The sequence below is a fragment of the Streptomyces sp. NPDC048257 genome (assembly GCF_043201855.1).
In the GTDB taxonomy this organism is placed as follows: Bacteria; Actinomycetota; Actinomycetes; order Streptomycetales; family Streptomycetaceae; genus Streptomyces.
Genome location: NZ_JBICZI010000003.1, coordinates 331,829 through 387,849, shown reverse-complemented (window position 1 = coordinate 387,849; position 56,021 = coordinate 331,829). Strand labels below are relative to the sequence as shown.

General features: G+C 71.6%; 54 protein-coding genes and 3 pseudogenes (2 of these 57 running past the window's edge). 25 read left to right on the top strand and 32 right to left on the bottom strand.

Features of this window, described 5'->3' with window-relative positions; translation table 11 throughout:
* A protein-coding gene (locus ACGFZK_RS09405; RefSeq protein WP_393848250.1) for a flavodoxin family protein crosses the window boundary here: on the bottom strand, positions 1–650 show its 5' portion. Its footprint begins 85 nt before the window's first position; 650 of the gene's 735 nt are visible here — the first part of the coding sequence; the start codon lies at positions 648–650; the stop codon falls past the left edge of the window.
* 142 nt (positions 651–792) lie between these two features.
* Between ACGFZK_RS09405 and ACGFZK_RS09400 the strand changes: the two genes are divergently transcribed.
* From ACGFZK_RS09400 to ACGFZK_RS09380, 5 genes are all read left to right on the top strand, one after another.
* Positions 793–1,674, top strand: a complete 882-nt coding sequence (locus tag ACGFZK_RS09400) for a LysR family transcriptional regulator (protein ID WP_393848249.1) — start codon at positions 793–795, stop codon at positions 1,672–1,674.
* Positions 1,675–2,263: 589 nt separating this feature from the next.
* Positions 2,264–3,145: a CPBP family intramembrane glutamic endopeptidase gene (locus tag ACGFZK_RS09395; protein WP_393848248.1), complete on the top strand. Its 882-nt coding sequence runs from the start codon at positions 2,264–2,266 to the stop codon at positions 3,143–3,145.
* A gap of 1 nt (position 3,146) precedes the next feature.
* Positions 3,147–4,475, top strand: a complete 1,329-nt coding sequence (locus ACGFZK_RS09390) for a histidine kinase (RefSeq protein WP_393848247.1) — start codon at positions 3,147–3,149, stop codon at positions 4,473–4,475.
* On the top strand, positions 4,427–5,071 hold the full coding sequence (locus ACGFZK_RS09385) for a response regulator (protein ID WP_393848246.1): 645 nt from the start codon (positions 4,427–4,429) through the stop codon (positions 5,069–5,071). The genes ACGFZK_RS09390 and ACGFZK_RS09385 overlap by 49 nt, the downstream gene beginning before the upstream one ends.
* Before the next feature lie 398 nt (positions 5,072–5,469).
* Entirely contained in the window at positions 5,470–5,676 is a 207-nt protein-coding gene (locus ACGFZK_RS09380) for a DUF6011 domain-containing protein (protein ID WP_393848245.1), read from the top strand.
* A 302-nt stretch (positions 5,677–5,978) separates the two neighbouring features.
* Here ACGFZK_RS09380 and ACGFZK_RS09375 read toward each other — a convergent pair whose 3' ends face one another.
* Positions 5,979–7,760, bottom strand: a complete 1,782-nt coding sequence (locus tag ACGFZK_RS09375) for a galactose oxidase early set domain-containing protein (RefSeq protein WP_393848244.1) — start codon at positions 7,758–7,760, stop codon at positions 5,979–5,981.
* 681 nt (positions 7,761–8,441) lie between these two features.
* Between ACGFZK_RS09375 and ACGFZK_RS09370 the strand changes: the two genes are divergently transcribed.
* The 3 genes from ACGFZK_RS09370 (at position 8,442) to ACGFZK_RS09360 (ending at position 11,061) form a co-directional block, all read left to right on the top strand.
* Complete coding sequence (locus ACGFZK_RS09370; protein WP_393848243.1) at positions 8,442–8,879, top strand: NfeD family protein; 438 nt, start codon at positions 8,442–8,444, stop codon at positions 8,877–8,879.
* A gap of 3 nt (positions 8,880–8,882) precedes the next feature.
* Positions 8,883–9,947 (top strand): SPFH domain-containing protein, encoded by a 1,065-nt coding sequence (locus tag ACGFZK_RS09365; protein ID WP_393848242.1) that lies wholly within the window; start codon positions 8,883–8,885, stop codon positions 9,945–9,947.
* A 673-nt stretch (positions 9,948–10,620) separates the two neighbouring features.
* A complete protein-coding gene (locus tag ACGFZK_RS09360; protein ID WP_393848241.1) occupies positions 10,621–11,061 on the top strand; it encodes a hypothetical protein in 441 nt (146 codons plus the stop codon).
* 380 nt (positions 11,062–11,441) lie between these two features.
* Here the strand turns inward: ACGFZK_RS09360 and ACGFZK_RS09355 are convergent.
* A pseudogene (locus tag ACGFZK_RS09355) lies at positions 11,442–11,789 on the bottom strand (FAD-dependent monooxygenase); the annotation flags it as partial.
* On the opposite strand from ACGFZK_RS09355, the pseudogene ACGFZK_RS09350 reads away from it, so the two are divergent.
* Positions 11,768–12,325, top strand: a pseudogene (locus ACGFZK_RS09350) (SDR family NAD(P)-dependent oxidoreductase); the annotation flags it as partial. The pseudogenes ACGFZK_RS09355 and ACGFZK_RS09350 sit on opposite strands and share 22 nt — an antisense overlap.
* Before the next feature lie 73 nt (positions 12,326–12,398).
* Complete coding sequence (locus ACGFZK_RS09345) at positions 12,399–13,088, top strand: aspartate/glutamate racemase family protein (RefSeq protein WP_393848240.1); 690 nt, start codon at positions 12,399–12,401, stop codon at positions 13,086–13,088.
* An 801-nt stretch (positions 13,089–13,889) separates the two neighbouring features.
* Here ACGFZK_RS09345 and ACGFZK_RS09340 read toward each other — a convergent pair.
* The 3 genes from ACGFZK_RS09340 to ACGFZK_RS09330 form a co-directional block, all read right to left on the bottom strand.
* Positions 13,890–14,588: a hypothetical protein gene (locus ACGFZK_RS09340; protein ID WP_393848239.1), complete on the bottom strand. Its 699-nt coding sequence runs from the start codon at positions 14,586–14,588 to the stop codon at positions 13,890–13,892.
* 354 nt (positions 14,589–14,942) lie between these two features.
* Positions 14,943–15,911, bottom strand: coding sequence for a hypothetical protein (locus ACGFZK_RS09335; RefSeq protein ID WP_393848238.1), 969 nt, complete (start codon positions 15,909–15,911; stop codon positions 14,943–14,945).
* A 722-nt stretch (positions 15,912–16,633) separates the two neighbouring features.
* Complete coding sequence (locus tag ACGFZK_RS09330) at positions 16,634–17,212, bottom strand: TetR/AcrR family transcriptional regulator (RefSeq protein WP_393848237.1); 579 nt, start codon at positions 17,210–17,212, stop codon at positions 16,634–16,636.
* Between the two features lie 90 nt (positions 17,213–17,302).
* On the opposite strand from ACGFZK_RS09330, the gene ACGFZK_RS09325 reads away from it, so the two are divergent.
* From ACGFZK_RS09325 to ACGFZK_RS09295, 7 genes are all read left to right on the top strand, one after another.
* Positions 17,303–17,749: an anthrone oxygenase family protein gene (locus ACGFZK_RS09325; protein ID WP_393848236.1), complete on the top strand. Its 447-nt coding sequence runs from the start codon at positions 17,303–17,305 to the stop codon at positions 17,747–17,749.
* A gap of 751 nt (positions 17,750–18,500) precedes the next feature.
* Complete coding sequence (locus ACGFZK_RS09320) at positions 18,501–19,007, top strand: DinB family protein (protein ID WP_393848235.1); 507 nt, start codon at positions 18,501–18,503, stop codon at positions 19,005–19,007.
* A 1,168-nt stretch (positions 19,008–20,175) separates the two neighbouring features.
* Positions 20,176–21,444 (top strand): phenylacetate--CoA ligase family protein, encoded by a 1,269-nt coding sequence (locus ACGFZK_RS09315; protein WP_393848234.1) that lies wholly within the window; start codon positions 20,176–20,178, stop codon positions 21,442–21,444.
* Positions 21,441–22,841, top strand: coding sequence for an MFS transporter (locus tag ACGFZK_RS09310; protein ID WP_393848233.1), 1,401 nt, complete (start codon positions 21,441–21,443; stop codon positions 22,839–22,841). The genes ACGFZK_RS09315 and ACGFZK_RS09310 overlap by 4 nt, the downstream gene beginning before the upstream one ends.
* The gene (locus ACGFZK_RS09305) at positions 22,838–23,974 is read left to right on the top strand and encodes a GNAT family N-acetyltransferase (protein ID WP_393848232.1); all 1,137 of its coding nucleotides are present in this window, start codon (positions 22,838–22,840) and stop codon (positions 23,972–23,974) included. Before ACGFZK_RS09310 ends, ACGFZK_RS09305 begins: the two co-directional genes overlap by 4 nt.
* Positions 23,971–25,164: an acyl-protein synthase gene (locus ACGFZK_RS09300; RefSeq protein WP_393848231.1), complete on the top strand. Its 1,194-nt coding sequence runs from the start codon at positions 23,971–23,973 to the stop codon at positions 25,162–25,164. The genes ACGFZK_RS09305 and ACGFZK_RS09300 overlap by 4 nt, the downstream gene beginning before the upstream one ends.
* Positions 25,161–27,698, top strand: coding sequence for an acyl-CoA reductase (locus ACGFZK_RS09295; RefSeq protein ID WP_393848230.1), 2,538 nt, complete (start codon positions 25,161–25,163; stop codon positions 27,696–27,698). Before ACGFZK_RS09300 ends, ACGFZK_RS09295 begins: the two co-directional genes overlap by 4 nt.
* Positions 27,699–27,832: 134 nt before the next feature.
* On the opposite strand, the gene ACGFZK_RS09290 is transcribed toward ACGFZK_RS09295, so the two are convergent.
* The 4 genes from ACGFZK_RS09290 to ACGFZK_RS09275 all read right to left on the bottom strand — a co-directional run bounded on the left by ACGFZK_RS09290 (position 27,833) and on the right by ACGFZK_RS09275 (position 29,445).
* On the bottom strand, positions 27,833–28,039 hold the full coding sequence (locus ACGFZK_RS09290) for a hypothetical protein (protein WP_393848229.1): 207 nt from the start codon (positions 28,037–28,039) through the stop codon (positions 27,833–27,835).
* An 84-nt stretch (positions 28,040–28,123) separates the two neighbouring features.
* The gene (locus ACGFZK_RS09285; RefSeq protein WP_393848228.1) at positions 28,124–28,507 is read right to left on the bottom strand and encodes a hypothetical protein; all 384 of its coding nucleotides are present in this window, start codon (positions 28,505–28,507) and stop codon (positions 28,124–28,126) included.
* Positions 28,485–28,784: a hypothetical protein gene (locus tag ACGFZK_RS09280; protein WP_393848227.1), complete on the bottom strand. Its 300-nt coding sequence runs from the start codon at positions 28,782–28,784 to the stop codon at positions 28,485–28,487. The genes ACGFZK_RS09285 and ACGFZK_RS09280 overlap by 23 nt, the downstream gene beginning before the upstream one ends.
* A 175-nt stretch (positions 28,785–28,959) precedes the next feature.
* Entirely contained in the window at positions 28,960–29,445 is a 486-nt protein-coding gene (locus ACGFZK_RS09275; RefSeq protein WP_393848226.1) for a VOC family protein, read from the bottom strand.
* Positions 29,446–29,774: 329 nt separating this feature from the next.
* On the opposite strand from ACGFZK_RS09275, the gene puuE reads away from it, so the two are divergent.
* On the top strand, positions 29,775–30,680 hold the full coding sequence (puuE, locus tag ACGFZK_RS09270) for an allantoinase PuuE (protein ID WP_393848225.1): 906 nt from the start codon (positions 29,775–29,777) through the stop codon (positions 30,678–30,680).
* Here puuE and ACGFZK_RS09265 read toward each other — a convergent pair.
* The 11 genes from ACGFZK_RS09265 to ACGFZK_RS09215 form a co-directional block, all read right to left on the bottom strand.
* Complete coding sequence (locus ACGFZK_RS09265; protein ID WP_393848224.1) at positions 30,658–30,906, bottom strand: hypothetical protein; 249 nt, start codon at positions 30,904–30,906, stop codon at positions 30,658–30,660. The genes puuE and ACGFZK_RS09265 overlap by 23 nt on opposite strands.
* Positions 30,907–30,931: 25 nt before the next feature.
* Complete coding sequence (locus ACGFZK_RS09260) at positions 30,932–31,852, bottom strand: cobalamin-binding protein (protein WP_393848223.1); 921 nt, start codon at positions 31,850–31,852, stop codon at positions 30,932–30,934.
* 41 nt (positions 31,853–31,893) lie between these two features.
* Positions 31,894–32,502 (bottom strand): SMI1/KNR4 family protein, encoded by a 609-nt coding sequence (locus ACGFZK_RS09255; protein WP_393848222.1) that lies wholly within the window; start codon positions 32,500–32,502, stop codon positions 31,894–31,896.
* A gap of 88 nt (positions 32,503–32,590) precedes the next feature.
* Positions 32,591–32,947: an STAS domain-containing protein gene (locus tag ACGFZK_RS09250; protein ID WP_393848221.1), complete on the bottom strand. Its 357-nt coding sequence runs from the start codon at positions 32,945–32,947 to the stop codon at positions 32,591–32,593.
* A 97-nt stretch (positions 32,948–33,044) separates the two neighbouring features.
* A complete protein-coding gene (locus tag ACGFZK_RS09245; RefSeq protein ID WP_393848220.1) occupies positions 33,045–34,253 on the bottom strand; it encodes a PP2C family protein-serine/threonine phosphatase in 1,209 nt (402 codons plus the stop codon).
* A gap of 130 nt (positions 34,254–34,383) precedes the next feature.
* A complete protein-coding gene (locus ACGFZK_RS09240; RefSeq protein WP_393848219.1) occupies positions 34,384–35,007 on the bottom strand; it encodes a hypothetical protein in 624 nt (207 codons plus the stop codon).
* A gap of 52 nt (positions 35,008–35,059) precedes the next feature.
* Complete coding sequence (locus tag ACGFZK_RS09235) at positions 35,060–35,539, bottom strand: DUF5709 domain-containing protein (protein ID WP_393848218.1); 480 nt, start codon at positions 35,537–35,539, stop codon at positions 35,060–35,062.
* A gap of 71 nt (positions 35,540–35,610) precedes the next feature.
* Positions 35,611–38,256 carry an amino acid permease gene (locus tag ACGFZK_RS09230; protein WP_393848217.1) on the bottom strand — a complete coding sequence of 882 codons (2,646 nt, stop codon included), beginning with the start codon at positions 38,254–38,256 and terminating at the stop codon, positions 35,611–35,613.
* Positions 38,257–38,456: 200 nt separating this feature from the next.
* Complete coding sequence (locus tag ACGFZK_RS09225; protein ID WP_393848216.1) at positions 38,457–38,936, bottom strand: MSMEG_6728 family protein; 480 nt, start codon at positions 38,934–38,936, stop codon at positions 38,457–38,459.
* Between the two features lie 9 nt (positions 38,937–38,945).
* Positions 38,946–39,959 (bottom strand): polyphosphate kinase 2, encoded by a 1,014-nt coding sequence (gene ppk2, locus ACGFZK_RS09220; protein ID WP_393848215.1) that lies wholly within the window; start codon positions 39,957–39,959, stop codon positions 38,946–38,948.
* Between the two features lie 44 nt (positions 39,960–40,003).
* Positions 40,004–40,249: a hypothetical protein gene (locus ACGFZK_RS09215; RefSeq protein WP_393848214.1), complete on the bottom strand. Its 246-nt coding sequence runs from the start codon at positions 40,247–40,249 to the stop codon at positions 40,004–40,006.
* Positions 40,250–40,371: 122 nt separating this feature from the next.
* On the opposite strand from ACGFZK_RS09215, the gene ACGFZK_RS09210 reads away from it, so the two are divergent.
* Entirely contained in the window at positions 40,372–40,686 is a 315-nt protein-coding gene (locus ACGFZK_RS09210) for a hypothetical protein (protein ID WP_393848213.1), read from the top strand.
* 315 nt (positions 40,687–41,001) lie between these two features.
* On the opposite strand, the gene ACGFZK_RS09205 is transcribed toward ACGFZK_RS09210, so the two are convergent.
* On the bottom strand, positions 41,002–42,222 hold the full coding sequence (locus tag ACGFZK_RS09205) for an MFS transporter (protein ID WP_393848212.1): 1,221 nt from the start codon (positions 42,220–42,222) through the stop codon (positions 41,002–41,004).
* Positions 42,223–42,348: 126 nt separating this feature from the next.
* Between ACGFZK_RS09205 and ACGFZK_RS09200 the strand changes: the two genes are divergently transcribed.
* On the top strand, positions 42,349–43,272 hold the full coding sequence (locus ACGFZK_RS09200; RefSeq protein ID WP_393848211.1) for a LysR family transcriptional regulator: 924 nt from the start codon (positions 42,349–42,351) through the stop codon (positions 43,270–43,272).
* A 33-nt stretch (positions 43,273–43,305) separates the two neighbouring features.
* Here the strand turns inward: ACGFZK_RS09200 and ACGFZK_RS09195 are convergent, their stop codons facing one another.
* Positions 43,306–45,786 carry a SpoIIE family protein phosphatase gene (locus tag ACGFZK_RS09195; protein WP_393848210.1) on the bottom strand — a complete coding sequence of 827 codons (2,481 nt, stop codon included), beginning with the start codon at positions 45,784–45,786 and terminating at the stop codon, positions 43,306–43,308.
* Positions 45,787–45,866: 80 nt separating this feature from the next.
* Positions 45,867–47,027 (bottom strand): PP2C family protein-serine/threonine phosphatase, encoded by a 1,161-nt coding sequence (locus tag ACGFZK_RS09190; RefSeq protein ID WP_393848209.1) that lies wholly within the window; start codon positions 47,025–47,027, stop codon positions 45,867–45,869.
* 181 nt (positions 47,028–47,208) lie between these two features.
* Between ACGFZK_RS09190 and ACGFZK_RS09185 the strand changes: the two genes are divergently transcribed.
* Entirely contained in the window at positions 47,209–47,397 is a 189-nt protein-coding gene (locus ACGFZK_RS09185; RefSeq protein ID WP_393848208.1) for a DUF6381 family protein, read from the top strand.
* A gap of 155 nt (positions 47,398–47,552) precedes the next feature.
* On the opposite strand, the gene ACGFZK_RS09180 is transcribed toward ACGFZK_RS09185, so the two are convergent.
* Together ACGFZK_RS09180 and ACGFZK_RS09175 are read right to left on the bottom strand one after the other, a co-directional pair.
* On the bottom strand, positions 47,553–48,008 hold the full coding sequence (locus ACGFZK_RS09180; protein ID WP_393848207.1) for a hypothetical protein: 456 nt from the start codon (positions 48,006–48,008) through the stop codon (positions 47,553–47,555).
* 18 nt (positions 48,009–48,026) lie between these two features.
* Positions 48,027–48,368, bottom strand: coding sequence for a hypothetical protein (locus ACGFZK_RS09175; protein ID WP_393848206.1), 342 nt, complete (start codon positions 48,366–48,368; stop codon positions 48,027–48,029).
* A gap of 9 nt (positions 48,369–48,377) precedes the next feature.
* On the opposite strand from ACGFZK_RS09175, the gene ACGFZK_RS09170 reads away from it, so the two are divergent.
* Both ACGFZK_RS09170 and ACGFZK_RS09165 read left to right on the top strand, forming a co-directional pair.
* On the top strand, positions 48,378–48,638 hold the full coding sequence (locus ACGFZK_RS09170) for a helix-turn-helix transcriptional regulator (protein WP_393848205.1): 261 nt from the start codon (positions 48,378–48,380) through the stop codon (positions 48,636–48,638).
* Between the two features lie 298 nt (positions 48,639–48,936).
* A complete protein-coding gene (locus ACGFZK_RS09165; RefSeq protein WP_393848204.1) occupies positions 48,937–50,709 on the top strand; it encodes a Stealth CR1 domain-containing protein in 1,773 nt (590 codons plus the stop codon).
* A gap of 37 nt (positions 50,710–50,746) precedes the next feature.
* Here the strand turns inward: ACGFZK_RS09165 and ACGFZK_RS09160 are convergent, their stop codons facing one another.
* The gene (locus tag ACGFZK_RS09160) at positions 50,747–51,544 is read right to left on the bottom strand and encodes an MBL fold metallo-hydrolase (protein WP_393848203.1); all 798 of its coding nucleotides are present in this window, start codon (positions 51,542–51,544) and stop codon (positions 50,747–50,749) included.
* Positions 51,545–51,623: 79 nt separating this feature from the next.
* On the opposite strand from ACGFZK_RS09160, the gene ACGFZK_RS09155 reads away from it, so the two are divergent.
* Positions 51,624–52,232, top strand: a complete 609-nt coding sequence (locus ACGFZK_RS09155; RefSeq protein WP_393848202.1) for an ABATE domain-containing protein — start codon at positions 51,624–51,626, stop codon at positions 52,230–52,232.
* Between the two features lie 170 nt (positions 52,233–52,402).
* On the opposite strand, the gene ACGFZK_RS09150 is transcribed toward ACGFZK_RS09155, so the two are convergent.
* The 3 genes from ACGFZK_RS09150 to ACGFZK_RS09140 form a co-directional block, all read right to left on the bottom strand.
* On the bottom strand, positions 52,403–52,624 hold the full coding sequence (locus ACGFZK_RS09150; protein WP_393848201.1) for a helix-turn-helix domain-containing protein: 222 nt from the start codon (positions 52,622–52,624) through the stop codon (positions 52,403–52,405).
* Positions 52,624–53,109: a DUF2975 domain-containing protein gene (locus ACGFZK_RS09145; RefSeq protein WP_393848200.1), complete on the bottom strand. Its 486-nt coding sequence runs from the start codon at positions 53,107–53,109 to the stop codon at positions 52,624–52,626. The genes ACGFZK_RS09150 and ACGFZK_RS09145 overlap by 1 nt, the downstream gene beginning before the upstream one ends.
* 88 nt (positions 53,110–53,197) lie before the next feature.
* Positions 53,198–53,800 (bottom strand): flavodoxin family protein, encoded by a 603-nt coding sequence (locus ACGFZK_RS09140; RefSeq protein WP_393848199.1) that lies wholly within the window; start codon positions 53,798–53,800, stop codon positions 53,198–53,200.
* 115 nt (positions 53,801–53,915) lie between these two features.
* Between ACGFZK_RS09140 and ACGFZK_RS09135 the strand changes: the two genes are divergently transcribed.
* A complete protein-coding gene (locus tag ACGFZK_RS09135; protein ID WP_393848198.1) occupies positions 53,916–54,272 on the top strand; it encodes a MerR family transcriptional regulator in 357 nt (118 codons plus the stop codon).
* 54 nt (positions 54,273–54,326) lie between these two features.
* Here the strand turns inward: ACGFZK_RS09135 and ACGFZK_RS09130 are convergent.
* Positions 54,327–54,675 (bottom strand): annotated as a pseudogene (locus ACGFZK_RS09130) (DoxX family protein); the annotation flags it as partial.
* 134 nt (positions 54,676–54,809) lie between these two features.
* Positions 54,810–56,021: the 3' portion of an MbtH family NRPS accessory protein gene (locus tag ACGFZK_RS09125; RefSeq protein WP_393848197.1), read on the bottom strand. The gene runs 192 nt beyond the window's last position; the window shows 1,212 of its 1,404 coding nt (coding positions 193–1,404); its start codon lies beyond the right edge, outside the window; its stop codon occupies positions 54,810–54,812.

Sequence of the window (56,021 nt, the reverse complement as noted above, 5' to 3'; positions counted from 1 at the left end):
GGGGTGTCGTACGGCACGGCGTTGACCCAACGCTGAGTCAGCCGGGCGATCCGCTCGCCGTACCGCTCCGCGGTGATCCGGTCGCCGCGCGATCCGGCGCGCTCCGGTCCGTGGTCGGCATGGCTCTGGCTCATCAGACCCAGCCACGAGCCCAGCCGGTTCACATCGTCGCGGGAGCCACCGCTCCAGTTGTTGCCCGGCATGTCGCCCACGCCGACCCACTGCATGCCCATCTGCGCACCGAATACCGCCAGTTGCTCCAGGACCGCCAGCTTGTCGCCGCTCTGTGAGGCGGACATCGTGAACCCTCCGGCCAGCTTGTCCTTCCACGCCTGCGTCGTGAACGGCGTGAACGCCGCCTCCATGAAGGCCTTGAACACCGCCGACACACTGCCCATCAGCGTCGGGCAGCCGAGGACGATCGCATCGGAGCGTTCGAGCAGAGCCAGCACCTCCGCATCGTGCCAACGGCCCGCGTTGACGTCCTCGGGGCGGATCTCGACGAGGTGCACCCGGGTGCCCGGCACCAGCCGCGCCCCGTCGGCGAGGTGCTCGGCCAGGACCCGGGTGTGTCCGTGCACCGAGTGGTAGACCACCGTCACCGTGGCCGGCGGGGCGGCGTGCTCACGGTCAACGTCATTGACTGGCATGTGCGCTTCACTACTTCCGATCGAGGGGAACCCTGCTTGCCCACCCATCACACCTCGCGTACGGCACGGCATCAACGCCGAACTCCGGTAGGCAGCGATCGGTCACACCGATCGATCGAGCTAGTGTGGTCCCGTGGACAGAATGGAACTTGAAGCATTCGTCGCGGTCGCGGAAGAACTCCACTTCGGCCGCGCCGCCGCGCGCCTGCACCGTGGGCAGCCCACCGTCAGCGACGCCGTCAGGCGGCTGGAGAACACCCTGGGCGGGCGGCTGTTCCACCGCACCAGCCGTCGGGTGTCACTGACCGACCTGGGCGAGGCGCTGCTGCCCGACGCCCACGCCACCCTGGCCCAGCTCCGCCGCTTCCAGCAGCGCGGACGCTCCCTGGCCGCCGGCGACCGGACCGGCACCACCCTCGTCGTCGGCCACGCCGAATACACCGGCCACCAGCTGCTGTTGCGCTGCCTGCCGCAGCTGCGCGACCGCTTCCCCGATACGACGATCGTGCCGGAGACCATGCCGACCACAGCCCAGCTCACCGCCTTGCGGGCGGAGACGATCGGGCTGGGCATCGGCTGGGCGACCGGCGACGTCACCGGCGTACGCACGAGGGTGCTGTCCACCGAGAGGTTCATGGCGCTCGTACCGGCGGCCCACCCCCTTGCCGGGCACGCCGAGCTGAGCGCGTCCGAACTGTCCACCACCGCCCTGTTGACCTGGCCCCATCAGATCAACAGCGGCCTCTGCGACCGCCTCCTGTCCGCCTTCCAGATCGGCGGAGCCGACCTGCGCATCATCAGAACCGCCGACGGCGTGGACGCCATCGCCGCTCATGTCGCGGCGGGAACGGGCATCGGCATCACTGTCGAATCGGCACTCGACCACCAGCCACCCGGCCTGCGCATGATCCCCCTCACCGGCCCGTCGACCACCGTCGACCAGGTCGTCCTCACCCCCACCGAGCCGTCGGACACCGCCACGGCTCTACGCGACCTGCTGCTGCAGGCCTCGGAAGTGGCCTGAGGGCATGCCGTCGTCCCGTACGAACTCAGCTAGTCCCGGCCGCCGTTGGCGCCGTCCAGGGCCGTGATGACGGCTCCGCTGTGACGCCGCGCCGTCAGGGTGGCAGGGGTCGCCGGGGCGGGAGCGGTCAGGGCGCGGCCGGCGGCTCGGGTGCCGACGGGCCCGGCGGAGCGGTGATCTCGGCGACCTCACGGCTTCCCGCCGCGAGCAGGTAGGACCGCCCGGAACCCTCAGCGAGAGGTACGCAGGAACCCCCCACCGCGATTTCTCGGCGTCCCCATCCAAGGTCGCCGTTCGATGAAGAAGGCATCCGCCGTGGACTGGGCCACCTACACCGCCGACGTCAGCCGGCGCGGCACACCGTGAACCGGATTGACCTGCCGAACGGGGACGGTTTGACGGCCGCTCGCGTGTTCAACCAGGCAATCAAGAAGCACTCCACCACAACCTGACCCGCCCTCGGGGGGGGTGTACGTGGATACACCCCCTCCGGTACCCACGTGCAAGGACGGCCCCCGACCCCAACCGGCAGAGTCGAACGCGGGGCGTGACAGCCGCGCCCCGTCGATTCACGGGGAGGCCGGGCACCATGCCGGACCACAAGCAGGGCCACAAGCAGGACCAGAACCAGGACCAGGGGCGGCGGCGAACACCGCGCAGCGGATGGGCGGCGCAGACAGCGGTGTTCCTCGCCGTCGCCGTCCTGGCGGCGGGACTGTGCGGAGCCCTCCAGCCGGCGACCGGCATACCACCCGAGGTGCTGCAACTGACCCAGTTCGGCCCCGCCCTCGCCGTCGCGGCCGTGGCACTGCTGTGGCCCGGCCGGATCAGGGATCGGCTCACGGGAACCCTGCCCGCCCGCAGCAAGGGAGCGGCAGACCACGAGGCCCGGCCGCCGTCCGGCAACCGGGCCGCCTTCCTCCTCACCCCCGCCCTGATCGCCGCACTGTCGGCCGGCGGCGCCCTGCTCGCCTCCGGCTCCCTCCCCGTCACCAGCCCCCCAGCCTTCGCACACCCCCTCGCTCTGCTCGTGACGGCCCAACTCATCGGTGCCTGCGCCGAGGAGATCGGATGGCGCTGCTACCTCCAGCCACTGCTGCGCACCCGCTTCGGCCCGGTCACCGCCTCCGTCCTGGTCGGGACGGCCTGGGGCCTGTGGCACGTACCGCCCCTCACCCAGGAGCCGGCCTTCGCGGCCGGATTCCTGACAGCCACCATCGCGATGTCCGTGATCCTCGGCCTGGCCCTGGAACGCGTACGGAGCAACCGGCTCCTCCTCGCGGGCGGCTTCCACACCCTGATCAACCTCGGCATGCTGTTCGTGACGGACGAGGCGTCCCCGGCAACAGGGCCGATGGTGGTCTTCGGTGCCGCCTGCCTCGCCGCAGCCCTTCCGTGGATCGGCTCCGCCCGCCGGCCGGCGACCACGCCGGATAGGATCACCGCCGCAACGGCGAACGAACAGCGCTGACATGACGGAACCACAGGTGGACATGGCACAGGCAGACAGACGTCCCGGCATCAGCCTCAGGGGCGCGCTCGCCGACATCGGCCGCTGCCAGCTGCTCTCGCTCGCCGCGCTCGCCGTCTCCGGGGCCGGCGCCCTCGTGGTCGGGGCGCTGCTCCTCGTGCCCATCGGCATCGGCTTCCGCCTGCTCCCGCCCGCCGCAGCGGCCCTGCGCCGCACCTCCGACCTCTACCGCGACTGGGCCGCCCGCTGGACGGGGACCGCGATCAGCCCACCGCAGCCGCTTCCGTCACGCTCGACCCCACCCGAGGCCGCCACCGGCCGCGACCGACAGGCCCACGCCCTCCTCGGCGACAACGGGTTCTGGCGCGACCTGCGCTGGGCCTGGGCAGAGCCGTGGACAGGCGCACTGCTCGCCGCCATGCCCCTGGCCCTCCTCGAGTACGGCCTCTTCGGCGCGGCCGTACAGCCCTTCGTCTGGCGGCTCCTGGGCGACGGCAACTGGTACGCCTTCATCCTCGTCGACTCCACCCCGACGATGCTCGCCGCGCTCCTGCTCGGCCTCGGATTCATCGCCGCGGGACTCAAGCTGGCCCCCGCCACCCTGCGGCTCCACGCACGCTGGAGCAGACGCCTGCTCGCCGCCCCGCACACCACCGAACTCGTCCGCCGCATCGAACACCTCGCAGGATCCCGCGCCGACATGCTCGACGTCCAGGCCGCCGAACTGCGCCGCATCGAGCGGGACCTGCACGACGGCGCGCAGGCCCGCCTCGTCGCCCTGGGCATGACCCTCGACACGGCCACCCGGCTCCTCGACCGCGACCCCGCGGTCGCCCGCGCCCTCCTGGACGAGGTACGCGCCACCTCCCAAAGGGCTCTCCAGGACCTCCGCGAACTCGTCCACGGCGTCCTACCCCCGATACTCGCCGACCGCGGGCTCGGCGACGCGGTCCGCTCACTGGCCCTCGACAGCCACCTCGACGTGCGCATCGAGACAGCCCTGCCCGGCCGGCTCCCGGCCCCGGTGGAATCCGCCGGCTACTTCGCCGTCGCGGAACTCCTCGCCAACGCCGCCAAACACTCCGGCGCCCCCGAGGTCCACATCCGCCTCAGCCACACCGACGGAGCCCTGCGCGCCACGGTCACCGACGAAGGCCGCGGCGGCGCCGACCCCGACGGAAGCGGACTGCAAGGCGTACGCCGCCGCCTGGACCCCTTCGACGGAACCCTCGTCCTGCACAGCCCGCCGGGCGGCCCGACCACCGCGACCTTGGAGATACCGTGCGCGTCGTCCTCGCCGAAGACCTCTTCCTCCTCCGGGACGGACTGACCCGCACCCTCCAGGAGCACGGATTCGAGGTGATCGCCGCAGTCGACAACGGCCCCGCCCTGCTCAAAACACTCCTCGAAGAACAACCGGACGTCGCCGTCGTCGACATCCGCCTGCCCCCCACCTTCACCGACGAGGGCCTCCAAGCCGCCCTGGAAGCGCGCCGAACCCGGCCGGCGCTCCCGGTCCTCGTACTCTCCCAGTACGTCGACCAGCTCTACGCCCACGAACTCCTCGCCGGAGGCCAAGGCGCCATCGGCTACCTTCTCAAGGACCGGATCACGCACACCACCCAGTTCATCGACGCGGTACGCACCGTCGCCGCGGGCGGTACGGTCATGGACCCGCAGGTCATCGCACGGCTATTGGCCCGCAGCGACGCCCGGGGCACCACCGCCCAGCTGACACCGCGCGAACTGGACGTACTGGCACTGATGGCCGAGGGCCGCTCCAACGCGGCCGTGGCGCAAACCCTGTTCATCAGCGAAAGCGCCGTCGCCAAACACACCGCCGCCATCTTCACCAAACTCCGGATCGAACCGTCCGCAGACGACAACCGCCGGGTACTGGCCGTCCTCGCCTACCTCAAACGGTAGCCCCCGAATCGCTGCGGTTCCTCCCGCAAGGCCGTCATCCGCCCCGCCGAGACCCAAAGGGCGAGCGGGAGCGGACGTCTCCCGAACCGCACGGTGTCGAACGGGCCGCCAGAGGCCGCCGCCCGATGGCGTTCCGTCGTGCGGGCCACCACGGTTTCCGTGCCGCGCCGGCGAGCTTGCTGCCGGTCGGCGCCGCAGCTCACACGAGCTGGGCTAGCCCGGCCCGGATTTCGGGCGCCCCGCACATCCCGTGCGGGGCGCCCGCACAATGTGTTTGACCAGCCCTCAGGTGGGCGCCCCGCAGCACCCCCGCCCTCGCCCCCGCCGACGCGGCCGACGGCGAACAGGGCCGCGCAACGCGGTTCCGGGCCACCGCCGTCCGGGCCCGCGAGCAGGCCGTGAAAGCGGCCGCGATCAGCAACCTGGTTTCCTCCGCCTTCGACGGCGGCCGGTCGACCAGCCGGGCCCTGCCGCCGTCCCCATCGTGTCGGCCGACCAGCGCGGGCCCGTCCTCAACGTGCCGTGAGTGCGGGCGCCCCCTTACCGACGAGCTGTCCCGGCAGGCCGGGTACGGGCCGACCTGCGCCCGCTACGTGCTCATCTGACCCCGGTACGAGGACGGTCCCCGCACACGCTCGTGTGCGGGGACCATCCTGTTCCCGCGTGCCGGCCTGATCGGCAAGACACCTCCTGGCGGCGGCGCCTGCACGTCATCCGGCCGACCAGCTCGTCTCGTGCCGCCCGTGTCGGTCCCGTGGTGGTCCAGTAGCGGACCTTCGGGGACGGGCGGCAAAGGACGGCCTCTCGCGACCATCCCCCTTGCGACGGCCTGGCCGGCGCTGTCGCAAGCTCCGAGCGGGCCGTGCACGGCTGCGTCCGCACGTTGGCGGCCGGTGGAGCATCCCGGTCATCTTTCGCGCGGCGGGACCACCACGATGTTCGTGCCGTACGACGGCAGCCCGAGCGGGTTGCTCCAGCTCCGGAGTGTGAAGAGCAGATAGGGACCTGGGGGCATCACATTGTTGTTCGGCGGCACGGTGATCCGGAGTACGTCGCCGCCCGTGTGCGTGAAGGCCAGCTCGATCAGCCGCTGGCCCGAGTCGAATGCATGGGTGCAGGAACCGCAGCCGACCATGACCACGCGGTCGATCTCGTCCGCGTACGTACTCTCGATGGGCACTGTGGTCCCCGGATACAGCAGGCTGGGCGCCTTGGTGATGTAGGGACGCTCCACCTCAGGCACGGCGTGGTACCACGGCTCGAAAATCTCGATGTCGAGGTTGCGGTAGTCGTCCGCGGGAGGCACCGCATTGACGACTGACTGGGCGGCGTCCTTGTTGGAGCCGGCGGTCCACACGCCGCCGTCCGGCATCAGCAAGGCCACCGAGTGGTAGTTCCGCTCCGTGGCAGCTTCCTCGCCCGGGCCGTCCAGGACGGACCAGGTGTCGGTGTAGGGGTTGTAGACCTCGGGCTTGTGCACGGCCGCGTTGTCCAGCGGAGGCGGTGCGTTGGGGATGTTGAGAGGCTTGTAGTCGATGCCGCCGGTCATCACGATCTCCCCCGTGGGGAGGATCGTGGCGTTCGCGTGGAAGCGGCGCTCGTTCGTGGCGCGCTGTCCTGTCGGACGCCATTGCCAGTTGCCGGGGGCGGCTGTGGGCTTCCACCCGTTGAGGGTGAGACGGTAGGGCGTCCTGTTGGCCCCTCCGCAGATCATCACTTCGGCGGTGTAGGTCTTGGGCTTGTTCCGGCTCGCCTCGTTCGCGGGTTTCTCCCCCAGGGGAAGCAGCACGGAGGTGGAACTGTAGCCGCCGTAGTCCACCGGTGCGTCGTCTGCAGTGGGAAACAGTGCGACAGCGGTGAACTTCCCGTTGAACGGTCCCACGTCCGGCTGGAAGCTGAACGTCGTGGGCGGCCGCGAGTCGTCCGTCTGTGCCTGCAGCCGCTCGGGAAGCCGTTCCCTGGGGTAGTACGTCGGGTTGGAGCAGAGGATGTCGCCGGATGGCAGGAGGTGGACCCGCGGGTACAGCGGCTGTGCGTGTTCGAGGTAGTACGCGTGAGCGGAAGGATTGCTGTACGGCGCGAGGAGACGCCAGGTTCCCTGGGGTTCCGGCTTGCGGGTGAACACCTCGGGAATGTCGTTGTTGTGGTTGAGGTCGCTCGGACCCGGATGCCCGGAGAAGGCGATGACGTCACCGCTGGGCAGCGTGAGGAGGGTCGGGTACCAGCGTCCGCCGGTCCGCCCGCGGGCGGGGTGGGGATCCTCCGTGTCCGGCCCCTTGACCATGCCACTGATGTTCATCCGGGTCACGGACTGCCAGTCCCATCCACCGCTCCCCGTCGCGAAGTCGGGCGAACTGAAGACGGCTGCGTCACGCAGTCCGGGAAAGTGGTGTTGGTGGAAGCCGGTCTGCTTCAGAAAGCGTTCGGTTCCGCCGGCGACGAGCATCTTCACGACATTGACGGCACCGAGGAAAGCGTGACCGGAGCAGAAGGAGTCGAACGGTGGCGACGGCAGGGTCTTCACCACGAACGATCCGCAGTCGAAGAGTCGCGTGGCATCGAACGCGTGGACCTCGTTCTGCTTCCCACTGTGCTGGTCGCCACCGAAATAGAGAATCTTCCCGAATCCGACGTATGCCGCGTGCACGGCAAGGATTTCGGCGTGTTCCGCGAGACGTTTCCAAGGCATGCGCACTCCCGGGCCAGGAACCAGGGACATCAGCATGCCTGTGTGGGAGCCGGGATCGGGGTAACGACCTGCCGGCAGTCAGGTGACGCCGGGGCCAGGGCCGCAAGGAGGCAGGGACGACCCGGTGCGGGCCGGGCGCCCCGGGGAGGCGGTTGCGAAGCTTTGAGCGCCCACGCCGCCCGAGCCTGTGGCGACCACTACTGGCTCGTCTCCACCCGGCTCGCCGAAGAGGTCTTCGCGCACCTCACCGCACCCGACGTGGTGATCTTCCTGAGGATCAGCGCCCGCGAAGCACTGCGCCGCAAAGGCTCGTTCAGCCGGGGACCGGCACTCGGAGAGCGGCAGTCAGGACTGGGACAAAGCCTCCAGCACCTCATATGCGCCTACCTGAGTGAGGCTCCGCAGGGAAGCCGCAGCCGTCCTCGCCTCCGACCTCCACGCAGCGACTACTGTGTGTGACGAGTCTGGAGAGCCGCTCGCGGAATACGTGATAAGGCCGTCCTCTCCCCACGCGAGGCTGGCGCGTGCTGCAACCTGGCACTGCATTTCGTCCCGGACGGCCGACCTTCCGACGCTGCGGCGTCCGCCGAACTGGACGGCTGGTTCTCGGCACAATTATCGGGGTAAAACTCACAAAAGGTTCAGTTGGCGCTCTCCTTCACTCACGAGGAGGCGAAAGGCATGGAGCCCTGGCTGGTCTGGCTGATCGTCGCTCTGGTCCTGGGGGCGGTGGAGATCGTCACTCTCACCGCCGCGCTCGGGCTGCTGGGCGGCGCAGCGCTGGTCACAGCCGTATTCGCTGCTGTCGGGTTGCCCCTGCCCTGGCAGTTTCTGGTGTTCGCGGTCGTGTCGGCGGTCGGCGTGGTTTTCGTCCGCCCAGTGGCGCTTCGTCGCCTGTCTTCACCGCCGGACGGGGACGGGCGCTTCGGTGTCGACGCCCTCGTCGGCGAGGCCGCCTACGTGACATCGGAGGTGTCGAAGCTGGGCGGCAGAGTCCGTATCGGTGGTGAGGAGTGGACGGCGCGTGCCTACGACGAGACGTTGGTGATCCCTCCCGGTACGGCCGTCGATGTCATGGAGATCAAGGGCAGCACCGCGCTCGTCTATCCCCGGGAGTGAGCCATGGACACCTTCCTCATAGCCGGTCTGCTCGTCGCGGTGCTCGCCGTGTTCACCGTGGTGCGAGCGGTACGAATCGTCCCCCAGGCCCGCGCACGCAACGTCGAGCGGCTCGGCCGCTACCACCGCACCCTGAAGCCCGGACTCAACGTCGTCATCCCCTACGTCGACCGCGTCTATCCGGTGATCGACCTGCGTGAGCAGGTCGTCTCCTTCAAGCCGCAGCCGGTCATCACGGAGGACAACCTGGTCGTCGAGATCGACACCGTCCTGTACTTCCAGGTCACCGACCCGCGCGCGGCGGCCTACGAGATCGCCAACTTCCTCCAGGCGGTGGAACAGCTGACGGTCACCACGCTGCGCAACGTCGTCGGGTCCATGGACCTGGAGAAGACCCTGACCTCGCGGGACACCATCAACAACCAACTCCGCGGGGTCCTTGACGAGGCCACCGGAAAGTGGGGGCTCCGGGTCAACCGGGTGGAGATCAAGGCCATCGACCCGCCTCAGTCCATCAAGGACGCGATGGAGAAGCAGATGCGGGCGGAGCGGGACAAGCGCGCCGCCATCCTCGGGGCCGAGGGGCAGCGCCAGTCCCAGATCCTCACCGCGGAAGGCGACAAGCAGTCCGCCGTCCTGCGCGCCGAGGGCAACCGGACCGCCGAGATCCTCAAGGCGGAGGGGCAGTCACGGGCCATCGACGAGGTCTTCCAAGCCGTCCACCGCAACGACCCCGACCCCAAACTGCTCGCCTACCAGTACCTCCAAGTGCTCCCCCAGCTCGCGCAAGGCCCGGGCAACACGTTCTGGGTGATACCCGGCGAGGTCACCTCCGCCCTCCAGAACGTCACCCGCGCCTTCACCGAATCCCTTCCCCAGTCCGCAGCCACCCGCGAGGCGTCCTCGGACGACTTGGCCGTCCAGGCCGCGAAGGACGCGGCGAAAGCCGCGGAAGCCGCCGCAGAAGCCCTCGCCGACGCCGCCGAGGCAGACAGCGGGGCCGCAGCGCAGTCCCGGACCGCAGGGCGCGGCGCTGGGGCCGCACCGGCGTCCGGATCACCGAGCTGAGTCCACCCTTCCCGCATCGCGACGAGTCCGCGCGGAACACAAGGTCGGCGTCGGCCCCGGCGAGCCCCCTCTTTGGTCGCGGGGGCTCCGGCGGGGTTGGCCGGTCGGCGGGGCGGCGAGCAGGGTGAGGCGGCCGGTTCGGCTGATGGATGGGTGGTGGTTCCGGCCGGGCGAGGCCTGACCTGCATGAGGGGCAAGCCGGGCGCGGGTAGAGCAGCCCGATGGTGACGGCGGCGCCACCACGCAGCGTCAGCCCGCCACGTCCCGCCCCATCAGCAGCTCACCGCCATCCGGACCGGGGCCCGGGTCGCCGTTGTGGTGCGCACGGCGGCAGGCGCCCGGGTCAGCCCCCCTGCCGAGCGGCCCCGTACTGCTTTCGGTGGATCCCGGCGCGTGCGCGGCCTGGTCCGGGCAGCCTGGACGTCGTCGTGGGGCCGGCCTAGTCGGGGACGGCAGGGATGGGCTGGCCGTGGTGGACAGGGTGCTGAAGGCGTTGGGGCCCCGCACACGGGGTCGGTGGGGCCGCTGTTGGCAGACGGCAGTGAGCCGGTCTGCCCGTGCCACGCCTGTGTCCTTGCACGCCAGTCGGTCAGGTGTCGCAGCGCTGTAGGGGGGAGAGACGTTGGCGGGGCCTTGGTGCGTGGGTGGTGGCCGGGCAGGCTAGTTTGCTTGGATGACTCTCCTTGATGATGTGGCCGAGCGCGACGGCTGGCGGTGCTGGGTGTGTGACGAGCCGGTCGACCCCGACGAGTCGGTGAACGATCCGCGGGGGCCGAGTGTCGACAGTCGGACCGCCGACCGGAAGGCCAAGGTCGCCGAGCGGCTCGCGCACCGTGGGTGCAATACCCGCAAGGGTGCGGTCAAGGTGGTCATCGCCTGGCCGGAGCGCCTGTATGTAGTGGAACCCGCTCCGCTGATCGCCGTTGCCGACAGGCTGGAGCGCAAGGGGGGCCGCGAGATGGTGGGCCGTTGTCCGACCAGGAAGGACGCCCAGGAGGCGGCGGACTGGCTGGTGGACCGGTTCTCCCGACTGGTACCGGGGCTGCCGGTAACCGCCGGCATCGAGGCGGGCGGCGGCCAGTTCCTCGTCATCCTGGCCACCGGCCGCCGCTGATCGGGGCTCACCCGCGCACACTCGCATCGAGATGGTGGTCAGCTGACCTTCCAAATGTATTTGAACACGATCGCGTCGATCACCTGCCGGTGATCCCGCCACCGTCCACCCCGCCGGGGCGTCCGGTCCGGCAGTAACGGCTCGATGCGTGCCCGGCGCATCGGGACGGTGCGAGGTAAGAGCCGCCGGGAGGACCAGCCGATGAGTGCGCAGCCCGACCACGTACCCCTTCCGCCGTACGCGCCCGCGCCCGGCGCGCCGGCCGGGGCGAGGACGTGCGCATCACGTCCGTGGGCGGGCTGTCCATCGTCTACTGGCTCAACCAGCCCCTGCGCCGCCCGTCCGTCCTCGACATCGTCCTGCTCGGCCGGCCGCCACCGCTAGCCACCCGCAACAGAGCCTCTTTCCCCGCGCTCCTTCCCGGTGATGCTGTCGAACAGGGCGCGGGCGGTGTTGCCGTCGGCGTCGCCCCCGTGGACCTCGGCACCGTCGAAAGTGACGACCTCGCTGCTGCGGAGGAACATGGCCTGCTCGTACTCGGTGAGTGCGGCCTCGATGTCATCCGGGTGGGCGGCGAGGGCCCGGCCGAGTTCGGCGCCGTCGAGCATGGCGAGGTTGGCGCCTTCACCGTTCGGCGCCGCGAGGTGGGCGGCGTCGCCCAGCAGGGTCACACCCGGCACCGGGTCCCACCGGTGCCCGGTCGGCAGTGCGTAGTGGGGACGCAGGACCTGCCGCCTGCCGCCTGCCGCCTGCCGCCTGCCGCCTGCCGCCTGCCGACGGCAGCGTCTTCCTGGTCACCGGCGGCAACGCCGGCATCGGGTACTTCGTCGCGGAGCAGCTGTCGGCAACCGGAGAGACCGGTGTCCTCGGCAGCCGGAATCCCGCGAAGGCCGACGCCGCCATGGCCTCGATACGTGTACGTGTCGCCGGTGCGCGGGTGCGGGCCGTCCGGCTGGACCTCGCAGACCCCTCGTCGCTGCGATCTGCGGCGAAGTCGCTGGGGGTGGAATGCCCCGACGCAGTGGTCCACAACGCCGGTGTCGCGCTCGACGCCGGGCCGCGCAGGGAGACGGACGACGGTCACGAGCCGGCCGCCCGCGTCGTGACCACGGGGAGCTTCGCGGCGAAGTCGGAACGGCTCGACCTGGACGACCTGCAGTCCAGGGAAGGACTACCGGCCCAAGCGCTCCTCGGACGCTCCAAGCTGGCGCAGATGTACTTCGGTGTGGAACTCGACCGCCGCCTGCGCGCCATCGGCAGCACGGCGACCCCCTAGTCAAAGTAATCCTTATGGATGATGCGTGCTGCTAGGGTTCAGACTTATGGATGGCATCTCGATGAAGACGATCGGCCTGCTCGGCGGGATGAGCTGGGAGTCGACAGCCGAGTACTACCGGCTGCTGAACGAGTTCACCCGCGAACGTCTCGGCGGACTGCACTCGGCGCGCTGCGTGCTGTACTCCGTGGACTTCGCGGAGATCGAACAGCTTCAGGTGCAGGGGCGCTGGGACGAGGCGGGCCACGTGCTGGCGGCGGCCGCCCGGTCGTTGGAGGCCGCGGGAGCGGACCTCGTACTCCTGTGCACCAACACGATGCACAAGGTCGCCGACCAGGTGCAGGCGGCCGTCACGGTTCCTTTGCTGCACCTCGCCGACGCCACCGCGGAGGCGGTACGGGCCCAAGGTCTGCAACGGGTCGGCCTGCTGGGCACGGCTTTCACGATGGAACAGGATTTCTATCGGGGGCGGCTCGCGGCGGGTGGACTGGACGTGTCCGTACCGGATGTCGACGGGCGCGCCCTGGTGCACCGGGTGATCTACGAGGAGCTGTGCCTCGGCGTCGTGAGGGAGGACTCCCGGACCGCGTACCGGGAGGTCATCGCGGGCCTCGTGGCGGCCGGCGCCCAGGGGATCGTCCTCGGCTGCACCGAGATCGAGCTGCTGGTGGGCGCCGACGACAGCCCGGTGCCGGTCTTCCCCACCGCACGTATTCACGCGGCGGCCGCCGTGAACGCCGCGCTCAGCTAGCGGCGCGCGACCAGCGGCTGCCGAACAGTGAGGCGTGGACGGGGGTCGTGCCGGCCGAACTGCTGCCAACGGAGTCTGCGCCTGGCGAGAGGCACTCGTCGTCATCCGTCAGCGACAGGTAGGTTGTGCCACCGGTGACCGCAGCCGGCGGCGTTCGAGCGTGGCGGTCAGCCGGTCGCGCCACATGGCCTCGTCGCGCAACTCGGCGCGCCGTTCGTGGTCGACATCAGCAGGTAGGCAGGCTCCGGTCCACCGGCGCCGGCCGTGAACTCCCAACAGAACCCGGCTGCTTCCTCCGCAGCGAGGTGAAGCAGGCAGCCGAAGGCCACAGCACCTGCGGTGGACGGGCCGCAGTCGTCGGCGAACAGCGCAATGTCGAGGCTGGCCTTGGGGTTCAGGACGACACTGACGGGCAGTGCAGACCGGCGTCGTCAGCCCCGGAAGTCAACACTGCGGCTGCGTCCGACAGACATGGGGCTGGCCGCAGAGGCTGGGCGGTCATCACGTGACAGTTCGAATGGGCCTGGAGGGCGTAAGTCACTGGTGGGTGTACGTCATTCCCGCCCGTTCGGACCGGTGCGTCTTGGGTCCTTCCGGGGAACGCGGGGTTGGTGAGGATCGGCCTCAGGGCCTCGATCGGTGCGGCGTCAGGCGGCGGCGCGGCTTCGACGAACTGGTTGGCTTTGTCTCCGTGAGCCAGCAACGTTCGCTTTCAGCGCTGACAACGGCCTGACGGTGCCTGGAAGCGCTCCGGTGTTCGCAGGTCGCCGCTGCGTGTGAAGGCTGGATCGTTCCGTGGGGTCACGGGGTGGGCCAGGCACCGAGGGCTCGGGACAGACGGTCGCTTTGGTCACGGGTGATGCCTTGGGCGAGCCGGGTTCCACACCGCGGGCTGCCCGGCTCGTCGCAGTGCAGGATGCCAGGGAAGTGGTCCTGGCCCCCGGAGAGTGGGGAGACGGTGGGCAGCTCCCACCCCGCCGGCTCCCACAGGGGGTGGTCCTGGAGAAGGGCTTGCGCCAGCCCGGGAGCTCCATCGGAGGCGACGCCCACTTCGATGAGCGCGTCGGAGATCAGCCCCGTCGCCTCGGCGGGCAGGTCGGCATCGCCGAGTGCGGGCAGCAGGAGCAGCAGCCGGACAGGGAGTAACTGGACGCCAGGAGCGCGAGGATCGGGTGTGCCGGCGATGTGTGTGAGCTCCCGCCAGGACAGCCCTGGGCCCGCCTGGTGTCCGTCGATCGTCGCCAGGTAGCCGTGCCGGTCCCACTCCTGGTGGGAGACGAAGTACTCCGTCCCCGCGTCGTCGGCGAGGTTGCGGCCCAGAACGATCGCGGTATGGCCGCCGCCGAACGGGATCCGGAAGACCGGCCATTGCTCCTCGCCGGTCAGGGCCTCGTACGCCGCGTCGGTATCGGCCTCGTCGGCACCGAACCATCCCGGCTCCGGTGACTGCCAGCTGCCTCCGACCGGCCCGGTACCGCACGGAGACCGCCTTGGGCACACCTTGCCACCGGACGCGTTCCTACTTCTCGTCGACATCGCGAGCGGCTGTGATCCCGGACGCTCTCGAAAGCCGACGATAATCGTTCCCAGTGAGTTGTGACCTACGCAGCCAAACTGGTGGATGTTAAGCGACGACCTCGTCGCCAAGGATGGCGTGGCGACAGGCACGACAGGCCATGGGGATTCCTCCCTCCCGTGATGGCCCGGCTACGGCGTAGCCGGGCCTCCCGGTGTTCTGCGGGGTCAGGGGGCATGCAGCCCCATGCCGCGCTGGCGCAGGTCGACGGCGAGGGTCACCTGGTGCAGCACCGAGCGGGAGAGCCGGTCGAGCCGGGTGACCTTCAGCGTGCGCCTTCACGTACCAACTGAAGTACGAGGTCCAGCTGCGGCCGGGTTCCTGGGTCGGAGATGGTTGAGCCGCTTGCGGATGTCCTCCACCTGCTTGCGGTGGCCGGCGTTGGTGGCCAGGCCCTCGGCGAGAGTGATCGCCTCGGCAAAGGGGTAGCGCGCGTTGGGTAGATCTCCCGCAGTCCCAAGGTTTCCGGCGATCCCGCAGACGGCGTCGTGGATCCCCCCGATGACCGCGACCCGGGTGCTTGCGCGCCCGACAAGGCTGATCACCCGGTCGAATTGTTCGGCAACCGCGTACAGAGCGGCCAGCGTGCGCAGCGCGTTCTGGGTCGGCGTAGCCGGGTCGATCACCGCCGCGACCCGCTCGCGCAGGCTGTCGGAATCATCGGTGTCGAGGCTGTATGCGACCAGCGCCCAGCGTGCACCATCGGCTGGGGCGACCCGGTGGTAGCGGCGACCGTGCTCAGGGGAGGCCAGCTCGCTGATGATGGTGTCGAGAATCGGCGTGATGTCGGTGTGCCCGTGGATGTTGCGGACCATGTGCATGGCGGAGTGACGAACGGCCAGTTCTTCCTGTCCGAGGCCGTCGAAGAGCGCGAACAGGCATGGCACCGACAGCGGGAGGCGAAGATCGATGCGGTGGACCTCCGACGGAGCCACCTGCCGCAGGCGGCGAACGAGGTTTGGATCGTCGGTACGGCACGCGTGGATCAGCAAGGCTCTGGCGATGTTGTGGCGGTTTTCCCCGCACAGATGAGCAGGCTCGGTCGGCTCGTTGATGAATGCCTGCGGGTCGCCCAGCAGGTCGACCAGCTTGTCGGTGTCATCCGGGGCTACCGCCGCTCCGGCGTGCACCGCCCTGACGACGCCGCGCGCTTGGTCGCGCACATAGAGCGCGCTCGGGCCGCCATATCCCTCGAGCAGCAACTCATCGGCAAACACGCATTCGGAAGTGGGTAGGGTGCTGGTCACTGCATGACCCTATGGCATGGGAATCAAGCCGAACTTCGTGATCGCTACCGCGCCCGGGTCCCGCTCCAGTGAGGCGAGCAGCGCTGTGCCGTCCTCGTTGCCTTCAGGCACCGGCGCCAGCAGCCGACCAACGCACACCTCACCGAGACGCTCGATGGTTCGCGCGCAGCACGCCCGCTCCCACCGGTTTCGTGCCGCCACCAGGGATCTTCTCGACACGGGTGCGGCCGGGCGGCCCGATCCGTTCGACACGGCACTGCATCAGCCGGATTCGATCGCGGCCCGTGCGGCCGGGCCAAATCCGAAGACAGCCGAGCATCACCGCCGACGGAATGCGCCTCCATGTCGGCGAGGGCGGACGCCGGCTGGGAGGAGACCGCCAGCCAGGGCATCGGCCTGTGACCGCCGCCTGCCCGGTCGGCTCCCTCGTCGCGGAACAGCGGCGCCACCGGGGCAGAACGCCGTCGGCCGCTGCGCGCTGACGAGCCAGAGGGGCTGCGGGCCCCGGCCGGAACGGCGCCAACAGGTCGGCGGGCACGAGACAGGCGGCCCGCACGCGCGCGGAGAGGCCGCCGTCCAGCTGCTCAGAGGCAGCCACACCTGCCGGTCATCAGGCTCAAGCACCAGGGGCTCGTCCGCGACCTCGGCGATCCATGCCAATGCCGCGGGCAGGGCAGCCGGTACCCGAGGACCCCGGCTGCCCTGCCCGCCGCGATGGTGTGTCAGAGCATGGCGAGCCGGTCTACCAGCAGCTCCACCCTCCGCTCGGTGTCCTCCGGCGGCAGCCGTCCCGCTCGGGTCAGGGTGGCCAGCCCGTGCAGGGCCGCCCAGAACACCTCGGTGAACAGTCCCGGGTGGACGCCGTCCCCGGCGACCTCGCCAAGGTTCTCCAGCAGGGCGGCGAAGGCGTCCTTCAGAGGCTCCGGGGTGTCCTCGTGCGCGAACGCCAGACCGCCGTCGAGCCGGAACATGGCGTCGTAGACCGCCGGGTTGCCTTCGGCGAAGTCGAGATAGGCGCGGGCCAGGGCGGCGACCCGGGCGCGCGGGCCGTCCGCGGTGCGGGTCGCGGCTCTCAGCGCCGCGGCCATCTCGGCGGCGCCTTCGAGGGCGACTGCGCCGATGATCTCCCGCTTGCCGCGGAAGTGGCTGTAGAGGACGGGCTGGCTGTACTCGATGCGTTCGGCGAGCCGACGGGTGGTGACCGCGTCCCAGCCCTGCTGCTCGGCGAGTTCGCGGGCCGTCGCCACGATGAGGCGTTCGCGGCCCGCCCGTTCGCGCTCCTTGCGTTCTTGTACCGACATGATTCGATCCTAGCATCGCTAGACAATCGAGCGGCAGTAGTACTAGCGTTGCCTCACTACCTAGCAACGCTAGAAATTCGGAGGGTCATCATGCTCACCGCACTTGAGGTCTTCACCACCGTGGTCGTCGGCGTGATGGTGGGGGTGGAGTTCTCCGTCGCCTTCGTCATCAACCCGATTCTCAACGCGCTCCCCGGCGACAGTGGCCAACTCGGCCGCGCCCACGGGGGCCGGATGCTCGGCGCCGTGATGCCGGTCTGGTACATCACGTCGCTCGTCCTCGTCGCGGCCTGGGCCATCGCCGGATGGCACCACCACGGCACCGGCCTCGTCGTCACCGCCGGCGCGCTGCTGATCCTCAGCGTGATCATGTCGATCCTGCTGCTCGTCCCGATCAACAACCGGAGCAAGACGTGGACCCCCGAGAACCGGCCCGCCGACTGGAAGCAGCAGACGAACCGCTGGGACCGCTACCACTACGTCCGCGTCGCCGTCATCATCGCCGCCTTCGCCCTGCTGGTCGCCGCCCTCGTCTGACCCCGCGGGCCGACACCGCGCACGCGGCGCACCATCCCCACTCCCGGGGCGGCAGCGGGCCACCGAAATCCCAACATCCGGGAATGCAGCCGCCGCTCAGAACCCGCAACTGCGATCGCGACGAACTCTGGTGTCGGTCGCCTGTCCCGCGGTCACGGGAGGGGCGCGGGCCGCGGGACCCATGGGTGACGCGGCCCGCGCGTGGGGCGTGCTGAGGAGTCCGTGCAGGTCAGAACGCGAGAAGGAGCCCTGCGGGCGCGACTTCCACGACCCATCGGCTTCGCCGATGAACACAGACGCGCTTAGCGCGGCGACTTGCTCTGTGCTCGAGCCGCCCCTGAGGCCGGAGAGAGTACGGGCGACAAGCGCGGGGAAGCTGCAGTCGAAGTCAGCAGCGGGGGTGCGGCCGGTGCGCCAGATCTCCGGGAAGCGGGAAGCGGGAAGCGGGAGGCGGGAGGCGGGAGGCGGGAGGCGGCGAGGTCGAGGTGGAGGGGCAGGCCGTGGGAGCGGGCGGGTGATCGCGAACGAATGTCGGCGCCGATGCGGGGCTGGTTGTCCTGGACCAGGCGGCGGTGGACCCTCGCAGGCTCGGGGGAGAGGTCACTAAGGGCCTGCCCGGCGGATCATGCCGGACAGGCCGCCGACGCTGAATCGCTGTCGCGACCCTCCGGACAAGGAGCTGGGTGGGGCAGGTTGGGCCCGGCGTTAAATGCCTCGACATCAGTCGCGGTGATCGGGGACGCTTCGCGCGATGACCAGAATCGACGACACGCCGCCCGCGTGGGACGAGCGCACCCAGCTCACCACGTTCCTCGACTACACACGTGACACCGCCCGCGCCAAGTGCGCCGGCGTCTCCGCGGAGAACGCACGCAAGGCAATCCTGCCGGGCTCACCGCTGATGACCATAAGCGGAGTGATCAACCACCTCCGCTGGGTCGAGTACTACTGGTTCCAAGTGGTCTTCCTCGGCGAGGAAGACCGGGGCCCCTGGACCGAGGAGGACCCCGACCGCGAGATGCGTATCGCCGTCGACTTCCCGCTCACGCAGTTGCTCGACGAATACGCCGAACAGAGCGCCCGCTACCGCGAACTGGTCGCCGCGAACGGCCTGGAAAACCAGGCCAAGCGAGCCGTCCGCACCGGCCTCCTCGTCGATCTGCGCTGGATTCTCCTCCACCTCACCGAGGAGACAGCCCGCCACAACGGCCACCTGGACATCCTGCGCGAGATGCTCGACGGTACGACCGGCGACTAGGGCCTGTGTCGAAGGCATGGACGGGCCGCACGATGTGATGTCCAGGTCCGGCCCGTCCGTCCGCCGCTAGAGGTCGAGTTGGTACTGGTGGCCGCTCGCAATCTCGATGGCCTCCTCGGGCGTCTGTGTGAACTCCAGGCTCGCAGACTTAGGCACGCACGCTTCGACGCCCAGAGCCTGGGCCGACAGGTTCCGGCCCAGACAGTCGTCTGGGTTCGGGCCTTGACGGCGCTCTTGCGGACTACTCGCAGAGTACGGATCGCTTCCCCGGTCCCGTTTCTGGCCTGGCTTTGGGCGTGCCGCCGGCCCGGCCGGAGAGGACCGCGGTGGCGGCGCCGTAGGCGTCGATGGGGTCGGACTTGCCGTTGTTTGTCCCGTCTGGCTTCGCGGTCCGGGCGGTCCACTTCGATGACCGTGATGCCGTTCGCGGTGAGGAACCGGGCGATGTCGGCGCCGTAGGCGCCCAGTCCAGCAGCCGCTGGTACCCCTCCGGTGTGGTCCCGAACGCCTTGGTGGCAGGTGCCGGCCGATGCCGTCGATGACCGCGGTCTGGATGACTGGCACGGCCGTTCACGATCGCGGCCCCAGCGTGGTGGCGGCGCCGAGCAGTGCGGCGAGTCCTGAGTTCATGGGGCCGAGTCTGCAACGACCGCCGTTCGTGCCGTCCAGGGCCCCGTGGCCGGAGGGGGCGTCCGACCCGCGGCGCCACCTTCGGTCCCGAGCCCGAGGCCCGAGAATATTCCGGCATCCGAATATCGATGCCGGGAAGTGCCGGAGGGCGCGGATATCGGACTCATTCCCACCCGCCGTCGTTCTCGCCGGGTGAGAACCTCGTCACATGCCACGCGTGGCCCCAACCCTGCATTCACGGGCTCCAAAGGCCTCGAATCGGCTCTCGCGGCAGTGTCGACGCCGTTTCTCCCGCGCTGCGATTTCGGCCAGGCGGGCCGGAAGTCCGCTTTACGCCCCCGATCGCACACGCCATCGATTTGGCGGCAGGTTCCCCGTGTTCCATGATGTGAGACGGGATCAGGTGCGGCTCGCACCTTCGAACTGCAGGGCACACGTGCATTGTTGAGCAGTCAACAGATGAGGTCGGGGGACCGTCACGCCGTGGAAGCCGCCTGTTTCCTTTCCATTTCAACTTCGTCTTCCAGGTAAAGGCAGCATGCCCGTCCAGCGGTTTTCCGACCTCGTGCGTTTCGCCCGAGACTGCTCCCCTTTCTACGCCGACCTCTACGCAGACCTGCCGCCCGAGGTGAACAGCCTCACCGATCTGCCCGTGGTGGATCAGAACGCGTTCTGGGCCGCCAATACCCTGCACGACAACCGGGTGCTGACCGCTCCCCTCGCCGAAGCCGTCGTGTACAAGACCGGCGGCACCACCGGCACCCCGCGCTTCTCCTGCTACACCCGGGAGGAATGGAGCGAGTTCGTCACGGCCTTCGGCGCCGGCCTCGTCGACGCGGGCCTGCGACCCGGTCACCGGGTGGCCGACCTGTTCTACGCCGGTGAGCTGTACGCGAGCTTCCTGTTCGTCCTCGACTCCCTCGCCCACGCCCCCGTGGCCAACGTCCGCCTGCCCATCGGCGGCGGAGCACCCCTGGAGCCGACGGTCTCCGCCCTCCAGGACTTCGGCGCCCACGTCGTCGCCGGCACGCCGACCACCCTGTGCCGGCTCGCCGAGCACCTGACGTCGACGGGCCGCCGACTCCCGCAGGTGGAACTCCTGTTCTTCGGGGGCGAGGCGCTCTTCTCCGACCAGCGCCGGCTCCTCGCGGGCGCCTTCCCCAACGCCGAGCCCCGCTCGCTCGGCTACGCCAGCGTCGATGGTGGTCTCCTCGGCAGGCCCGTCGCCGGCCCGGACACGCGCACGCACCGGCCCTTCACCCCGCACACCGTCGTGGAGATCCTCGACGAGACGACCGACGAACCGATCCGCGAGGCCGGCCGGCCCGGACGCGTCGTCGTCACCCAACTCTTCCGCAGCCTCATGCCCGTCATCCGCTACCCCGCCGGCGACCGCGCCGAGTGGACCGACACCGAAGGCGGGGCGTTCCGGATCCTGGGCCGCGCCGAGGAAGGCGTACGCGTCGGGCCCGTCGCGCTGTACTGGGACGACGCCCTGCGCGCCGTCGCCGAGGCCGACACCGAGGGCCTCGTCACGGGCACGCAACTCGTCGTACGCCGCTGGGAGGGGCGCGACGGCCTGATCCTGCGCCTGGCCACCGCCCCCGAACACGACCCGGTCGCACGGGAGGTCCTGGCCAAGGAGATCGTCGAGGGACTGAACACCGCCAGGCCGCTCTACCCCGACAGCGTCGCCACGGGATTCGTCCACCCCCTCGGCGTCGAATGGACCCGTCACCGCGACCTCGTCGTCAACTCCCGCTCCGGCAAACTCGTCCGCGTCCTCGACGAGAGGCCGATCGCATGAGCACCCCGACGGCAGCTCCCGGCCGCCGCCCCCCGCTCGTCCTGCGCAACCGCGCCTTCGGCACCGTATGGCTGGGCCAAGTGCTCACCCAGGCCGGGACGCGCATGTTCCAGGTCGGCACCTCCTGGTGGCTCATCGGCCACGTGGCCACCGGCGACGGTGGTTTCGCCGCCGGCATGCTCATGGCCCTCAGCACCCTGCCCGCGGTGGCCCTGGCCCCGCTCGTGGCCCGCGCCATCGCCCGCCGCTCCCACCGCTCGCTGCTGCGCGGCGCGGCGGCCGGCGCGGGGACGGCCGCCGCGGCCCTCGCCGGCTGGGCCGCCGCGAGCGACCTGCCCGTCCTCGCGGTCTACGCGGCGGCCCTGGCCCTGGCGACCTGTCAGGCCTTCTTCGACCCGTGTCTGACCACCTCCGTGCCCGAGCTCGTCGACGACGAGGACATCGAGGCGGCGACCGGCTTCGAACTGTCCACCCAGTCCCTCGCGAGCCTGGGCGGAGCCCTGCTCGGCGCCCTCGTCGTAGACGGGGCCGGCGTGGCCGGGCTCGCGGCGGGCTGCGCCCTCGCCTACGGCACGGCCGCTGTGCTCATCACGACCGTCCGCTTCCGCACCCCGGCCCCGGCCGAGGAGCCCCACGCGGACGCCGATGCCGACGTCGACACCGGAAGGGACGCCACCGCCCCCGCCCCGCGCCGGACGTTGCGAGGGATCCTGGGCAGGCTGCCGTACGTCCGCGCCATCCTGCTCTGCTTCACCGCGGCCAACCTCTTCACCACCGCCGTCTTCGTCGTCATGCCGCTCTACACCGCCACGGTCCTGCACGGCGACGGCGCGACCGTGTCCCTCCTGGAGGCGTCCCTCGGCCTGGGCACGCTCATCGGCTCCTTCACCGGAGCCCGGGTGCCCGGCCGTCCCACGGTGGTCGGCTCCGCCTGCCTGGGCGCGATGGCCGTCGCCCTCGCCGTCCCCGGCCTGATCGCGGAGCGGCCCGTCATCGCCGGCGCCCTCCTGGTGACGGGCTGGTGCGTCGGAGTGATCGGCGTCCGTTTCGTGGCCCTGTTCCAGCGCCTGGTCCCGGCCGCCGACAAGCCGGCCTTCTTCGCCGTCATGCAGGCCGTGCTCGGAGCCACCTTCCCGGTCGCCTCGCTGCTGTTCGGACTACTGGGCGACCACGTCTCCGCGCGGACGCTGTGCCTGACCCAGGCAGCCGGCCTGGTGCCCGCCGCCGTCGCCCTGCTCCTGCTGCCCGCGCGCCACCGCACGGCGGACGCGCCCGACGCCCGGCCCGCCGACGCGCCCGAGCCCCAAGCCGCCGACGCGCCCGTCACCGAGCCCGACGACAAGCCCGCCGTACACCCGGCGCCGGCTTCCGCGCCCTCCGGCGGAGGCACCCGATGAGCGCCGTCATCGAGCAGGCCGCGCCGACGGACATCGCCGACCTGCGCCAGCTGTACTACGCCGTCTACGGACCGCACTACCCCACGGCGTTGGGCACCGACCCCGCCGAGATGTCCCGGCTCATCCGCGACCCGCACACCCTCTGGCTCGTCGCCCGCTGTCCCCGTACCGGCGCCCTCGCAGGATCGGCCGCGATCCACGGCGAGGCCGGCACCCGCATCGGCCGCCTCGAAGGGCTCGCCGTCCACCCGGACCAGCGCGGCTCGGGACTCGCCGGGCGAATGGCCGAGGCCCTGTGCTCCGCCACCCTCGACGCCGGGACCCTCGACTCGGTGTACGCCACCGTCCGCACCGTCAGCGCCGGACCCCAACGGGTCGTCGCCCGCCACGGTTTCCGCCCGCTCGGCATCCTGCCCAACGCGGTCGACCTCGGCAGCCGGGAAAGCCTCGCGCTCTACGCGCGTCACTCTCCGGGGGTGTTGGACCGCCGGGTGCCCGTCGCCGAGGTACCCGCCCACCTGGCGCCGCTCCTGCGCACCGCCGGGGCGAGCCTCGGCATCAGCTACGCGGACGCCCGGCCCACGGCGCCGGCGCCGCTGCCCACCGGGCCCGCGGCCGCGCCCCTGGAAGTGATCGAGGCACCCGCGTTCGTCCGCCGCCGCTTCCACGCGCACTTCCCCGACGGCGGCCGCTGGTTCTACCCGCTGCACGCCCCGAACATCCTGCTCACCCCCGCCGACGGCGACTTCGAGGTGTACGCCTACCTCAACCGGACCGGGGGCTACTGCGCCCTGGTCGCCGCCCACCCCGACCCCGCCGCCGCGGCGGGATGGCTGGAGCCGGTCACCCGTACCCTCACCCGCGCGGGCGCCGGATACGTCGAGGCCCTCGTGCCCCTCGAACACCACGCCGCGCTGTCCGCCTTCGCCGCCCAGGGCTTCATCGCCGGGGCCGTGTACCCGGCCATGCGCCGGGACGGGGACGGCTTCCACGACTACGTGGTGGTGTCCCGCACCACCGAGCACATCGACTTCCGCGGCGTGGTCGTCGACCCGCCGCTCCAACCCTTCCTCGATTCCTATGTGTCGGCCTGGGCGTCGGCGCATCTGCCCTCACGTGAGGTCGCCCCATGACTGGCCCGAAGCCCCACCTCGCCCCCGTCGACGTCCCCGACGCCGGGGCCCTCGCCCGATTGCAGCAACTCTGCGACCTGAGCGATCCCTACACCTGCGGTCCCGCCGAGGAGGAACTGTTCGCCGCGGCCATGGCAGAGATCAACGCCTGGCACCGGGACCGGTCCCCGTTCTTCCGCGACCTCCAGGACGCGAACCACCACGACGGCGACCTCCACGCCACGGACGCGGCCGCACCCGGCACCCCGTACGCGGCACCCCTGGTGCACGCGAACTTCTTCAAACGCCACGAGGTCCTCTCCATCCCCCGCGACGACGTCCACCTGCACCTGACCTCCTCCGGCACCACCGGACAGAAGTCGCAGATGTTCTTCGACGAGTGGACGATCCGCTCCGCCCAGCGCATGGTCGCCCGCATCTTCGACCACAACGGCTGGATCACCCCCGACCAGCCGGTCAACTACCTCCTCTACAGCTACGAGCCCGCCCGCGACCTCAACCTGGGCACCTCGTTCACCGACAACTACCTGTGCGACTTCGCGCCGGCCCGGCAAGTCGAGTACGCCCTGCGCGACACCGGCAACGGGCACGAGTTCGACCCCTTCGGCTGCGTCGCCGCGCTGCGCCGCTTCGCCGAGGACGACGTCCCGGTCCGTATCCTCGGCTTCCCCGCGTTCCTCTGGTTCACCCTGGAACGGATGCGCGCCATGGGGCTGGAACCGCTGCGGCTGCCCGAGGGCTCCCTGATCATCCTCGGCGGCGGCTGGAAGGGCCACGCCGACCGCCGGATCGGCAAGGACGAGCTGTACGCCCGTGTCACCGAACAGTTGGGCGTGCCTTCCGAGCGGATCCGCGACACCTTCGGCTCCGTCGAGCACTGCGTCCCGTACATCGAGTGCGCGCGGCACAACCTCCACGCACCCGTCTGGTCCCGGGTTTTCATCCGCTCCACCCGCACCCTCGAACCCCTCCCGTACGGCGAACGCGGATACCTCCACCTGGTGTCCCCGTACATCACCTCCGTACCGGCACAGAGCGTCGTCATGGGCGACCTCGCCTCGCTCCACCCGGGCGAGGAGTGCGGCTGCGAGCTGACCACCCCGTGGTTCACCATCCACGGTCGCGCCGGAGTCAGCCGCAACCGCAGCTGCGCCGTGGCCGCCGCCGAACTGATGAAGGGACTGTCATGACCGACACCATCAACCACCACTACTGGCAAGGCGCCTTCATCGGCGACGACGAGGCCGCCGGCCGACTGGCCGCGCTGCCCGCCGCCGTCGAGGCCGCGCTCGCCGAGCCCCTCGACACCGAGACCGTCCTGGCGGCCTGCGACGCCCTCGCGGCGGCTCTGCGCGACCCCGACCACCCCGTCCGGGACCGGCTGGCCCCCCACCTGCCCGCGGGCGACGCCGAGGACGCCGACGCGCTGTACGCCGAACTCGCCGCGTTCCTCGACCGGAGCGCCCTCACCCGCAAACTCCGGCGCGAACTGGGCGGCGCCGCCCCACAGCGGCTGAACCGCCCCGACGCCAAGGAGACGGTCTACGAGGCCTGGGTCCCCGTGGGCCTGGTCGCCCACATCGCCCCCGGCAACGCCGCCACCGTCGCCCCGCTCAGCGTGGTCGAGGGCCTCCTCGCGGGCAACGTGAACGTCCTCAAGACCAGCAGCACCGACACCCTCCTCGCCACGCACCTCCTCGCCGAGCTCGTCGCGCAGGACCCGACCGGCGCCCTCGCCGAACGCGTCATCGTGCTGCGCTTCCCCTCCTCCCGCCAGGACTGGCTGCGCCTGATGTGCGCCCCCGCGGACGCCGTCGCGGTCTGGGGCGGCGAGTCCGCCGTGGCGGGCGTCGCCGCCCACGTGCCGGCCGGCTGCCGGCTCGTCGAATGGGGACACAAGATCTCCTTCGCCTACCTCACACGGGACGCCTGGACCGACGGGGCGACCCTGGACGCCCTGGCCGAGGACGTCTGCCTCTTCGAACAGCAGGCCTGCTCCAGCCCCCAGGTCGTCTACCTCGACACCGAGGACACCGGCGAACTCCACGCGTTCTGCGACCGGCTCGCCGCGGCCCTCGCCGCCCGGCCGGCGCCCGCCGACCAGGAACTCGACCCGGCCGAGTACGCGGAACTGACCACGACCGAGCACCTCGCCCGCCTGGAGGAGCACCTCGGCTTCACCCGCGTCCTCGCCGCCCCCGACCGCACGTGGCGCGTCATGGCCGACATCCGCCCGGCCCTCACCGCCTCCCCGCTGCACCGCAGCGTCTGGGTCAAGCCGCTGCCCCGCAAACACCTGCTGGCGACGCTGCGCCCCATGCGCCGCTACCTCCAGACGGCGGGCCTCGCCGGCAGCCGCACCGACATCGCGGAACTCTCCACCCTGGTCCTGGCCGCCGGAGTCACCCGGGTCACGCCCGTCGGCGCCATGACTGCCGGCTACGCCGGGGAACCGCACGACGGCGTCTACGCCCTCCAGCGCTACAGCCGCCGCGTCTCGGTCCAGGCCGACGAACGCTTCGCCGCCACCGCCTGCCTCGACGACCTCGCCCGCCCGGTCGACTTCCCCCGCCCCGCCGGGCCCCTGCGCGACAAGAACGACGTCCGGGACCTCAACCGGGGCGTCGACCGGGCCGACGCCGAGCTGTACTTCCGCAGCGGGGGCAGCACCGGCGCGCCCGCCCTGTCCCTCTTCACGTACGAGGACTACGACACGCAGATGCGGGCCGCCGCCCGCGGCCTGCTCGCCGCCGGCTACGACCCGGCGCGCGACCGCACCGCCAACCTCTTCTACTGCGGCGGCATGTACGGCGGGTTCATCAGCTTCTTCTCCATCCTGGAACGCCTGGGCGGCGTCCAGATGCCGATGGCCGCGGGCCCCGACCACCGGGCCACCGCCGAGATGATCGTCGCGTACGAGGTCGACACCCTCTTCGGGATGCCCTCCTACCTCTGGCAGCTCCTGCACGAGGAAGCCGACCTCCTGCGCTCCTACGGCGGCCTCCGCAAGATCTACTACGGGGGCGAGCACTTCACCGACGAACAGCGCCGCGTCCTCACCGACACGTTCGGCATCGAGGTCGTCCACTCCATCACCTACGGCAGCACCGACCTCGGCCCCCTCGGCTACCAGTGCACAAGCGGCACCGGCGGCGTCCACCACCTCCACGCCGACCTCCACACCCTGGAGATCGTCGAGGTCGACACGGACCGCCCGGTGGCACCGGGGGAGACCGGCCGGCTCGTCTTCACCACCCGTGCCCGCCGCGGCCAGCACCTCGACCGGTACGTCATCGGCGACCTCGGACGGGAGCTGCCCGGGCGCTGCCCCTGCGGCAGCCACGCCCCGCGCTTCGAACTGCTCGGCCGGCTGGGCGAGGTGATGCGCGTGGCGACGTACTTCCTGAACCACCGCCGCTTCGTCGCCATCGCGGCGGAGTACCTGGGCCACGCCGGCGAGATGCAGACCGTCCTGACGAGCGGGCCCACCCGCGAGGGGATCACCCTGCGGATGGAGCGGTCCCACGCGCTCGACCCTGACACGGCGCGCGACGCCTTCCTCGCCGCCTACCCGGAGGTGCGCTCGGCGGTCGAGGAGAAACTGCTCGACTTCACGGTCGAGGCGGTCGACGGGGCCGCGCTGTTCCGCACGCCGACGAGCGGCAAACTGCCGGCGGTCGTGGACCGCAGGCGGGGGCAGCGGTCCCCGGACGGGATCGCCTGAGCCGTCGCCGGGCGGGTCGGGCCGTGAGGAACGCCTCACGGCCCGACCGCCCGTCCCGGCCCCGGCGGGCCCCGTTCCCGGCGCGCGTCCACGGCGCACCGGCACCCGAAGGCCGGCACGGTGCCGCCTGAACATCACATGTGGAAGTTGAGCCGGGACGGGGACGCTACGACCTGGCCAGCCAGTACCCGGGCATCGCTGAATGCATTTTCGAAGGTGTGCAGGGTCAGCAGGTGCGGTCGGTGGGTCGGGCGGGTGCAGTCCGGGCCGTGCCCGATGACCCGTTGGATCGACCGGTACTCGGCCCCGGTGCGGGGGAGGGGGTGGAGGCGTGCGCGCATCCGCACGCCTCCACGTCCGGGTCCTCCCTCAGCTCGACGACCAGGTCCGGTCCCGGGCCGGGCCGGGCGACGGCGTCGGCCGCTTCAGGCAGCCGTCCACGGAACCCGGCAGGCGTGGGGGGCCGTTCCCTCTGGACACAAAGCCTTGAGCACCGTCTTGCGGATCGCCGTCCATGTCCACAGGGAACACACCAAGTGCACGCGCAGCTCGATCAGTTGCCGTGCGCCGCTGCTCTGAGCAGGATGTTCCACGGCCCACTGTTCCGCCAGAAAGCCGTACACGTCACCGGTCGACAGCTCGCTCCCGGGAAAGGTGTGTGCGACGGTCTCCCTGATGATCCGCGCGCTCCGGGAGCCCGCAGCGTCCTCAACGAGTTTCCTGACCCATGCCAGCCCCTGCTCGTCTGCGTACAAGCCGAACTTCAGGTCGCGTGTCCTCATCGCATCAGACCGTGTGATGGTCGTCATGGGTGCTGGCGACTGCGGCGGTGAACCAGGAGTAGACGGGAGCGAGCGTGGGTGATGCGGGCCATCCATTGATCGTTGCCAGGAGCTGCCAGTAGCGCTCGGTGTGGGGGTCCGCGGTGGTCTGCAGACGGGCGAGGAGCCAGCGGCGAAGATTGCTTTCGTCGGCACGCTCGAATGCGTCGGCGTAGAGGCCGCCCAGGGAGTCGGTGAGGGATGCGCCTTCGGCGGAGGCCGGCAGGAGGCCGGCGGACATGGCCTCGGCGATGCGTTTGCGCATCACTCGGTCGAGAGCATCGTGCAGAGTGCTGATGTCCTGCTGGGAAGACTCCTCCGCCTGGTCCTCGGCTGTGCGGGGTATCGCGACACGGAAGTCTGCGTTCTGGCAGAGTCCGGGCCGGGTAGCCGGCCCCGGAACCGCTGGAACATGAACGAAGCCAGACACCCGGACTTGTTCACGTACCGTCCGGCGCGCCGTCCATGGACTGCATGGCCTCCTTGCCCCGCTTCTCCATCTCCTCCGGGGAGACGTCCTCCACGTGCGTGGCGACGTTCCAGCGGTGGCCGAAGGGGTCCTCGAGCTGTCCGGTGCGGTCGCCGTAGAACTCGTCCTTGACCGCCGAGAGCTCCGTGGCGCCGAGGGAGAGGGCTGCGGTGAAGACCGCGTCCACGTCTTCGACGTAGAGGTGCAGGGTCACGGGCGTGCCGCCCACCGCCTTCGGCGAGCGGAATCCGAACTCCGGGTATTCGTCGGCGAGCATGATGACCGAGTTGCCCATCTCCAGCTCGGCGTGGCCGATCTTGCCGCCGGGTGCGGGCATTCGCATCCGCTCGGTCGCGCCGAACACGGCCACGTAGAAGTCGATCGCGGCTGCCGCCCCGTCCACGCAGAGGTAGGGCGTGATGCGCTGGTATCCCTCGGGAATCGGTTTGACGGTCACTGGGAGTGCACCCTTCGTGCAGTGGCGATCGCCGCTGATCGCCGTCCGGGACCACTGATATCCCGACCTCGCGTGAACCTCCGGGCGCCGCGCGGCAACCCCGCGATCGATGCCCCGAAGGGCCCCGGGTCAAGGCCAACAGCGGCTCCAGTACCTGGAAGGGCAGCGTCGCCGGCTCCGCCTTCGCCGGCGCAGCCCGCAACGAGGTCATCAAGGTGGGCGACACCATCGACCCGGGCCGGGGCGTCTGATCAGCGCATGCCGGTGGGGGCTGCGGACCTCGTCGTGCCCCACCGGCCCGGCGTCCGCTCGGCGGTAGGGTGCCGCCCGTGTCCCAGCACCAGCGCGATCTCGTCGGTTACGGCGCCGAGCCGCCGCACGCCGCCTGGCCCGGCGGCGCACGCGTCGCCGTCAGCCTCGTCCTCAACTACGAGGAGGGCGGTGAGCAGAACGTCCTTGAGGGCGATCCCGCCTCCGAGGGCTTCCTCCACGAGCTCGTCGGCGCGCCGCCCGTGGTCGGCGGGCGAGACCTGAACGTCGAGTCGATGTTTGCCTACGGCTCGCGCGCCGGCTTCTGGCGCATCCACCGCACGCTCGCGGCCCACGGCTCGCCGCTCACCGTCTACGCCGTCGCGCAGGCGCTGGAACGCAACCCGGACGCGGCGCGGGCGATGGGCGCCGCCGGCTGGGAGGTGGCGAGCCACAGCCGGCGCTGGATCGACTACCGCCACGTACCCGAGGAGGCCGAGCGCGCCGACATCGCCCGCTCGATCGCGACGATCGAGCGGCTCGTCGGCCGCCGGCCCGTCGGCTGGTACACCGGCCGTACGAGCCTCGCCACGCGCCGGCTCGTCGCCGAGGAGGGCGGTTTCCTCTACGACTGCGACGACTACTCGGACGACCTGCCGTTCTACGTCGAGGTGGCCGGCCGGCCGCACCTCGTGGTGCCGTACAGCCTCGACGCGAACGACTTCAAGTTCCTGATCGTGCACGGCTTCACGACCGCCGACGACATGCTCACCTACCTCATCGACACGTTCGACGCGCTGCACGCCGAGGGCGCCGACCGCCCGCGCATGATGAGCGTCGGCATGCACTGCCGGATCATCGGCCGACCCGGCCGCATCCGCGCCCTCGACGGATTCCTGAAGCACATCGCGCAGCGGGGAGGGGCGTGGGTCGCCACGCGCGAACAGATCGCGCGCCACTGGCTCACCACACACCCGCCGCGCTGAACCGGTGGGACGTCCAGGTGCAGGACACCCGGTCGCCGGCGCTGGGCTTGAACCGGCAGCCGCCGACCGGGGTGGGGGTGCCGTTGACGGCGATGCTCCGGTAGGCGGAGCCACCGCCGCGGACCTTCTCCATGGTGTCGACGGAGAAGTCGTCGAAGGGCGCGTACGAGGTGAAGCCCCTTCTGCGGGCGGCGTCCTTCCGGATTCCGGCCGCAGAGCACGGCACGTGTGGGCCCCGGCCCACCCACCCGTCAGCCGTGGCCGAGGCGGAGGGCCTCCGTCGGGCTCACCGGGGCACCCGCTGCGACCCCGTGCAGGACGTGCGCCAGCACCTCCGCGCCGCGTACGACGCGGGGGCCCGGCCGGTTGAAGTAGGCGGGCCCGTCCAGCACCCACACCTCACCGGCGCGTACGGCGGGCAGCTCGTCCCAACCCGGCAGGGAGGTCAGCAGTTCCCGCTCGCGCAGGGTGCGATCCGGGCTGAATCCGCAGGGCATGACCAGGAGTACGTCCGGCCGGGCGGCTCGGACCGCGTCCCAGTCCATCGGCCGGGTGTGCTCACCCGGGGAGGCGATCAGCGCCTCCCCGCCCGCGCACGCGATCTGCTCCGGCACCCAGTGCCCGGCCGGCCAGAGCGGGTCGAGCCATTCGATCGCCACCACCCGGGGCCGCGGCCGCCCGGCCGTCCGCGCCCGTACGGCCTCCAGCCGCGCGGCGAGCACCGCCCGCCGCTCCCGCGCCTCTTCGGCCACGCCGAGCAGCTCGCCCACCGTCACCAGGCAGTCCAGTACGTCGCCCAGGGTGCGCGGTTCCAGGCTCAGCACGCGGGGCCCGCCGTCGAGGACGCGCACGGCCCGGCTCACCCCCGCGTAGGACACCGCGCAGACGTCGCACAGGTCCTGGGTCAGGACCACTTCGGGAGCCAGGGCGCCGAGGGCGGCGGTGTCGAGGGTGTAGAGCGAGGAGCCGCTGTGCGCGGCGCCGCCGACGGCGTCCGAGATCTCCCGGCTGCTCAGGGTGTCCGCCGAGAACTCGGCGGAGGTCACCACGGGCACACCCGCCACCGCCTGCGGCGGCCAGTCACACTCGTGCGTACGCCCCACCAGATCGGCGGCCAGGCCTAGCTCCGCCACGATGTCGGTGGCCGCGGGCAGCAGGGAGACGATGCGCATCCTCCGACCCTGGTTCCTCGGGCCCGGCCGTTGGCGGCCACTCACCCCGCGGAATCCCAGTGCAGGTCACCCGTGTCGTCGACCGTGCCCACACGGATCGCCTCGGCGCCGCCGGGAGCGGCCTGCCGCAGCAGCAGGGGCCTGCGTGTTTCGAGTGCGACAGCGATGTCCCGAAGCATCGCGCCGATCGAGTTCCACATCGGCACCCCGAGTCCCCAGCGTTCGTGGTCCCAGAGGAAGACCGCCCCATGGGACCCGCCCGGCCGAAGGTCGACGATCAGACCGTCACCGCCCGGGCCCATCGCGATCGGCATGAACTCCGGCAGAAACCGAGGCTCCGGCTCCCCGTGCGCATCGAACGTGAGCCCTTCCTGCTCCGCGACGAGCAGCCAGATCTCCCGCGTCTCCAGGGCCTCGTCCCACGCCACCGGAGCGAATGGCCCGGGAATCCAGTAGCCGGCGCTGACGTCGGTCAGCGCCCACCACTCCCGCACGTCCGCAGGCATGGTCACGGCCAGCGACGCTTCGACCTCCGCAACCCGTCCCGGGTCCGCCGCAGGCCTGAGCGGGCCCCGCCGGACGGGGGTCCTCAGCCAGAGGCCGAGTCGATCCCACGACTCCCGCACACCACCGTGATCGATAGAGGTCATGGCGGCCAGTCTGCCAGCCCGCGCAGTCAGCCAGTCCGCTCGGACACGGGTAGGCGGCCTTTCGGCCGGCCGTGCGCGGGAACGGCCGCTACGCCGCCGCGCCGAGTGTGGGCGAGAGGGCGGCGACGGCCAGCGGGACGGTGGCGTGGACGTCCGGTGTGTGGGCGCCGGCGGCCAGGCCGAGGGCGCGGCGGGCTTCCGCGCCGGAAGCGACCACGGCCGCGGCCGTGCCCGCGTCGCGGCAGACGCGGATCGCCCGTACGACCGTGCTCACGGCCGCAGGACTCAGCACGGCACCGGACAGTTCCAGTACGACGGGCGAGGACCGGTGCGCGGCCAACAGTCCGTCGATCGCCCAGGAGGTGGCGGCACGGCTGCCGATGTCGAGGTCGGCTTGCAGACGGATGATCAGCACACCGCTGTGGGTCACCTTGATGGGCAGCACGGACACTCCTTCTCTACGCGTTCCACACCTGCTCTGTAACGGACGAGTGCCCGGACCCTGCGGTTGTATGCGCACGCGGTGACGGATGGGCTGGGCGTCAGGTGGGGGGATGCCATTCGGTGAGGAGGATGGTCGCGTCGTCGCGGAGGCGGTTCTGGTGGTGGGCGAGCAGGTTCTGGAGGAGACGGCGGAGGGCTTCCGGAGCCGTGTCGCCCGAGGCCGTGGAGCGGATGACGAAGTCGGCGAGGCGTTCCTCGCCGAAGAGGTTCCCGTCGGGGGAGCGGGCTTCGGTGATGCCGTCGCTGTAGACCAGGACGCGGTCACCGGGCTGGAGCCGGACGCGCTCTTGGAGCGGCGGTTCGGGTGTGTGGTGGCCGAAGCCGAGCGGGAGGTGCGCGGGGCGTTCGAGGGCCTTGTGCAGGACATGGCCGTCGCGGATGAGGAGCGGTGGGGGATGGCCGCAGTTGATCCAGGTGAAGTCCCCGTGGACGAGGTCGAGTTCGGCGATGACGGCGGTCATGAGCCGGTCGGGGATCCACTCCACCAGGGTCCGGTCGATGGTGGCGACGATCTCGCGGAGGTCACCCCCGGCGCGGCGGGTCGAGCGGCAGGCGGCCAGGGCGGTTGCGCTGGCGCCTCCGGAGGCGAGGTCGTGGCCCATCGCGTCCACGAGCGTCAGGTGCAGGACCTCGTCGATGAAGGTGTGGTCGAAGGCGTCGCCGCCGATGTTGTAGGCCGGTTCCAGCACCGCGGAGGACGTGGCCCGGTCGGTGCCGATGGTCCGCGGGGGCAGGAACGCCCACAGCAGTTCCGCCTGCAGCGTCATCGGCCGCGTCCGCTCGCGCTGAACGAGCAGGTCGTGGTGGGAGGACTTCGAGACCACCAGCAGCGCGGCCAGACTCGCCAGGGCCCGGCCCGCGGCCGCCCGGCCGGGGTCGGCGCAGCTGCCCACGGCCTGCATCACCCCGATCCGCTCGACGCCGTCGACCATCGGGAACCACGTGGTGTCCTCCCCGCGGGACGATTGGACCTGCTGGGTCCGGTAGGCCAGACCGGCGAGCGACGCATCGATGGCGAAGCCGTCCCGTTCCCCGGCCGCGAGGCCGGGCTGGGGCAGCGGGATCAGCCGCTGCTGCTGGACATCGGCCAGGTACAGACGCGTCCGCGTCATCCCCAGCCGGCCCGCGGCCGCACCGATCAGACCCGCCAACCGCTCGGCGGACGCCGCGTGGGAATGCTCGAGCACCCACGCCAGAACGGGCTCCAGCCCGTCCGGGGCCGCCGGAGCCGTCTCGTCCGAGGTCACAGCCGCCCACTTCCTCCCGGGCCACGCGCACCCGCACCCCGATCCGCACCGGCCGATCCGGCGCTTCCCATCCTCGTCGCCCGCCGCCCGCGCCGCCCTGCTCGACACGGCGGCCGGAGCGCCCACCCCTTCACCGCCGGAGCGGAGCAGCGGTGCGTTCGACCGTGGAGACGACCCGTACCAGTGCCGGAGTGGCGGGCGCCGACCCGAAGCCGAACCGCACGGGCGGAGCCACCGGAGCGAGCGGACCGAGGTCGGTTCCCTCGAAGGAGGCGGTGGCCGAGGTGATCACGCGGAGGTCGAGGGCCGCGTACCACTGGCGCCACCCGGGACGCGAGCTGCCCCGGGTGCGTACGCCGTGCAGCAGGCGCGCGGGCCCGCCGGCCAGCGCGGCCCACCCCGGCCTGCGGGCGAGTGTCCGGGGGACGGCCCGCAGCGCGAGGCCGAGCGCGCCGCGTCGCCCGACGGTGAAGCGCAGGAACAGCCCCTCGGCGACGACGTCCCAGACAGGGCCCCGGCCGTGTACGTTCACGGGGCCCGTCCGGACCTCGTCGAAGTGGTAGACGCCCGCGACGAACTCCGCTGTACGGGCGGTGGGCGCCAGCAGGATGCGATGTCCGTCGGCGCGCTCCAGCATGACGTCACTGAACGGCCCGAAGGGTGAACGAGGCCAGTGGCCCACCACCACACGGGTGCCGGACCCGGTTCCGACGGCGGCGATCCAGCCGTCGAAGGTCAGTCGTTCACGTCCCATGCGAGCCACGTCCCATGCGAGCGCCCATCCGAGGGTCCTACGGGTCCGGCTCCTACGCGTCCGGCTCCTCCTCGTCCGGCTCCTCCACGATGTGCATCGCGGCCTCCTCGGCGCTCGCGGCGCCCGCGTCGATGCCGCGATCCTCCGCGACGAGTTCCTTGGTGGTGTCGGGCCCCGTGCCCTCGTCCGGAGCGGTCAGCCGGCCCGCGCGCTCCGTGCCGACCTCCGCGTCCCTGAGCTCGCCCTCGCCCCCGGGCAGATCTCCCAGGCCGTCGCCCGGGTCCGGGCCGATGTCCGGGACCTCCTGGGCCAGGCGCCGGTCCAGGGACTCGCCCTCGTGCTGCTCCGCAGCCGTCGTCCCGTGCTTGGTCACCCCGAGCGGCTTCTCCGGAGGGGAGTAGCCCTCGTCCAGCGTGTCGTCGTACGTGCGCTCGTCCATGGCGTTCTGGAGATCCGGCGGTGCCGCGTTCTCCTGGTCCTCGTTGTCGTCGGTGGGCTGGTCCACGTCATCCGCCGTTCGGTCGTCACTCATGACACTCCTCGTCACATATGACAGCCGACCGATTTCTGCCGCAACAGCATGATGTGCGAGACGCCGCCCGCTCACGGTCCCTCCGTCGGCGCCACCGCCTGTTCGGCCCAGATGGTCTTTCCGGCGGCCGTGTAGCGCGTCCCCCACCGATAGGTCATCTGGGCGATGAGGAACAGGCCCCGGCCGCCCTCCTCGTCGGTGGCGGCGTGGCGCAGGTGCGGTGAGGTGTGACCGGTGTCGGAGACCTCGCAGATGAGGTTCTCGTCACGGATCAGCCGGACGTGGACGGGACCGTCGGTGTAGCGGATGGCGTTGGTGACCAGCTCGCTGACGATCAGTTCGGTGACGAACGAGAAGTCCTCGAGCCCCCAGGCCTGCAGTTGCCGGGCAACCGCGGCGCGGGCGACGCCGACCATCGCCGGGTCGGACTCCAGCTCCCAGTCGGCGACGTGCTGCTCGTCGAGCATCCGCGTGCGGACCAGGAGCACGGCCACGTCGTCGTCCACGGGGCCGGGCAGCAGCCTCGCCAGAGCGAGGTCGCACAGCTGCTCCAGGGGGCGGCCGTGCTGGGCGAGGGTTTCGGCGAGGCGGCCGAGGGCCACGTCGGGGTCGTGGCCGACGGTGTGCGTCAGCCCGTCGGTGAAGAGGGCGATGAGGCTGCCGGGCGGCAGCTGGAGTTCGATGCTCTGGAAGGTCTGGCCGCCGAGGCCGAGTGCCGGGCCCGGCGGCAGGTCCGGAAAGGAGACCTCACCGGTGTCGGCCGCGACCACCGCGGGCGGCCAGCTGCCCGCCCGCGCCATGGTGCACCGCCCCGACACGGGGTCGTACACGGCGTACAGGCAGGTCACCGGGGCGACGCCCGCGTCCGGGTCGGATCGTGTGCGGTCTCCACCGAGCTCGCCGGCCCACTCCGAGGAGGTCTGCCGGGCCACGTCGTCCAGGTGGGAGAGGACCTCGTCCGGCGGCAGGTCCATGCGGGCGAGGACGCGCACGCTCGTACGCAGGAGTCCCATGGCGGCCGCGGCGTGCAGTCCGTGTCCCCTCACGTTTCCGACCACCAGGGCGACGCGTGTGCTCGACAGGGGAACGAGGTCGAACCAGTCACCGCCGACTCCGGACCGGCTGTCGGCCGGCACGTAGCGGCTCGCCGCCTCGACGGCCGTCTGCGGGGCCAGTTTGCGCGGCAGCAGGCTCCGCTGGAGCTTGAGGGCCGCGGAGTGCTCGCGGGTGACGATCAGCATGAGCACGACGCCGATCAGCAGGGCTCCCAGCCCCACCACGGCCACCCCGCCCGTCCGCCCGAGCAGCGGCAGGTCGATGGTGGTCGCACCGTAGTCGGGGTCGGCGTACACGTGGAAGCCCGCGTAGCAGAACACCGAGAGCATCATCAGCCCGCCCAGGCCCGGCAGCAGGCCCTTGGACAGGAAGTCCTTCGTACTGCGGGTGAGCACCCTGCGGTAGTACCAGACGCAGGCGAAGCCGGTCAGGCCGTAGTAGAAGGCGATCGCGAGGCCCACCGACTCGATGGAGTCGGCCAGCACGTTGTGGCTGATCAGCGACAGCAGGACGAAGAACGCGATCGAGACCAGACCCATGCCCACCGTCGACCAGGTCGGGGTGAGGTATTTCCGGTGGACCCGGGCGAAACCGGCGGGGACGGCCTTGTGCGCGGCCATCGAGAAGACCGTCCGTGCCAGGGGCAGGATCGTGGTCTGGGTGGAGGCCACCGCGGAGGTGAGCACCATGAAGATCAGCAGCCCGGTGAGGATCCGGCCGACCCCCTGATCACCGAAGACCGCGTTGCCGAGGTCGGAGAGCACGTCGTCGGCATTGTCCTTGTTGGCCAGGCCGATGCCCTCGGTACCGACGCCGGCGAAGGCCTGCGCCGAGGTGGCGACCGCGACGTAGATGATCAGCAGCAGGACGGTCGAGATGACGGCGGCACGCCCGGGGATGTGCGCGCTGTCGGCGGTCTCCTCGTTGACCGTGACGGCGGTGTCCCAGCCCCAGTAGATGAAGACGGCGGCCAGGAGCCCCGCGGTGAGCGCTTCGGAGCTGGGCACGAGCAGGGGGTTGAACCAGGAGGCGGAGATGCGGATCGCCGTGGCCGGGGGATCCGTGTAGACCCTGGTCATGGCGATGACGGCGAAGAGGATCAGTATGCCGACCTCGACCGTCAGGAGGCCGCGCTGCAGGGCTGCGGAGATCTCGATGCCGACGTACGAGACGGCCGTCATCACGGCGATCCAGAGGACGCCCGCGATCGTGGTCCACAGCCTGCTCTCCGCCAGCGCCTCGTATCCGAACAGCCGAAAGGTGTAGATGCCGGCGATCGCAGCGAGGTTCGACATGACGATGACGTCGGCGACGATGATCCCCCAGCCGCCCATCCACCCGATGCGGGGGCCGAAGGCCCGGGTGGCCCAGGTGAAGGTGGTCCCGCAGTCCGCGTTGCCGGCGTTGAGCTCCCGGTAGGCGTAGGCGATCAGCAGCATCGGGATGAAGGCCAGCAGCGTGATGACCGGGGCCTGGGCGCCGACCCTCGTCACGATGAGGCCGAGCGTGGCCGCCAGGCTGTAGGCCGGAGCGGTGGACGCCACGCCGATGGCCACGGAGGAGGCCAGGCCCAGGGCGCCGGCCTTGAGGCCCTTCTCGCCGGCGCCGGGGCCGGCGACGATCGGGGCCGCTTCCACCACGTCACCACTGGGCGGCGTCAAACCGAATCACCGACTTCCTGAGCCGTCCACGGGCCCCGACAGGGCATCTTCCCTCAACGGCAGGAGGCGGCCGGACCCGACATGCCGCGTGGTACGTCTTCCGCGTCTCACGCGTGGCCGGTGTCCGGGGCCGGAGTCCGTGGCGGTGTCCGGGGCCGGTGTCCGAGGGCGCCGTTCCGGGGAGAGCCGAGCCCTGCCCCTCAGGCACGCCGGACATCGCCGCGATCGGACGCCGGCCAGACATAGGGAAGATCGTCCGGCACGCCGGGGAAATGCGGGCGGTAGAACTCCGGGGCCTTGCGCAGCAGCGCCGACCGGTGACTGCGGTGGAACGCGTCATCACCCAGCCAGGGCGGCAGCTCACCGTCCGCCGCGAGCCGGCGTTGTTCCCGCACCGTGGCGCCCGGGCGCCAGGCGAGGTAGTCCGCCATCAGGGTGCCGGCGCAGGTGTCGGCGCGCCCTTCGGCGGCCCAGACGCCGCAGACGTCGAGGCCGTAGCGCACCAGGGCCTCCTCGTACCCGGTCCACATCCGTACCGCGGGATGCCGGGCCCAGCCGTAACCGGCCACCGTCAGGCCCCGGAAGACCTGGAGCGCCTCGACGCGCTGCTTGCCCAGGCGCTTCGGGTCGAGAACGGCCGCGGAGTCCGCGAATTCCGGGTACGGGAGAAAGGTCTGCACGCCCTTGACCTACCCGGTTCCGGACCCGCCGCGGTGCGGCCCGGCCTGGGGCTTTCGCGTCCCCGGGTGGAGACCGGGGCCGGTGGGCGGGCCTCCCAGAGGCGTGGGGGAGAGGTCTGCCGGTTGCTCGCCCGCCTCGAGGAGGGTGTCGGCGGCGCCGACGATCAGCGGATCGGGCCGGCCGACGGCCGTGGCGTCCTTGCTGGTGTAGTCCAGGCGGCACAGCAGGCTGCGCATCGCTTCCAGCCGCCCGCGCCGCTTGTCGTTGGTCTTGACCACGGTCCACGGTGCGTGGTCGGTGTCGGTGGCACGGAACATCTCGACCTTGGCGGCGGTGTAGGCGTCCCACAGGTCCAGGGACGCGACATCGGTGGGGGAGAGCTTCCACTGGCGCACCGGGTCGACCTGGCGGATCGCGAAGCGGGTGCGCTGTTCGGCGCGGGAGACCGAGAACCAGAACTTGACGAGCAGGATGCCGTCCTCGACGAGCATCGCTTCGAAGTCCGGACACTGGTGGAGGAAGCGCCGGCACTCGGCCTCGGTGCAGAAGCCCATGACCGTCTCGACGCCGGCCCGGTTGTACCAGGAGCGGTCGAAGAAGACGATCTCTCCGCGATCGGGCAGGTGCGCGATGTAGCGCTGGAAGTACCACTGGCCGGCTTCCCGCTCGCTCGGCTTGTCCAGAGCCACGATGCGTGCACCGCGTGGGTTGAGCCGTTCGGTGAAACGCCGGATGGTGCCGCCCTTGCCGGCCGCGTCCCGGCCCTCGCAGATCACCACCACGCGGGCCCCGGTGTCCCTGACCCAGCGCTGCAGCTTCAGCAGCTCGATCTGCAGGATCCGCTTCGTCCGCTCGTACTCCGGCCGCCGGATCTTCCGGTCGTAGGGGTAGTTCTCCCGCCACGTCCGGATCGGGGCTCCGGATCCGTCCAGCAACACCGGTTGCTCCGGTCGCGTCGCGTCCACGCTCAGCCCCGCGAGGAGCACCTCCTCGGACTGTGACGCGCGCTGTTCCTCGTTCATGCCCTACGTGTACCCCGCACACGGCAGTGATGCCTCACACGGCACTACCGAGGCCAGTCGTTCTCCTCGTCGGGCCGGTCGGCCTTGTCCTGCTTGAGGACACGGGCGGTCCTGGTCCTGCCGTCGTTGGCCCTCCCCACCCGCTCCGCGTCCGCCGGCGCCTGTGCCCCGGTGCCCGTACGGGAGGGGACCCCGGGCGTCCGCCCGTGCTCGTCCGCGGTGCCGCCTTCGTGCTGCATCCGAGGCCGCCGTACCTCCGCCCCGTCCTCGTTCTCGCTCGTGCCATCCATGGGCGCACCTCCTCCGTGTCCTTGTCGTACCCCTACCCGGGCACGCGCGGCTGAGACACCCGCGGGGCGCGCGGGGGCCTTCGCGCGGGCTCCCGCAGGGGGCTCCGCCGTACGCTCGCGGGATGACCGAGAACGAGATCAAGCTGAAGGCCATCGCGGCACTCACGGGTGTGCGGAGCGGTATCGGGACGGACTACCTTTCCTCGCTGCTGGGTGAGGTGACGCCGACGGAGTTCGTCGTGCCGGCCGACGCCGATCCGGCAGAGGTCGGATTCGCCATGCTGGACCAGCTGTCCGGCCCGCTCAGCGCCCTGATCAGCGGCTTCGTGCTGGCCTTCGAGGCGGTCGCGGACGCATTCGACCAGACGGGGGCGGAGACATCCGCGCAGGAGATCCTGCAGGAGCTCGCCCTGCACCTCGCGAGCGAGTCCGACTGACCGTCTGCCGCTCTCCCGGGCCACGGCCGGCCGATGCGACCTGGAGGGTGTCCCCGGGCCGAAGCGGTGACCGGGGTGCCCCATGCCCGCCGCAGGGACAGCGACGGCCGCGTTCGTCGCCACCTCGCCCGGCCGGGCCGCACGGCCACGGCCTCGTCGATGACTTCCTCGACGATCCCGGCGACCGTGCCCCCACGACCCGGTCGGGCGGGGGCACGGTGGTCGTTCGACCCGCGGCCCGTCAGTACCAGCCGATGACGTCGACGCTCAGACCGGGGTTCGGGCCGCTTCCCACGGGCTCGTCCTGGCCGTCGGTCAGTGTTTCGAGGGCGACGGGGCGCGGCGGGGGAGCAGCAGGGGGGTCACCAGGAGGAGCGCGCCGGCCAGGGCGATGGCCGTACGGGGGCCCAGCAGGGTGCCCAGCACGCCCCAGAGGGCCGTCAGGAGTGCGGTCGAGGCCTTGGTCGTCACCGCCCAGGCGGACAGCGTGCGGGTGACCCGGTCCGTCGCGGTGCGCTCGAGGCGGCAGGTGGCGTAGAGGGGATTGAAGACCCCGCAGCAGAAGATGAGCCCGAATTCGACGCCCATCACCAGCAGCAGCCCGCCGGTGCCCGGGCCTAGGAAGGCCAGGCCGACGGGCCAGACCGCGCGCAGGGACCCGGCCGCGACGAGGACCCGGTGCTGCCCGAACCGGGCGGCGAGCGGCCGGGCCAGCCGCGAACCGAGCAGCCCGGCGATCGACGGGGCGGCGAAGGCGAGGCCGTACTGCCACGGTGCGAAGCCGAGTCCGCCGAGCATCAGGACGGCCAGCAGCGGCTGGGTGGCCATCACCAGGCCGTTGAACGAGGCGGTGTTGAAGAACAGCGGGCGCAGCGTCGGGTCGGCGAGGACGAACCGCCAGCCGTCGAGCAGGTCTCCGGCCCGCAGGCGCGGGGCCTCCCGGCGTTCCGGCTGCGGCTCGCGCCCGCCCGTCGCGCGGATGCCCAGCGCCGAGAGCAGGTAGCTGACCGCGTCCACCGCCACGGTCGCCACCGGGCCGAAGATCCCGATCGCCGCGCCGCCCAGCGGCGGTCCGATGATCGTGGTCGTCCAGGCCGTGGACTCGAACCGGGCGTTGGCGACGAGCAGGTCCTCGGCAGGCAGCAGCGTCTTCAGGTACGCGCCCGAGGCCGCGCGGAAGGTGATGTCGGCCGCCGCGACGACGACCGACACCAGCAGGAGCTGAAGGAAGGAGAGCACACCGAGCGCGAACGCGAGCGGAACCGTCAGCAGCGCCGCGCACCGCACCAGGTCCGTCACGATCAGCACCGGCCGCTTGCGCCGGAACTCCACCCACGGGCCGAGCGGCACCGCCACGGCCGCGCCCACCGCCGCCCCGGTGGCGGAGAGCGCGGCGACCTCGGCCGGTCCGGCGTGCAGCACCTGGACGGCGATCAGCGGGAACGCGCCGAAGGCGAGCCACGTTCCGAGCGCACTGGTCCCGTACGCCCCCCAGAGCCATCCGAACCGCCGCCCCAGGCGCTGTCCGCTCCTCATGTCCGATGCCCCTCGCCCGTACAACCGATCCGCGATCAGAAGCATCAAAGCGAGCGCCCGGCCCAGGGATCAAACAACCGCAGAGCCGTCGGCCACAAGCCATGGTTGTGACCGTAGGGTGTCGGCATGGACCTCGACACCGTCCGGACCTTCGTCGCCGCCGCCGACGCGGGGCAGTTCCAGGAGGCCGCCGCCGAGCTGGCGGTCACCCAGCAGGCCGTCTCCAAACGCATCGCCACGCTGGAGCGCAAGCTCGGAGTGCGCCTGTTCAACCGCACTCCGCGCGGCGCCGAGCTCACCATCGACGGCCAGGCCTTCCTGCCCCACGCACGCGAGCTGCTGCGCGTCGCCGAGCGCGCCGTCGCGTCCGTGCACACCGGCCGCCGTCCGCTGCGCGTCGACATCATCGCCTCGCGCGGCGCCGCGTCCGGGCTGATGCGCGGCTTCCACCAGGCGCACCCCGAGGTCGACCTCGACGTGCTGATGCTGTTCGGCATCGAGACGGCCGTCGCCGCCATCCGGTCCGGTGAGATCGACGCGTCCTTCCGCGCCGTCGCGGCGCCCGGCCGGCCCCTTCCCGAGGACATCCGGTCCGTCCGGGTCCTCGACGAGCCGCTCCAGCTCCTCACCGGACCCGGCCACGCGCTGGCGGGCGCCAAATCGGTCACCGTCGCCCAGCTCGCCGGACACCGGATCTGGATGCCCGGCATCGTCCCCGGTACCGAGTGGGCCGCCTACTACGACGACCTCGTCGCCGAGTTCGGCCTCACGATCGAGGCGACCGGCCCCAACTTCGGCTCCGACGCGCTCCTCGACACCGTCGCCGACACCCCTGCCCTGGCCACCTTCATGGGCGAACACACGCGCCTCGTCTGGCCCGCCGACCACGGCCTGCGCCGCATCCCGGTGACCGACCCGACACCCGTCTACCCGCACTCGCTCCTGTGGCACCGGGACAACCCCCACCCGGCCCTGGCCACCCTCCGTGCCCACCTCGCCGCCACGGCGGCCGGCCACGACACCGCCGGCACCTGGACACCGAGCTGGTGAGCCCGGCCGGATCGACGAGACACCGCGTGGGCCTCACCCCGGTGGGTGCCAGGGGATCTCGGCCCACACCTGCTTGCCGCCGCTGAGCGGCACCGAGCCCCACGCCGCCGTCGTCGCCTCGACGATGAGCAGCCCGCGACCGCCGGTCGACTCCCAGCTCACCCACACCGGTTTGACGGGGCTGCGCGGCGACGCGTCGTTCACGGCGATCCGCAGCCGGTCCGCCGACAGGGTCAGGTCCATCCCCACCTCGCCCTGCGTGTGCGCGATGGCATTGGTGACCAGCTCGGACACGACCAGCAGAGCCGCGTCGAGTTCCTCCACCACTCCCCAGGACCGCAGGGTGCGCGCGGTGAAGCGGCGCGCGTGCAGGACCGCGTTGGGCAGCCGCCACACCGTCCAGTGGCTCCGCATCGGCCGGCCCCCCGTGCCGTCGTAGCGCAGCAACAGCAGTGCCACGTCGTCGTCTCGACGGCCCACGCCGACGACCAGCTCGTCGGCGACCCTTCCGGCATCGGCCGGGTCGGCCGCCGCGAGTACGGCGCTCACCCGCCGCATGCCCTCCTCCAGGGGCATCCTGGCGGACTCGACCAGGCCGTCCGTCAGCAGAACGAGCAGGGTGCCGGGGACCAGCCCCGCCTCGGTCATGGGGAATTCGGCCTCCGTGAGCACTCCCAGCGGAGGCCCGCCCTCGACCGCCATCTCCTCGGTGACGCCGTCGGGATACCGCAGTACCGGCGGCAGATGACCGGCCCGTACGACCCTGGCGATGCCCTCCTCCATGTCCAGGTCCACGTACCCGCAGGTGGCGAACAGATCGGTCTCCATGCCGACGAGCAGACGGTTGGCCCGCGAGACCACCACGTCGGGCGGGTGGCCCTCGACCGCGTAGGCCCTGACCGCCGTACGCATCTGGCCCATGATGGTGGCGGCCCCCGCACTGTGTCCCTGTACGTCCCCGATGACGAACGCCACATGACCGTCACGGAGCGGAATGACGTCATACCAGTCGCCGCCGACCTCGAGTCCGGCCGTCGCGGGCAGGTAGCGGGCGACCGCGACCCCGCCCGGCAGCTCCGGGAGCTTGCGGGGCAGCAGACTGCGCTGGAGCATCGTGGAGAGTTCGTGGCCCGCGTCCATCGCATGGGCGCGCACCAGCGCCTGCCCCACCAGCCCCGCGGCCGCGGTCAGCAGCGACCGCTCCTCCGGTCCGAACCGGTGGTCCGTGTCCCACCCGACCAGGCACACCCCGACCATCCGGCCGTCGGCGGGCAGCGGCAGCACCGCGAGGCCACCGGGCCCGACGCCGACAAGGCCGGGCTCGAGAGCCGCGCCCGGCGGCCACAGGCTCATATGCCCCCCGCGCAGCGCGTTCTGCAGGGTGGGCAGGTCGTTGAGCGCCGCGTCGGGCCATTCGGACCGCCACTCCGAGCGCCAGACCTCGGGCCAGGCATCGGGCTCCGGGGGGTCGAGGGCGGTGACGATGAGCCGCTCGGGCTCCAGCTCGCCGACCGCGACCCGGGAGGCGCCGAGCGGCTCGCGCAGGGCGGCGACCACCAGCCGGCTGACCTCTCGGACCGTCGCCGCCCCCGCCAGAGTGGCCGACAGGCGCTGCACGAGGGAGACCTCGTCGGCGCTGGGGCGCAGGTAGGTGGCATCGGCCACCACACCCAGGACGCGCTGCGGCGTGCCGTCGGAGTCCACCTCCACGCGACAGCGCAGCCCGAGCCAGCGCAGCTCGCCGTTCGGGCGGCGGATACGGAACGCCAGCTGCTGTCCGGTGGCGGCCAGCCGGTCCGGCTCCACGATCGCCATCAGGGCGGGCATATCGTCGGGGACGGCGCAGGAGAGCAGGGTCTCCACCTGCCCGTCGAACTGCTCGGGAGGCAGACCCAGCAGTTCGAGCACGTGCGCGTGGGCCTCCATGCGGCCGGTGCTCAGTTCCACGATGAAGGCGCCGCCCTGGTCAGGCACCAGGGACTGCCCGAGATGGGCCTGCGGGGCCTTGCGTCCGGTAAAGCGGGCGGCGACCGATTCGAGTCCGGCGGCCACCTGGTCGGCGTAGAGCTCCAGGAGGCTGCGGTCGTCGGCGCTGAAGCCGTCCCCGGCCTCGCCGGCGACGATCAGGCACCCGAGCTCCTGGTCACCGTGCCCGAGTGGCAGCGCCCCCAGCGAGATCCTGGCCGGCGAGTTGGGGTCACCGTCCCGGACGCGGGTGGGGAAGTGGTGGGGATCGTCCTCGATGAACGTGGCGAGTTCCTTGGGGGTCAGCCACAGCGGGCGGCCGGAGCGCAGGGCGTTGGCGGCGGGCGAATGGCTGGCCACGGCGAGAATCGCGGGCAGTCCGTAGAGGACGCCACGGTTCCCGGTCAGCTCGGCCAGATGGAGCTCCCTGCCCTGGTCGGCGACCACGTAGACAGCGGCGAGCTCAGCCCCGCAGAACGCAAAGCGATGCCTGGTCACCTTCTGTATCACCTCCTTCCGAGGGCATCCTGCCGACCGTCCTCCCTCCATGCTGTCGCGCCCGGGACCGTCCGGGCGAGTCGGAACGCCGAGGCCGCTGCGCGCACCGGGGGTGTCTTGCAAGACACCCCCTAGGTCCGGCCTACGGCCGACCGGTGTTCCTCGTCCTCGCACCGGTCGACGATGATGATCGCCACGTCGTCCGCGAGGCGGCTCTGGGTGTGGCGGAGCAGTGCCTGGTGCAGGCCGTCCAAGAACGCCTCCCGGGTGTGGCCGCACATGGTCACCATGGCCTCGGCCAGGTCGAAGAAGGTGTTGTCCCGGTCGCGGGCCTCGATGACCCCGTCGGTGCACAACAGCAGCCGGTCACCCGGTTCGAACGAATAGGTGTCCGTCCGCCCGGGAGGACCGGTGATGAATTCCTCGAGACCGAGCGGCGGCAGGGAGGTGGTGGGCATGAGGGACAGGACCGCGCCGTTGCGCAGCACCAGGGGCGGCGGATGGCCCCGGTTGATCACCTCCACGTGACGGCCGTCCGGGACCTGGGCCACGAGCGCGGTGACGAACTCCTCGAGGACGGCGTCCTCCCCGTCGGCCACGCCCGAGACGACGGCGTCCCGCCGCAGGGCCGCTCCGCAGTGGTTGATGACCTCCACCAGGTCGTCCTCGTAGTGCACGGACTCCCGGAACGCGCCCAGCACCACCGCGGCGGCCCGTACGGCGGGCAGTCCCTTGCCCCGGACGTCCCCGACGATCATCCGGACCCCGTACCGGGTCTGGACGACGTCGTACAGATCGCCGCCGATCTGCGCGCCGGTCTCGGCCGCCAGGTACATGCTGGCCGCCCGTACGGAGCCCAGCCGGTCCGGCACCGGCCGCAGCAGGACGTCCTGGGCGGCCCTGGCGATCCGGCGGACCTGGTTGAGCTCGCTCTCCCTGCGCGTGCGTGCGGCGCGGCTCGTGATGAAGCTCGCCGCCGAGACCAGGAAGAGGGCGAGGAAGTTCGTGTAGACCTGCTGGCTGCCCCAGGCGTGGTTGTAGCTGGCGGTGGTCACGCTCACACCGACGGCCACCCCCGCGGCGGCGAGCGTGCCGTTGGGACCCATCGTCACGGCCGCCAGAGCGGGCGTCGCCACCAACAGGGGACCCGTGTACACCACGTGCGCGGGCGTGAACTCGACGAGGAGCACCAGCAGGGCGATCGCGAAAGGCACGCACTCGGCGACGACGAAAAGGACCTGGTGGTGGCCGTCGGCTCGCGGTCCAAGGTGCGAGCGCAAGGGCGCTCTCATGAGTACAGCCTGCATCGCCCGGGCCCGTGGCCGCCACTCCGGCTCGAGCCCCCGCTGCGTGGCGCGCCGGCCCCGCGCCGATCCCTCCGGCCACCCCCGGTGCCGTGCGCACCCGTCCGGTGAATGCCCTGCAGATGCCGGGGTAGCCGGATATCCACCAGCCCCGACCGAGGAGGCCGAAGTGAGTATCGAGAACCCGAACGGCAAGCGAGCCCAGGAGATGCGCGACAAGGCCCAGGAGCTGGAGCAGGCCGCCCAGCACGCCACCGATCCCGCCGAACGGCAGCGGCTCACGGAGAAGGCGCTGCACATCCGGGAGAAGAGCGAGCAGATGAACGGCCCCGGCGCCGGGACCATGGACCCCATGTAGGCGCAGGCCATCCAGGTCCCGCCCGCCGTCCGAACGGCGCGCCCCGCGTTTCCTGCCCTGCGCGGGGTGCCCGGGTGGTCAAGGACGTCCGGCCGGCGGCGTCATCGCGGATCGCGGCGACCTGCTGCCCGGCCCAGCAGTACGCCGCCCTCGGGTCAGGCGGTCGGGGTCAGCACCCGCAGGCGGTGGTCCCAGCCGATGTCGCGGCAGTCGCGCACCGCGAGCCCGGCCCGCTCCGCCGGCGCGCTCACGTCCTTCACCGAGCGCAGCCCGGAGCCGAGGGCCGCCGTGAGCCGCAGGTGGTGCAGGACCGCGTCGATATCGTCCGGGTCGGCCGCCTCCACCTGCTCGGCCGGCACCAGAGCGCCCTCGACCAGCACCAGGGCGCCCTCGGCCGACGGCGCGGCCGCGGCCTCGCTCAGGGCCAGCACCGCGTCCTCGTCCGGCAGCCACTCCAGCAGCCGGCACGGCAGCAGCGTCTGCGCGCCCGAGGGCACCGGGTGGGTCTGAGCCACGGGCTCCACCCGGGGCAGCACCTCCGGATCGCCGATCCGGCCGCCCAGGACGCCCAGCACCGACGGCAGGGCGGCGAGCCGTGCGGCGAGCCGCACCCGCAGCCGGGAACCCCCTCACGAGCCCTCGGCCGGGACTACGAGCTCTCCGCCTCGGTGGCCCGGTGGATCCCGGCGGGCATCGCGCACCGGAGCGGACTCCGTCATCGCCGCCGGGGCCTTCGACGCGGAGCTGTTCGAGCTGCCGTACCAGGACGTCACCACGATCAACGTCACCGACGCCCAGCGCAGACTGGTGCTCGGCCGGACGCGCAGCACCTGTGCCCAGGACGACGACCCCGAGACCTTCGCCGCGCTGTCCGCCGGGCACCGCAACTGCCTGCCGCTGCCGCAGTCCACCAGCCACACCGCCGGCGCCGTGGCGCGGGAGCCGGCCCGGACCCCGAGCGACCCGCGCACCGCGACGGAGTGGACCTCTACACGAGCTCGACCAGCCTGCGCCGGGCCTTCCGCGCGGAGACCGGGATGCCCTTCTCCGAAGGGCGCACCCGGCTGCGGCTCAACCACTCGCTGAGCCTGCTGGAACAGGGCCAGCTGGTCAGCACCGCCGCCGCCCGCGTGGGCTTCGTCAGCACCAACGGTTACATCGTGGCCTTCCGCCGCCACTCTGGGCAGACGCCGGGCGCGTACGTGCGGAGCTCGTTGGACCGTGCCGGTCGGGGGCTGTGACCCGGGTGGCAGTCCCCGTTCTGCCGACGCCGGGGCAGGGCCTCGGCGGACGAGCCATCGCCGCGTATGAGAAGTCCCTGTGATTTGGGGCATCAGGACTCCGGACCCTTGCATGAAACGTAAACAATGGGAAACGTATCGCTGAACAAGGCATCCACCATGCTCCTGACCCCGCCCGCTCGTGGTCAGGACACTCAGAGAACCGGCTGCCGCTCATCAGCGCCGCACACCGAGGACGTACATGCAGGGAATACGCCGTCTTCCCCTTCCGGCCGGGCTTCGCAGACTCGCCCGGACAGTGCGTCGCCGCAGCGGCATCCCGCGTCAACCGGGCCCCGCCGGACCCGAGCACACCGGCGACGGGCCTCGGCAGCGCAGCCGGGCCGCCGACCGCGAGGAGGCGCTGCTGGCGACCGTGCCGGGCCTGGTCCGCCACCGCGGTCGTCTCGCCCTGGTACGGGACGACCTGCTCCCCGCCGATGCCCGCAACGCCAACCTCCGTTCCCTCGCCGAGGCCCTCGAAGCCGCTGCCGTCCCCTACGGGCTCGTCCCCGACGGCCGGCTCACCCACCGGGTGGCCATCGCCCCGGGAGACCGGGCCGCCGCGCTGAAGGCCTGCGCCGCGGCGTTCGCAGGACTCCCCGTCTACGCCCGCCTCATCGCCGCCGACGGCGAGGCCGGGGACGTACTGGCAGAGGACCTCCCGGCAGCGGTCGACGCCGCCGAGTCGGTCCTGGCCGACGGCGACCGGCAGGCCGGTGAGTCCCCGAACCGGCCCCGGCGCCCCGCCCGCGTCCGGGCCGTACGCCTCCACCACCCCGTCGTCACCTCCGGCCGGACCCTGGTCTACGGCCCCGAGACCGGCTGTGACCTGGAGTTCTGGGAGGCCCCGGACTCCGGCGAGGGCGCCCTCGCCACGCTGCGCGAGACCCCGTACGGCTGGTGGGTTCCCTCCCTGGCCGCCTCGGCCACCCGCCGGGTCGACGACCGGGACTACCCCGTCGTCGACTGCTTCGCCAACCGCTTCCCGGACGACATCGACTTCCCCGTCGACGCCGTGATCACCTGGGTGGACGCCGCCGACCCCGCCTGGCGCCGTCGCAGGGACCGGGCCGCGGAGGCTGCGGCCGTCGGCACCGGCCGCCGCACGGGGCTCGACCTCGCGGACAACCGGTACCGCGACCGCGGCGAGCTCCGGTACTGTCTGCGCTCCATCGCCGCCCACGCACCCTGGATCCGGCACGTCTTCCTCGTCACCGACGACCAGGCCCCCGACTGGCTCGACACCTGTCATCCCCGCGTCACCGTCGTCGACCACCGCGAGCTCCTGACGGACCCCGACGCTCCCGAGGTGTTCAACTCCCACGCCATCGAGAGCCGGCTGCACCGCATCGAGGGCCTGGCCGAGCACTTCATCTACTTCAACGACGACATCTTCCTCGGCCGCCCCCAGCGCCCGCAGGACTACTTCCTGTCCTCCGGACTGCCCAAGGTGTTTCACGACCGGCGTGCCGTCGACCCCGGCAGCCGGGCCGGCGACGACGTGTTCACCGCCTCGCAGAAGGTCACCCGGCAGGCCGTCGAGGAGGCCGTCGGCCGCACCTATCCGCACATCCTCGCCCACACCCCCTACCCGCTCACCCGCTCCCTCTTCACCCGCGTCGAGGAGCTGCTGCCCGGTCGGCTCGCCGCCACCGCCCGCTCGGTCTTCCGCAGCACCGACGACCTCGCCCCCGTCACCCTCGCCTCCCACCTCGCGCTCGCGGAGGGCCGGGCGGTCGAGGGACGGCTCGCGCACGCCTACGTCAGCACCGCGCGCCACGAGGTGATCGAGACGCTGCCGCCGCTGGCCGCCGAGCGCAGCCACGACGCCTTCTGCCTCGCCGACGACGAGGACGCACCCGCCCGGGCCGGAGCCGGAACGGGGCACGGAGACCAGGTCGGACTGACCGCGACGCAGCAGCACAACATCGTCGCCGCCTTCCTGGAGGCCTACTTCCCGGTGCCCTCCCCGTTCGAGCAGCCGCAGCCACCCCCGCCCGGGGACCAGGCGCCCGGGACAGGTGGCTGACCTGCCCCGGCAGCCAGGGTGGTCCTGGCCGTCAGGCTCAGGCGGGCTGGACCCAGTCCGGGTCCAGGCGGTCGGTCAGTCCGGCGGCGGTGAACGCGGCTTCCAGTTCCTCGTGGCCCTCGGTGAAGTGGGCCCAGCTGTCGCAGTGGACGGGAACGACGCGGCGCGCACCGAGGATCTGGGTGGCCTCGGCGGCCTGGGTGCTGTCCAGGACGATCAGGCCGCCGTCGAAGAGGCCGGGGAATCGGGGGGCGCCGGCGAAGAGGATGGCGGTGTCCACCGGGGCGAAGCGCTCGGCGATGTCCTTGACCGCGTCGAGCGAGGCGTTGTCGCCGCTGACGTACACGGTGGGCAGGCCCTCGCCGGTCAGGACGAAGCCGATGACCTGGCCGAGGATCGGCTCGACCGCCTCGCGCGCCCCGGGTCCGTGAACGGCGGGTACGCCGGTCACGGTCACCGTGCCGCCGCCTCCGGGGCGGTCCAGTTCGATGGATTCCCAGTCGGCCAGGCCCTTGGCCTTCTCGCCGAGGCGCTGTCCGCCACCGGGGGTGGTGAGGGTGAGCGGGACGTCGGCGAGCAGGGCCCTTCCGGAGTTGTCGAGGTTGTCGGGGTGCTCGTCATGGGAGAGCAGGACCACGTCGACGGGGCCGAGGTCGCCGGGGGCGGCGGTGGAGGGGGCGGTCTTGGTCAGGGTCGCACCGGGCGCGGGGTAGTCGCCGGGAGCGTCGAAGGTCGGGTCGGTCAGGAAACGCAGGCCGCCGTACTCGAAGAGGGCGGTCGGGCCGCCGAGAACACGGACGGAGAACTGGACGGTCGATGCAGGCACAGAAGACACGGAGACGACCTCACGGATAGCTTCGAATGAACCGTGAGATGACCGTAGCTGTTTCTCACGGATAGACGCAAGGCGTACCATGAGGAATGTGAAGGAGCCCGTGATGGAAGAACCCGTCCTGCCGCCGGCCCAAGGGGAGGAAGAGCACATCTCGCTCGCCCTCGCCAACAGCGCCATCGCGCGGCCCGGCGGGCACACGGTCGATCTTCTGGGGACCCCTGAGCAGGCGAACCACTGGCTGACGGAACGGGGTCTCGCCCCGGTCGACGCCGGCATGCGGGAGATGTGCACGACGCAGCTGCGCTCCCTGCGCGAACAGATCAGGTCATTGTTCGCGGCCCGCGCCGCGGGCCTCCCAGCCCTCCCCGCGGCCGTCAGGGCCGTCAACGACGCGATGACCCGTGTCCCTACCGCCCCGCTCCTGCAGTGGGACGACAAGAACGGCCCCTACCGCGCCACCACCCACCCCACCACCGCAATCCTCGACCACGCCCTGGCAACCCTCGCCGCCGACGCCGCCGACCTCCTCACCTCCCCGAACGCCGAACGCCTCACCGCATGCGGCTCCACCCCCTGCAACCGCTACCTGCTCCGCCAGGGCCGCCGCCACTGGTGCTCCACCCGCTGCGGCGACCGAGCCCGCGCCGCCCGCGCCTACGCCCGCCGCACCCAGACCGCGACGGAATGACGAACATGCCCCGGCTCGGCTACACCGCCGCTCCCGAACCTGAATGCGTGATGTCGGTCTGACCGGTGGCCGGTCGTCCATGGCAGGCCGGTCCGGCGAGGCATCCGCCGCTGAGGCGGGGCCGGTACCGGAGCTTCTCCGCCGACACCGCCTGTCCGCCTCGGGTCACGTCATCCGGCCGTGGTGTCCTCGGCCTCCCAGCGCAGCAGGTCGCCCGGCTGGCACTCGAGCACCTCGCAGAGCGCGGCGAGGGTCGCGAAGCGCACCGCCTTGGCGCGGCCGTTCTTGAGTACTGCCAGGTTGGCGGGCGTGATCCCCACGCGGTCCGCGAGCTCGCCCACGGACATCTTCCGCCTGGCCAGCATCACGTCGATGTCGACGGCGATCGGCATCAGATGACCTCGTCCAACTCGGCCTGCATCCGCGCGGCTTCGACGTCGCGCGCGACGGCCTGGGCGAGCAGCATCCGCAGCACGAGCACGATGAGCGCGACCCCCAGGATGGCCACGCCGACCCCGCCCATGATGAGGGTGACGCCCGGGTCCTCCCGCTGGCCCGGCGCATTGACCGCCGTGACCGCGAACCACAGGAGGGAAGCGGCCACGATCGCGCCGATCACGACGTCCACGTACCGGAAGGCGGTGTGGGAGAACACGGTCCCGCGTCGCACCATCGTCACCAGCCGCCATACGCAGATCAGGGCGGCCTGGGCCGACATCATGCCCAGGATCGTGATCACGCGCAGCGGGGTCAGCGGGAGTGCCCCGTCCTCCGGGTCGGTGGCCAACGCCCACACCATCGATGCCTGTACGAACACGGTGCCGGCGAGCACCACCGCGAGCACGGCACGCAACGCATGCACTGTCAGCTTGCCCATGACCCATCCTTCCATCGATTGACGATGGGAATCTATCGAGTTTCGATAGGTGAGGCAAGGGTTGATGGCATCGATCGCTCGCCGCTGATCATGCCTTCGGCTGAAGGGGCGTCTCCTCGTGAGGGAACCGGGCGAGGGGGGCGTCCTGCTCGAAGAAGGTCTTGGCGCGGATCGTCGCGCGCTCGTCGTCACGTACCTGTCCCGGCCCGGAACCGTTGCCGAGCAGTACGCCGCCGAACCGCATCCGCATGTACGCCGCGGTGTGGTGCAGGCTGGTCACCAGCCCGTCGGCGCGGACCTCGTCGCGGTCCGCCATGGCCGTCACGCCCCATAGGGTGCGGCCCGTCATCCGCTCCTTGAAGTCCGATCCAGGCGCCGTCAGCCAGCCCGACCAATAGTCGAGGTAGCGCTTGGCGTGCCCGGAGAGCGCGTACCAGTACAGGGGCGAGGCTATGACGACGTCGGTCGCCTCCAGCGTGGCCTGCCGCAGCATTTCCTCGGTCTCTCCGGCCGTCCCGTCCCCGGTGGCGTGCCGCCCGTCCTGGAAGTCGGGCAACGGCAGCCGGGCCAGATCGACCCACCGCTGCCGGACACCGGCGGGCAACTGCTCGGCGGCCGCCCTCGCGAGGAGCTCGGTGTTGCCGTCGGAACGCGAACTGCCGAGGACGAAGAGGAACGAGCGGTCGGTCATGAAGAAGTCACTCCCACGGTGCGCGGTCGGTCGAGCCGGGGGAATGCCCGCTCGTGGCTGTGACGTTAGACGTTGACATCAATGTGAAGGTCAACCGGACGCAGAGGAACGGCACATGCTGATCGGCGAACTGTCCCGGCGCACCGGGGTCAGCTCCCGGCTGCTGCGCTACTACGAGGCGCAGGGGCTGCTCGACGCGGAGCGCGGCCCGAACGGGTACCGCGACTACACCGCGGACTCCGTGGCCGCCGTACGGAAGGTCCGCGCCCTGCTGGCGGCGGGCCTGTCCACCGAGGTGATCCGCTCGGTGCTGCCGTGCGTCCGGGGCGAGGGGGTGCGCGAGGGGGTGCGCTTCGCCTGGTGCGAGGAGATCCGGTCCGTCCTCGACGGGGAGTTGGCGGCCATGGACGCGCGCATCGAGGGCCTGCGGCACAACCGCGACACCCTTGCCTGCTACCTGCACCAGGCCTGAGCCCCGTCCCGGGTTTCGGGGCGGGGCTCAGGCGACGGGTCACCCGCTACCGGATCAGACGGTGGCCGCCTGAGGGCGCTGCTCGGTCTGCGGCTCCGCGGCGCGGTTCCCGCGGGAGGGCAGGAGACGGTCCAGGGCGCAAGCGCCCCGGCCGGTGAAGACGATCAGCAGGAAGGCCCAGCAGTACATCGCGGAGGACTCGCCGCTGTTCTGGATCGGGAAGGGGGCGTCCGGCTGATGGGCGGTGAAGTAGGCGTACGCCATCGAGCCGGAGGCGATGAAGGCCGCGCTGCGCGTCCCGGCGCCGAGCAGCACCAGGGCGCCGGCGACGAGCTGGATCACCGCCGCGTACCAGCCCGGCGGCCCCGGCGGGGACCGTGCCGCCGCCGTGCGCGCCGCCGAGGTGCTCTGCCGGCGGCTGTGAACCGTACGGCCCGCACGCGACCGGGGGCCGGGCCGGAGGGCATGCTCCGACCCGGCCCCCGCGCGTGGGGCCGGGTGACCGGGAGCTCCGGGGCCGGGCGGCCCCCGGAGGGCTCAGCTCCTGGCGACGAGGCTGGCGGGCCTCATGTCGGTCCAGTGCGCCTCCGTGTACGCGGCGCAGCCCTCTCGGCTGTCCTCGCCGTGCACGACGGTCCAGCCCCCCGGAATCTCCGCGAAGGCGGGCCAGAGGGAGTGCTGGTTCTCGGCGTTCACCAGGACGAAGTAGCGGGCGTCGTCGTCCTCGAAGGGGTTGGTGGCCATGGTGTCTCTCCTTGGGGGATGACCGCAGCGGTCGGTAGGGGGATGGGACCAGTGGTGGGTGAGGGAGGCGACCGGGGCGTCGGGGGCGCCGCAGAGCGCTGCCAGACCCCCGGTGACAGGCGGGCGAACCGGGCCGGTTCCTCCTCGGTGTAGAGCGCCGGATTCGCGTCGAAGTCCAGGCGCAACCGGCCGTCGGGGTCCGCCACGGCGGACACCGACAGGTCGTCGACCGGCCCCGAGGCGAGGCTGGACGACCCGGCCGCGGATTCCGCCGAAGTCCAGCTCCGTCTCGAACGGCCGCAGGTTGACCAGCGGCCCCGGAACGCGGCCGCCGCCGCACTCCGGCCACAGCTCGCGGGCCAGTTCCTCGCCGCGGAACCGCTGGTGACGACGGAGCAGGGTCAGCTCGCCGCCCGCCGCGCCCAGCAGCGACCGGAAGGTGTCCGCCCCCCGGACCGGCAGCCGCACCGGCAGGACGTTCACCGCCGTCGCGGGCACCCGTAGCGTTCCCGGGCCGGTCCGCGCCGTCGCGTACACGGCGAGGACCGCCTCGCGCGAGCCGGCCGCCGCGGTCACCCGCACCGCGGTCGTGGCAAGCACGACCTCGGCCCAGGTGACACGGGCGGAGCGGGCGGCGGCGCGCACGGCCGCGCTGTCCTGCGCGTCGAGGGGCGCGCTGTGCCGCAGCGCGGTGTCCTGCGCCGGGGCGGCCCGGCCGGCCGGGGACACGGGCGCGGGGCGGTCCGCGTACCGCCCCGTCCAGTACCGCCGGTCCGCGGCCTGCGCCGCCGAGCCGGTGTACGCGTGGTCCGCGTCGGCCAGTACGGAGGCCGGCGCGAAGGGGGTCGGGCCGGGCGGCCGCCCCCGTACCAGGGCCGTGTAGACCTCGGCGATCCGCCGGCTGAGCAGCGCCACCCCGTACCCGTCGACCGCAAGCAGGTGGAAGTGCTGCACCAGCAGGTGGCGTTCACGGCCGACCCTGGCCATCAGCCGCGAGCGGAACCA

Coding starts and splice junctions, on each gene's coding strand:
- ACGFZK_RS09145 (WP_393848200.1), bottom strand. CDS start 53,109: ATGGGCAAGCTGACAGTGCATGCGTTGCGTGCCGTGCTCGCGGTGGTG.
- ACGFZK_RS09390 (WP_393848247.1), top strand. CDS start 3,147: ATGACGGAACCACAGGTGGACATGGCACAGGCAGACAGACGTCCCGGC.
- ACGFZK_RS09190 (WP_393848209.1), bottom strand. CDS start 47,027: ATGAGAGCGCCCTTGCGCTCGCACCTTGGACCGCGAGCCGACGGCCAC.
- ACGFZK_RS09235 (WP_393848218.1), bottom strand. CDS start 35,539: ATGAGTGACGACCGAACGGCGGATGACGTGGACCAGCCCACCGACGAC.
- ACGFZK_RS09365 (WP_393848242.1), top strand. CDS start 8,883: ATGGACACCTTCCTCATAGCCGGTCTGCTCGTCGCGGTGCTCGCCGTG.
- ACGFZK_RS09205 (WP_393848212.1), bottom strand. CDS start 42,222: ATGAGGAGCGGACAGCGCCTGGGGCGGCGGTTCGGATGGCTCTGGGGG.
- ACGFZK_RS09330 (WP_393848237.1), bottom strand. CDS start 17,212: ATGTCGGTACAAGAACGCAAGGAGCGCGAACGGGCGGGCCGCGAACGC.
- ACGFZK_RS09305 (WP_393848232.1), top strand. CDS start 22,838: ATGAGCGCCGTCATCGAGCAGGCCGCGCCGACGGACATCGCCGACCTG.
- ACGFZK_RS09290 (WP_393848229.1), bottom strand. CDS start 28,039: ATGCGCGCACGCCTCCACCCCCTCCCCCGCACCGGGGCCGAGTACCGG.
- ACGFZK_RS09395 (WP_393848248.1), top strand. CDS start 2,264: ATGCCGGACCACAAGCAGGGCCACAAGCAGGACCAGAACCAGGACCAG.
- ACGFZK_RS09200 (WP_393848211.1), top strand. CDS start 42,349: ATGGACCTCGACACCGTCCGGACCTTCGTCGCCGCCGCCGACGCGGGG.
- ACGFZK_RS09310 (WP_393848233.1), top strand. CDS start 21,441: ATGAGCACCCCGACGGCAGCTCCCGGCCGCCGCCCCCCGCTCGTCCTG.
- ACGFZK_RS09370 (WP_393848243.1), top strand. CDS start 8,442: ATGGAGCCCTGGCTGGTCTGGCTGATCGTCGCTCTGGTCCTGGGGGCG.
- ACGFZK_RS09195 (WP_393848210.1), bottom strand. CDS start 45,786: ATGGAGGGAGGACGGTCGGCAGGATGCCCTCGGAAGGAGGTGATACAG.
- ACGFZK_RS09280 (WP_393848227.1), bottom strand. CDS start 28,784: ATGCGCAAACGCATCGCCGAGGCCATGTCCGCCGGCCTCCTGCCGGCC.
- ACGFZK_RS09150 (WP_393848201.1), bottom strand. CDS start 52,624: ATGCCGATCGCCGTCGACATCGACGTGATGCTGGCCAGGCGGAAGATG.
- ACGFZK_RS09325 (WP_393848236.1), top strand. CDS start 17,303: ATGCTCACCGCACTTGAGGTCTTCACCACCGTGGTCGTCGGCGTGATG.
- ACGFZK_RS09260 (WP_393848223.1), bottom strand. CDS start 31,852: ATGCGCATCGTCTCCCTGCTGCCCGCGGCCACCGACATCGTGGCGGAG.
- ACGFZK_RS09400 (WP_393848249.1), top strand. CDS start 793: ATGGAACTTGAAGCATTCGTCGCGGTCGCGGAAGAACTCCACTTCGGC.
- ACGFZK_RS09295 (WP_393848230.1), top strand. CDS start 25,161: ATGACCGACACCATCAACCACCACTACTGGCAAGGCGCCTTCATCGGC.
- ACGFZK_RS09375 (WP_393848244.1), bottom strand. CDS start 7,760: ATGCCTTGGAAACGTCTCGCGGAACACGCCGAAATCCTTGCCGTGCAC.
- ACGFZK_RS09345 (WP_393848240.1), top strand. CDS start 12,399: ATGAAGACGATCGGCCTGCTCGGCGGGATGAGCTGGGAGTCGACAGCC.
- ACGFZK_RS09300 (WP_393848231.1), top strand. CDS start 23,971: ATGACTGGCCCGAAGCCCCACCTCGCCCCCGTCGACGTCCCCGACGCC.
- ACGFZK_RS09240 (WP_393848219.1), bottom strand. CDS start 35,007: ATGGGACGTGAACGACTGACCTTCGACGGCTGGATCGCCGCCGTCGGA.
- ACGFZK_RS09360 (WP_393848241.1), top strand. CDS start 10,621: ATGACTCTCCTTGATGATGTGGCCGAGCGCGACGGCTGGCGGTGCTGG.
- ACGFZK_RS09210 (WP_393848213.1), top strand. CDS start 40,372: ATGACCGAGAACGAGATCAAGCTGAAGGCCATCGCGGCACTCACGGGT.
- ACGFZK_RS09215 (WP_393848214.1), bottom strand. CDS start 40,249: ATGGATGGCACGAGCGAGAACGAGGACGGGGCGGAGGTACGGCGGCCT.
- ppk2 (WP_393848215.1), bottom strand. CDS start 39,959: ATGAACGAGGAACAGCGCGCGTCACAGTCCGAGGAGGTGCTCCTCGCG.
- ACGFZK_RS09315 (WP_393848234.1), top strand. CDS start 20,176: ATGCCCGTCCAGCGGTTTTCCGACCTCGTGCGTTTCGCCCGAGACTGC.
- ACGFZK_RS09285 (WP_393848228.1), bottom strand. CDS start 28,507: ATGACGACCATCACACGGTCTGATGCGATGAGGACACGCGACCTGAAG.
- ACGFZK_RS09155 (WP_393848202.1), top strand. CDS start 51,624: ATGAGGAATGTGAAGGAGCCCGTGATGGAAGAACCCGTCCTGCCGCCG.
- ACGFZK_RS09135 (WP_393848198.1), top strand. CDS start 53,916: ATGCTGATCGGCGAACTGTCCCGGCGCACCGGGGTCAGCTCCCGGCTG.
- ACGFZK_RS09140 (WP_393848199.1), bottom strand. CDS start 53,800: ATGACCGACCGCTCGTTCCTCTTCGTCCTCGGCAGTTCGCGTTCCGAC.
- ACGFZK_RS09255 (WP_393848222.1), bottom strand. CDS start 32,502: ATGACCTCTATCGATCACGGTGGTGTGCGGGAGTCGTGGGATCGACTC.
- ACGFZK_RS09320 (WP_393848235.1), top strand. CDS start 18,501: ATGACCAGAATCGACGACACGCCGCCCGCGTGGGACGAGCGCACCCAG.